Annotated in this window: 49 protein-coding genes, 1 tRNA gene and 1 pseudogene (1 of these 51 only partly in view); 18 read left to right on the top strand and 33 right to left on the bottom strand. The window is 62.0% G+C overall.

Annotated features, from left to right (window positions below; all coding sequences use genetic code 11):
- The 3 genes from hutU to hutC form a co-directional block, all read right to left on the bottom strand.
- Positions 1-955, bottom strand: partial view of a urocanate hydratase gene (gene hutU / locus AC4BBN_RS02235; protein ID WP_490590318.1) — the 5' portion only. It extends 740 nt beyond the left edge of the window; the window shows 955 of its 1,695 coding nt (coding positions 1-955); its start codon is at positions 953-955; the stop codon falls past the left edge of the window.
- Positions 956-966: 11 nt separating this feature from the next.
- Positions 967-2,502 (bottom strand): histidine ammonia-lyase, encoded by a 1,536-nt coding sequence (gene hutH / locus AC4BBN_RS02230; RefSeq protein WP_490590317.1) that lies wholly within the window; start codon positions 2,500-2,502, stop codon positions 967-969.
- Between the two features lie 61 nt (positions 2,503-2,563).
- Positions 2,564-3,358, bottom strand: coding sequence for a histidine utilization transcriptional repressor HutC (hutC, locus tag AC4BBN_RS02225; protein WP_490590316.1), 795 nt, complete (start codon positions 3,356-3,358; stop codon positions 2,564-2,566).
- Between the two features lie 311 nt (positions 3,359-3,669).
- On the opposite strand from hutC, the gene alaC reads away from it, so the two are divergent.
- Together alaC and AC4BBN_RS02215 are read left to right on the top strand one after the other, a co-directional pair.
- Complete coding sequence (gene alaC / locus AC4BBN_RS02220; RefSeq protein WP_490590315.1) at positions 3,670-4,881, top strand: alanine transaminase; 1,212 nt, start codon at positions 3,670-3,672, stop codon at positions 4,879-4,881.
- Positions 4,882-4,983: 102 nt separating this feature from the next.
- A complete protein-coding gene (locus AC4BBN_RS02215; protein ID WP_490590314.1) occupies positions 4,984-6,066 on the top strand; it encodes an adenylate/guanylate cyclase domain-containing protein in 1,083 nt (360 codons plus the stop codon).
- A gap of 275 nt (positions 6,067-6,341) precedes the next feature.
- Here AC4BBN_RS02215 and AC4BBN_RS02210 read toward each other — a convergent pair whose 3' ends face one another.
- The 8 genes from AC4BBN_RS02210 to AC4BBN_RS02175 form a co-directional block, all read right to left on the bottom strand.
- On the bottom strand, positions 6,342-7,172 hold the full coding sequence (locus AC4BBN_RS02210; RefSeq protein WP_490590313.1) for an urease accessory protein UreD: 831 nt from the start codon (positions 7,170-7,172) through the stop codon (positions 6,342-6,344).
- A 6-nt stretch (positions 7,173-7,178) separates the two neighbouring features.
- Complete coding sequence (locus AC4BBN_RS02205) at positions 7,179-8,891, bottom strand: response regulator (RefSeq protein ID WP_490590312.1); 1,713 nt, start codon at positions 8,889-8,891, stop codon at positions 7,179-7,181.
- Positions 8,892-9,053: 162 nt separating this feature from the next.
- Positions 9,054-9,353, bottom strand: a complete 300-nt coding sequence (locus AC4BBN_RS02200; protein WP_490590311.1) for a flagellar basal body protein — start codon at positions 9,351-9,353, stop codon at positions 9,054-9,056.
- A gap of 103 nt (positions 9,354-9,456) precedes the next feature.
- Positions 9,457-11,097, bottom strand: coding sequence for an acyl-CoA dehydrogenase family protein (locus tag AC4BBN_RS02195; protein WP_490590310.1), 1,641 nt, complete (start codon positions 11,095-11,097; stop codon positions 9,457-9,459).
- Positions 11,098-11,169: 72 nt separating this feature from the next.
- Positions 11,170-12,405 carry a 3-(3-hydroxy-phenyl)propionate transporter MhpT gene (gene mhpT / locus AC4BBN_RS02190; protein ID WP_490590309.1) on the bottom strand — a complete coding sequence of 412 codons (1,236 nt, stop codon included), beginning with the start codon at positions 12,403-12,405 and terminating at the stop codon, positions 11,170-11,172.
- Positions 12,406-12,441: 36 nt separating this feature from the next.
- A complete protein-coding gene (locus AC4BBN_RS02185; protein WP_490590308.1) occupies positions 12,442-13,206 on the bottom strand; it encodes an SDR family NAD(P)-dependent oxidoreductase in 765 nt (254 codons plus the stop codon).
- Positions 13,203-15,089, bottom strand: a complete 1,887-nt coding sequence (locus AC4BBN_RS02180) for a feruloyl-CoA synthase (RefSeq protein ID WP_490590307.1) — start codon at positions 15,087-15,089, stop codon at positions 13,203-13,205. Before AC4BBN_RS02180 ends, AC4BBN_RS02185 begins: the two co-directional genes overlap by 4 nt.
- A 73-nt stretch (positions 15,090-15,162) precedes the next feature.
- Positions 15,163-15,951, bottom strand: a complete 789-nt coding sequence (locus tag AC4BBN_RS02175) for a crotonase/enoyl-CoA hydratase family protein (RefSeq protein WP_490590306.1) — start codon at positions 15,949-15,951, stop codon at positions 15,163-15,165.
- A 208-nt stretch (positions 15,952-16,159) separates the two neighbouring features.
- On the opposite strand from AC4BBN_RS02175, the gene AC4BBN_RS02170 reads away from it, so the two are divergent.
- Positions 16,160-17,401, top strand: coding sequence for a thiolase family protein (locus AC4BBN_RS02170; RefSeq protein ID WP_490591374.1), 1,242 nt, complete (start codon positions 16,160-16,162; stop codon positions 17,399-17,401).
- Positions 17,402-17,482: 81 nt separating this feature from the next.
- Here AC4BBN_RS02170 and AC4BBN_RS02165 read toward each other — a convergent pair whose 3' ends face one another.
- The 6 genes from AC4BBN_RS02165 to AC4BBN_RS02140 all read right to left on the bottom strand — a co-directional run bounded on the left by AC4BBN_RS02165 (position 17,483) and on the right by AC4BBN_RS02140 (position 26,247).
- Positions 17,483-20,920 (bottom strand): DEAD/DEAH box helicase family protein, encoded by a 3,438-nt coding sequence (locus AC4BBN_RS02165; RefSeq protein ID WP_490590305.1) that lies wholly within the window; start codon positions 20,918-20,920, stop codon positions 17,483-17,485.
- A gap of 8 nt (positions 20,921-20,928) precedes the next feature.
- Entirely contained in the window at positions 20,929-22,002 is a 1,074-nt protein-coding gene (locus AC4BBN_RS02160; protein ID WP_490590304.1) for a nucleotidyl transferase AbiEii/AbiGii toxin family protein, read from the bottom strand.
- Positions 22,002-22,670 (bottom strand): DUF6088 family protein, encoded by a 669-nt coding sequence (locus AC4BBN_RS02155; protein WP_490590303.1) that lies wholly within the window; start codon positions 22,668-22,670, stop codon positions 22,002-22,004. The genes AC4BBN_RS02160 and AC4BBN_RS02155 overlap by 1 nt, the downstream gene beginning before the upstream one ends.
- Before the next feature lie 147 nt (positions 22,671-22,817).
- A complete protein-coding gene (locus AC4BBN_RS02150; protein WP_490590302.1) occupies positions 22,818-23,525 on the bottom strand; it encodes a hypothetical protein in 708 nt (235 codons plus the stop codon).
- 5 nt (positions 23,526-23,530) lie between these two features.
- Positions 23,531-24,685, bottom strand: a complete 1,155-nt coding sequence (locus tag AC4BBN_RS02145; RefSeq protein ID WP_490590301.1) for a restriction endonuclease subunit S — start codon at positions 24,683-24,685, stop codon at positions 23,531-23,533.
- Positions 24,686-24,696: 11 nt separating this feature from the next.
- The gene (locus AC4BBN_RS02140) at positions 24,697-26,247 is read right to left on the bottom strand and encodes a class I SAM-dependent DNA methyltransferase (protein ID WP_490590300.1); all 1,551 of its coding nucleotides are present in this window, start codon (positions 26,245-26,247) and stop codon (positions 24,697-24,699) included.
- Positions 26,248-26,556: 309 nt separating this feature from the next.
- Between AC4BBN_RS02140 and AC4BBN_RS02135 the strand changes: the two are divergent.
- From AC4BBN_RS02135 to AC4BBN_RS02120, 4 genes and pseudogenes are all read left to right on the top strand, one after another.
- Positions 26,557-27,285 (top strand): annotated as a pseudogene (locus AC4BBN_RS02135) (thiolase family protein); the annotation flags it as partial.
- Positions 27,286-27,330: 45 nt separating this feature from the next.
- Positions 27,331-27,759, top strand: coding sequence for a hypothetical protein (locus AC4BBN_RS02130; RefSeq protein ID WP_490591373.1), 429 nt, complete (start codon positions 27,331-27,333; stop codon positions 27,757-27,759).
- Positions 27,760-27,775: 16 nt separating this feature from the next.
- A complete protein-coding gene (locus AC4BBN_RS02125) occupies positions 27,776-29,350 on the top strand; it encodes an acyl CoA:acetate/3-ketoacid CoA transferase (RefSeq protein WP_490590299.1) in 1,575 nt (524 codons plus the stop codon).
- A 269-nt stretch (positions 29,351-29,619) separates the two neighbouring features.
- Positions 29,620-29,958 carry a hypothetical protein gene (locus tag AC4BBN_RS02120; protein ID WP_490590298.1) on the top strand — a complete coding sequence of 113 codons (339 nt, stop codon included), beginning with the start codon at positions 29,620-29,622 and terminating at the stop codon, positions 29,956-29,958.
- 106 nt (positions 29,959-30,064) lie between these two features.
- Here AC4BBN_RS02120 and AC4BBN_RS02115 read toward each other — a convergent pair.
- Positions 30,065-30,140: transfer RNA gene (locus AC4BBN_RS02115), tRNA-Lys, on the bottom strand.
- 231 nt (positions 30,141-30,371) lie between these two features.
- On the opposite strand from AC4BBN_RS02115, the gene AC4BBN_RS02110 reads away from it, so the two are divergent.
- Positions 30,372-31,310: a PfkB family carbohydrate kinase gene (locus AC4BBN_RS02110; RefSeq protein WP_490590297.1), complete on the top strand. Its 939-nt coding sequence runs from the start codon at positions 30,372-30,374 to the stop codon at positions 31,308-31,310.
- Positions 31,311-31,313: 3 nt separating this feature from the next.
- Here AC4BBN_RS02110 and AC4BBN_RS02105 read toward each other — a convergent pair whose 3' ends face one another.
- The gene (locus AC4BBN_RS02105) at positions 31,314-32,282 is read right to left on the bottom strand and encodes a GMP reductase (RefSeq protein WP_490590296.1); all 969 of its coding nucleotides are present in this window, start codon (positions 32,280-32,282) and stop codon (positions 31,314-31,316) included.
- Positions 32,283-32,475: 193 nt separating this feature from the next.
- Here AC4BBN_RS02105 and nudB point away from each other — a divergent pair, with 193 nt between their 5' ends.
- From nudB to clsB, 3 genes are read left to right on the top strand one after another with little or no spacing between them, the layout of a single operon-like run.
- Complete coding sequence (gene nudB / locus AC4BBN_RS02100) at positions 32,476-32,940, top strand: dihydroneopterin triphosphate diphosphatase (protein WP_490590295.1); 465 nt, start codon at positions 32,476-32,478, stop codon at positions 32,938-32,940.
- Positions 32,937-33,665, top strand: coding sequence for an endonuclease/exonuclease/phosphatase family protein (locus AC4BBN_RS02095; protein ID WP_490590294.1), 729 nt, complete (start codon positions 32,937-32,939; stop codon positions 33,663-33,665). Before nudB ends, AC4BBN_RS02095 begins: the two co-directional genes overlap by 4 nt.
- 1 nt (position 33,666) lies before the next feature.
- Positions 33,667-34,884 carry a cardiolipin synthase ClsB gene (clsB, locus tag AC4BBN_RS02090; RefSeq protein ID WP_490590293.1) on the top strand — a complete coding sequence of 406 codons (1,218 nt, stop codon included), beginning with the start codon at positions 33,667-33,669 and terminating at the stop codon, positions 34,882-34,884.
- A gap of 20 nt (positions 34,885-34,904) precedes the next feature.
- Here the strand turns inward: clsB and AC4BBN_RS02085 are convergent, their stop codons facing one another.
- On the bottom strand, positions 34,905-36,872 hold the full coding sequence (locus AC4BBN_RS02085) for a methyl-accepting chemotaxis protein (protein WP_490590292.1): 1,968 nt from the start codon (positions 36,870-36,872) through the stop codon (positions 34,905-34,907).
- Between the two features lie 315 nt (positions 36,873-37,187).
- Here AC4BBN_RS02085 and AC4BBN_RS02080 point away from each other — a divergent pair, with 315 nt between their 5' ends.
- Positions 37,188-38,777, top strand: coding sequence for an alkaline phosphatase D family protein (locus AC4BBN_RS02080; protein ID WP_490590291.1), 1,590 nt, complete (start codon positions 37,188-37,190; stop codon positions 38,775-38,777).
- Between the two features lie 6 nt (positions 38,778-38,783).
- On the opposite strand, the gene AC4BBN_RS02075 is transcribed toward AC4BBN_RS02080, so the two are convergent.
- Entirely contained in the window at positions 38,784-39,683 is a 900-nt protein-coding gene (locus AC4BBN_RS02075; RefSeq protein ID WP_490590290.1) for a DMT family transporter, read from the bottom strand.
- Between the two features lie 50 nt (positions 39,684-39,733).
- Positions 39,734-40,396 (bottom strand): helix-turn-helix domain-containing protein, encoded by a 663-nt coding sequence (locus tag AC4BBN_RS02070; RefSeq protein WP_490590289.1) that lies wholly within the window; start codon positions 40,394-40,396, stop codon positions 39,734-39,736.
- Positions 40,397-40,559: 163 nt separating this feature from the next.
- Between AC4BBN_RS02070 and AC4BBN_RS02065 the strand changes: the two genes are divergently transcribed.
- Both AC4BBN_RS02065 and AC4BBN_RS02060 read left to right on the top strand, forming a co-directional pair.
- A complete protein-coding gene (locus AC4BBN_RS02065; protein ID WP_490590288.1) occupies positions 40,560-41,330 on the top strand; it encodes a 3-hydroxybutyrate dehydrogenase in 771 nt (256 codons plus the stop codon).
- A 13-nt stretch (positions 41,331-41,343) separates the two neighbouring features.
- Positions 41,344-42,087: an acetoacetate decarboxylase gene (locus AC4BBN_RS02060; RefSeq protein ID WP_490590287.1), complete on the top strand. Its 744-nt coding sequence runs from the start codon at positions 41,344-41,346 to the stop codon at positions 42,085-42,087.
- Positions 42,088-42,134: 47 nt separating this feature from the next.
- On the opposite strand, the gene AC4BBN_RS02055 is transcribed toward AC4BBN_RS02060, so the two are convergent.
- The 5 genes from AC4BBN_RS02055 to lptF are packed head-to-tail and all read right to left on the bottom strand — an operon-like array spanning position 42,135 to position 46,912.
- On the bottom strand, positions 42,135-43,301 hold the full coding sequence (locus AC4BBN_RS02055; RefSeq protein WP_490590286.1) for a pyridoxal phosphate-dependent aminotransferase: 1,167 nt from the start codon (positions 43,299-43,301) through the stop codon (positions 42,135-42,137).
- Between the two features lie 33 nt (positions 43,302-43,334).
- A complete protein-coding gene (locus AC4BBN_RS02050; RefSeq protein ID WP_490590285.1) occupies positions 43,335-44,276 on the bottom strand; it encodes a CysB family HTH-type transcriptional regulator in 942 nt (313 codons plus the stop codon).
- A 43-nt stretch (positions 44,277-44,319) separates the two neighbouring features.
- Positions 44,320-44,697, bottom strand: a complete 378-nt coding sequence (locus AC4BBN_RS02045) for a sirohydrochlorin chelatase (RefSeq protein WP_490590284.1) — start codon at positions 44,695-44,697, stop codon at positions 44,320-44,322.
- Positions 44,698-44,705: 8 nt separating this feature from the next.
- On the bottom strand, positions 44,706-45,812 hold the full coding sequence (lptG, locus tag AC4BBN_RS02040) for an LPS export ABC transporter permease LptG (protein ID WP_490590283.1): 1,107 nt from the start codon (positions 45,810-45,812) through the stop codon (positions 44,706-44,708).
- Complete coding sequence (gene lptF / locus AC4BBN_RS02035; protein WP_490590282.1) at positions 45,809-46,912, bottom strand: LPS export ABC transporter permease LptF; 1,104 nt, start codon at positions 46,910-46,912, stop codon at positions 45,809-45,811. Before lptF ends, lptG begins: the two co-directional genes overlap by 4 nt.
- 62 nt (positions 46,913-46,974) lie before the next feature.
- Between lptF and AC4BBN_RS02030 the strand changes: the two genes are divergently transcribed.
- The 4 genes from AC4BBN_RS02030 to AC4BBN_RS02015 all read left to right on the top strand — a co-directional run bounded on the left by AC4BBN_RS02030 (position 46,975) and on the right by AC4BBN_RS02015 (position 50,570).
- A complete protein-coding gene (locus AC4BBN_RS02030) occupies positions 46,975-48,513 on the top strand; it encodes a leucyl aminopeptidase (protein WP_490590281.1) in 1,539 nt (512 codons plus the stop codon).
- 12 nt (positions 48,514-48,525) lie between these two features.
- Positions 48,526-48,960 carry a DNA polymerase III subunit chi gene (locus AC4BBN_RS02025; protein WP_490590280.1) on the top strand — a complete coding sequence of 145 codons (435 nt, stop codon included), beginning with the start codon at positions 48,526-48,528 and terminating at the stop codon, positions 48,958-48,960.
- Positions 48,960-49,277, top strand: a complete 318-nt coding sequence (locus AC4BBN_RS02020; RefSeq protein ID WP_490590279.1) for a hypothetical protein — start codon at positions 48,960-48,962, stop codon at positions 49,275-49,277. Before AC4BBN_RS02025 ends, AC4BBN_RS02020 begins: the two co-directional genes overlap by 1 nt.
- A 159-nt stretch (positions 49,278-49,436) precedes the next feature.
- Positions 49,437-50,570 carry a branched-chain amino acid ABC transporter substrate-binding protein gene (locus tag AC4BBN_RS02015; protein ID WP_490590278.1) on the top strand — a complete coding sequence of 378 codons (1,134 nt, stop codon included), beginning with the start codon at positions 49,437-49,439 and terminating at the stop codon, positions 50,568-50,570.
- A 68-nt stretch (positions 50,571-50,638) separates the two neighbouring features.
- Here the strand turns inward: AC4BBN_RS02015 and AC4BBN_RS02010 are convergent, their stop codons facing one another.
- From AC4BBN_RS02010 to AC4BBN_RS01985, 6 genes are all read right to left on the bottom strand, one after another.
- Positions 50,639-51,730, bottom strand: a complete 1,092-nt coding sequence (locus AC4BBN_RS02010) for a nucleotidyltransferase family protein (RefSeq protein ID WP_490591372.1) — start codon at positions 51,728-51,730, stop codon at positions 50,639-50,641.
- A 73-nt stretch (positions 51,731-51,803) separates the two neighbouring features.
- On the bottom strand, positions 51,804-52,349 hold the full coding sequence (gene rfbC, locus AC4BBN_RS02005) for a dTDP-4-dehydrorhamnose 3,5-epimerase (RefSeq protein WP_490590277.1): 546 nt from the start codon (positions 52,347-52,349) through the stop codon (positions 51,804-51,806).
- Entirely contained in the window at positions 52,349-53,266 is a 918-nt protein-coding gene (gene rfbA, locus AC4BBN_RS02000; RefSeq protein WP_490590276.1) for a glucose-1-phosphate thymidylyltransferase RfbA, read from the bottom strand. Before rfbA ends, rfbC begins: the two co-directional genes overlap by 1 nt.
- A gap of 2 nt (positions 53,267-53,268) precedes the next feature.
- Positions 53,269-54,177: a dTDP-4-dehydrorhamnose reductase gene (rfbD, locus tag AC4BBN_RS01995; protein WP_490590275.1), complete on the bottom strand. Its 909-nt coding sequence runs from the start codon at positions 54,175-54,177 to the stop codon at positions 53,269-53,271.
- Complete coding sequence (rfbB, locus tag AC4BBN_RS01990) at positions 54,174-55,250, bottom strand: dTDP-glucose 4,6-dehydratase (RefSeq protein ID WP_490590274.1); 1,077 nt, start codon at positions 55,248-55,250, stop codon at positions 54,174-54,176. The genes rfbD and rfbB overlap by 4 nt, the downstream gene beginning before the upstream one ends.
- 141 nt (positions 55,251-55,391) lie before the next feature.
- On the bottom strand, positions 55,392-56,714 hold the full coding sequence (locus AC4BBN_RS01985; RefSeq protein WP_490590273.1) for a UDP-glucose dehydrogenase family protein: 1,323 nt from the start codon (positions 56,712-56,714) through the stop codon (positions 55,392-55,394).
- Positions 56,715-56,907 lie beyond the last annotated feature (193 nt).

Below are 56,907 nucleotides of genomic sequence, written 5' to 3'. Positions count from 1 at the left end.
GCATGGCTTGCACGTGGACGGCGCAGCTCTGGGCGGCTGCCGCTGTCAACGCTGCATGCTGGGCCGGGTCTTTCTGCGCCGCCTTCCAGTCGGCCACGCTCCAGCCGGTGGGCAGGTAGCCGTTGACCAGGTCGTGGGCCGAGGTCTGGTCGGTCACCAAATCGGGCTTGATGCTGCCGGCCTTGGCGCGTTTCACCAGCTCGGGCAGGATGTCGGCCGCATTGCCCAGCAAGGCGATGGACACGGCTTCCTTCGCGTCGCAGTGCTGCTGGATCAGTTCCAGAGCATGGTCGATGTCGCGCGCCTGCTTGTCCACATAGCGGGTGCGCAGGCGGAAGTCGATGCTGCTCTGCTGGCATTCGATGTTCAGCGATACGGCGCCGGCCAGCGTCGCGGCCAGTGGCTGGGCACCGCCCATGCCGCCGAGGCCGGCGGTGAGTATCCATTTGCCGGCGAGATCGTTGTTGTAGTGCTGGCGGCCGGCTTCTACGAAGGTCTCGAACGTGCCCTGGACGATGCCCTGGCTGCCGATGTAGATCCAGCTGCCGGCGGTCATCTGGCCGTACATGAACAGGCCCTTGCGGTCGAGTTCATGGAAGTGCTCCCAGTTGGCCCATTTCGGCACCAGGTTCGAGTTGGCGATCAGCACGCGGGGTGCGTTGGCGTGGGTTTTGAATACGCCCACCGGCTTGCCGGATTGCACCAGCAGGGTTTCGTCGTCGTTCAGCTCGCGCAGGCTGGCCAGGATCTGGTCAAAGCATTCCCAGTTGCGGGCGGCACGGCCGATGCCGCCGTAGACCACCAGGCTCTTCGGGTCTTCGGCCACCTCGGCGTCGAGGTTGTTTTGCAGCATGCGGTAGGCGGCTTCGGTCAGCCAGCTCTTGCAGCTGAGTTCGGTGCCACGCGGTGCGCGGATGACGCGGCTGGCGTCGAAGCGGGGGTCTTGTTGGGTCATTGAGGCTCTCCTTAGGCTGGGATGTGGCTGGGCAAGATGTTCAGTACGGCGGCTGGCCAGTCGCTGCGGTGTGCCCATAGGCGCATGGCTTCGATGTCGTTGGCCAGGAAGCGGTCCTGGTCCAGGAAGGCCACGCGCTGGCGAATGTCGCCAAAGGCGGCTTCCACCAGGGGCGAGCTTTTCAGGTTGCGTTTCAGCTCAATGCCCTGGGCGGCGCCCATGGCTTCTATGCCGATGACCACGGCGGTGTTGTTCACCATTTCGCCCAGGCGGCGCGCGGCAAAGGTGGCCATAGATACATGGTCTTCCTGGTTGGCCGAGGTGGGCAGGCTGTCCACGCTGGCGGGGTGGGCCAGGGATTTGTTTTCGGACGCGACGGCAGCCGCCGTGACCTGGGCCATCATGAAGCCCGAGTTCAGGCCGCCGTCGCGCACCAGGAAGGGCGGCAGGCCGGACAGGCCGGTGTCCAGCAGTAGTGCCAGGCGGCGCTCAGAAATAGCGCCGATTTCCGCGATCGCCAGGGCAATGATGTCGGCGGCAAAGGCCACAGGTTCGGCGTGGAAGTTGCCGCCGGAGATCACGTCGCCGTTGTCAAAGACGAGGGGGTTGTCGGACGCGGCATTGGCTTCGGTTTGCAGTACCTTGGCGGCATGGGTCAGGTTGTCCAGGCAGGCGCCCATGACCTGCGGAATGCAGCGCAGCGAATAGGGGTCTTGCACGCGGCCGCAGTTCGAGTGGGACGGCACGATTTCGCTGCCGTCCAGCAGGGCGCGTACCGCACCTGCCACCGCCATCTGGCCAGGCTGGCCGCGTGCGGCGTGAATACGTGCATCGAAGGGTTTGATCGAGCCTTGCACCGCTTCCAGCGACAGCGCGCCGGACAGCAGGGCGGCGCCAAATACGTTTTCGGCCCCAAACAGACCGTGCAGCGCCAGCGCGGTGGATGCCTGCGTGCCGTTCAGCAGCGCCAGGCCTTCCTTGGGGCCCAGTACAAAAGGCTTCAGGCCGATGCGGGCCATGGCTTCCACGCCAGTCAGTACTTCGCCGTTGGCGCTGGTGGCCTGGCCTTCACCTATCAATACGCAGGCCATATGCGCCAGCGGCGCCAGGTCGCCGGATGCGCCCACCGAGCCTTTGGCCGGGATGCAAGGCGTAATGCCGGCGTTGACCAGGGCCAGCAGGGCTTCGGCCAGGGCCGGGCGTATGCCCGAGTGGCCACGCGCCAGGCTGACCGCCTTGGTGGCCAGGATCAGGCGCACCACCGGGGCCGCGAGGTGTTCGCCCGTGCCCACGCTGTGCGATAGCACCAGGTTGCGCTGCAGGTCGGCCAGGTGGTCGGGTGCGATCTTGGTGCTGGCCAGTTTGCCAAAGCCGGTGTTGATGCCGTAGACCACCTGGTCCTGGTCCACGATGCGTTGCACGGTGGCCTGTGCGGCCAGCATGCCGGCACGGGCTTCTGGGGCCATGCTGAGCTGGATGTTGCCTGCGTGGATGCTGCGCAGCTGGGCCAAGGTGACGTGGCCGGGATGGAGTGTGAGTGTGGACATTTCTAATCCTGTATAGACAAGTTGGTGCGAGCGAAAGTGCGGTGGTGTGTAGGGGTAAAAGTTAGCTGGTCACGGCATTGCCATCGGTGCGTACCCGACTGCCCAGGCGGTAGCGCGCGCCGGGGTGCAGGCAGCGCACCAGGGTGATGGGGACTTCGCGCATCCAGGTGCGTCGGGTGAGCAGCAGGCAGGGTTGGCTGGGCTCCATCTGCAGCAGTTCGGCCTGTTCGCGGGTGGGCAGCACGGCGTCCACCACATGCTCCATCTGGTCGAACAACACGGTGCGCACCAGGAAGTCGGAGGGCTGCTCCATAGTGAAGTCCTGCTCCATGAACTCAGGCGCCATGCGCGGATTGACGAAGCGGTCTTCCAGCTGGATGGCCACGCCGTCTTCGAGGTGTACGCAGACCGCGTGGAACACCGATTCCCCCGTGTGCAGGCCCAGCGCAGCCGCTACTTCGAGCGGGGCAGCGATGCGCTCCACGTTGACGATCTGACAGCGGTAGTCGTGGCCCCGGCGGCGAATGTCGTCCGACAGGCGGGCGATCTGCAGCAGATTGCCCTGGGGCTTTTCATCCGCCACAAAGCTGCCTACGCCGGCGGTGCGGGTGATGCGGCCTTGCTCTACCAGCTCGCGCAAGGCGCGGTTGACGGTCATGCGGGCAATGCCGAACTGGGCGACCAATTCGCTTTCAGAGGGCAGGCGGTCGCCAGCGCGCCAGGTGCCGTCCTGGATCTTGCTGGCAATGAAGTCCTTGACCTGCTGGTAGCGGGCCACGGCGGGCTCCAGCGGGGATTGCGCCACATGGGCGCGGGGCCTGGATGTGCGGCGTACGGAAGGTGTGGATGTGCTCATAGTGGTGCGATAGTCGGCGTTATGAGCCAACTTGTACATACAGGTAAACCATTATTTTCACTTGAATGGTGCGCGAGGCTGGATTTGACGGTTTAATTAGGGTCATATCAGGCACAAATTTGGTGAAAATTCAGAAAGTAGGTCGATTTAATATGTATAGACAGGTTTGTATAAGCAGTTTGCGTGCCAAGTTCTGCGTGCGCTGGCTTGTCTGGGGCGGCCAGGCTTTCTGCTAGCATTCCAGCGGGTTTGCCCACATGGCAGACCACGTCGCTCGGACGGTTCCGGGCGCTTACGTGAGATTTATCAACATGGCTGCATCTTCTGCAGGCAAGCGCCGCTTTGCGCGCATTGACCGCCTGCCTCCCTACGTTTTCAACATCACGGCCGAACTGAAGCTGGCCGCACGCCGCCGTGGCGAGGACATCATTGACATGAGCATGGGTAACCCCGACGGGGCCACGCCTGCGCACATCGTCGCCAAGCTCACCGAGGTGGCCCAGCGGCCGGACACCCACGGCTACTCGGCCAGCAAGGGCATACCGCGCCTGCGTCGGGCTATTTCGCATTGGTACAAAACGCGCTACCAGGTGGACATTGACCCTGATAGCGAGGCCATCGTCACCATAGGCTCGAAAGAAGGCCTGGCGCATCTGATGCTGGCCACGCTGGACCGGGGCGACACCGTGCTGGTGCCCGACCCCAGCTACCCCATCCACATTTACGGCGCTGTGATAGCGGGCGCTGACATCCGCAGCGTGCCCTTGACCGAGGGCGTGGACTTTTTCGCCGAGCTGGAGAAGGCCATTCGCGGCAGCTACCCCAAGCCGAAGATGATGGTGCTGGGCTTCCCCAGCAACCCCACGGCGCAGTGCGTGGAGTTGCCGTTCTTCGAGAAGGTTATTGCGCTGGCCAAAAAGCACGACATCTTCGTGGTGCATGACCTGGCCTATGCCGACATTGTGTTCGACGGCTGGAAGGCGCCCAGCATCATGCAGGTGCCGGGTGCCAAGGATATCGCGGTGGAATTCTTTACCCTGTCCAAGAGCTACAACATGGCTGGCTGGCGTGTCGGCTTCATGGTTGGCAACCCGGACCTGGTGGCGGCCCTGGCGCGTATCAAGAGCTACCACGACTACGGCACCTTCACCCCGCTGCAGGTGGCGGCGATTGCCGCGCTGGAGGGCGACCAGAGCTGCGTGGGCGAGATCGCCGCCACCTACCAGAGCCGCCGTGACGTGCTCTACAAAGGCTTGATGGAAGCCGGCTGGCAGGTGGATTGCCCCAAGGCCAGCATGTACATCTGGGCGCGTATTCCTGAACCCTATCGCGCGCTGGGCTCGCTGGAGTTTGCCAAGCAGCTGTTGGCCAAGGCCAAGGTCTCGGTATCACCCGGCATAGGCTGTGGCGACCATGGCGACGAGCATGTGCGCTTTGCGTTGATCGAGAACGAGGCGCGTATCCGCCAGGCGGTGCGCGGCATCAAAGCCATGTTCAAGGCTGACGGGGTGCTGGGCCATTGACATGGCGCACAGGCTGCGGGTCTTGCAGCTTGACCGCCACCGGGTGCGGCACTATTCTGTTGGCAGCGCATACCGCGCAACCACTACAGAATGTCCAATCGCATGAAAACTGATACCCGGACGGAGACACAACGCCGCTTGCAAGCACTGGTGGCGCGCGAAACCGGCACAGCTGTGTCGCCCGCGCTGCAGGCCGAGTTGTCGGCCATCGTGGACGGTGCCTTGGGCGCCCCCGACTCAGGGCCCGAGCTGGCGGTGGTCAAGCGCGACGTGACCATACTGGTGGCGGATTTGCGCGGCTTCATCGCGCTGACCGCCACCCAGCCTGCGGGCACCATCGTGACCATGCTGAACCTGTGCCTGGAGCGCATGAGCGAGGTGATTTACCGCTACCAGGGCACCATCGACAAGTTCACCGGTGAGTCCATGACGGTGCTGTTTGGCGCGCCGGTGGAGCGCCCGGACGATGTGATGCGCGCCCTGTCTTGCGCGGTGGAAATGCAGATCGCCATGCGCCTGCTGAACGACCAGTACCAGCGCGGCCGCATGCCCGAGCTGTACATGGGCATAGGCCTGAACACCGGCTCGGTGATGGCCGGGCGCTTTGGCTCTGAGGTTTTTTCGCAGTACACGGTGATTGGCAACGAGGTCAGCCTGGCGTCGCGCATCGAATCCTTCAGCCTGCGCGGCCAGGTGCTGATCAGCGAGAACACCTACCAGCGTTGCGATGGCTCGGTAGTGGTGACCGACCCGGTGGAGGTGTTCGTGGCGGGCAAGCTGGTGCCGGTGAAGGTGCGCGAGTTGATCTCCATACCCGCGCTGCACCTCAAAGTGCCACGCCAGGAGTTCCGTCGCAGCCACCGCGCCGAGGTGCGCATTCCCTGCGACCTGCAGGTGCTGGAAGGCAGCACGGTGCTGCCGCACCCAATCCGCGCGCACATCCTTGACATCGGCTACCACGGCGTGCTATTGGAGCTGGACCTGCCGCTGGAAGTCGGCTTTGACGTGAAGCTGAACTTCGACATGACCCTGGTGGAATACCCGGTCACCGACATCTACGCCCGCGTGATGAAGACCAAGCACGAAGACGGCCTGCTGCTGGCCGGGCTGGAGTTCACGGCCCTGAGCGCCGAGACCAATACCAAGCTGCAGATGTTTGTGCAGATGCTAGTAGGGCAAGTTTAGGCACACCCCCAGGCTACACACTTCCCCGGCTTCGGCTTGCAAAGCCGAAGACGCATGTTTTCGCCAACCCCCCTCACATCGGTTTGAAAAACCGGTGTGACACGCAGGGGGCAACACCTGCGGCCTGGCATAGCCAGTTCCGCGGTGTTTCTGGGCCAGACAGTCTCGTCGTTGACGGGATGGCCAGTTTTCCCACTGAGATTGTCTGATACCTCTGTACTACATTTTTGATAGCTACCTGCGCAGGTTCTATATGCGCTAGCGGCCTATTTCTTCTACATCGCCCAGATGCGCGGCTTGGTGGCGGGTAGCTGCCAGAAGTGGGCGCGCCAGGCGGCCCAGACCTGTTTCATCAAATCCATGGCGGGTTCTACCAGCGGGGCCAGGCAGCGGACGATGACGACCTGGCCGTCGGGGCTGGTGGCGCCGGCCTTATCGCGCAGCGGGTGGTTGTCGATGACTTGGCGGGCCACGTCCAGCGCGGCGGCGCGGCGTGCATTGTCCAGCCGGCTGCCGGCCAGGAAGAACAGTGAGGCCATGCACTTGTTGCCGGCCAGGCCCAGCGGGCTGTCCAGCAGGCGGGTGTCGCTGGCGTCTATGGTGCCGCGCTCCAGCCATACGCCGGGCAGCTCCAGGTGCTGGCAAAAGCGGCCTTGCGCAAACGGCTGCTGCGCCTGCGGCAGGCCGAAGGCGGTAACGTCCCAGCCTATCAGCTCGGCGCCGGGCTCTAGCTGGAAGCGCAGGCGGTTTTCGGCCAGGCACTGGTTGTAGCAAATTGCCTCGCTGGGCAGCCATTCCATCCGGGCCCCGGGCGCCAGCGTGATCTGGGTGTTTTGCAGTGCCGCTTCGCCGGCGGATCGGTAAAACCGGGTTGCGCCGGGCGTGGTGATGAGGCCATGGGCGCCGCTGTCCACACGCACGGTGATGTCCAGCGTGTCACCGCCGACCAGGCCGCCGGGCGGGTGCACTAGTACGTTGTGGCAGATCGCATCACCCTCTGGGTACAGGCTTTGCAGAATGCGCAGCGGCCCTTTGTGCAGGTGGCGGGCTATGCTGCGTGCAGCTTCTTTTTGGTAATGCAGGTCGAGTTGGGCGTGCCAGGACATGGGAATTCAGTTGGGGCCAGAGGGCAAAAATGCGTGGCGCTGGGGCGCGGGTTCGGCCGGAGCCAAACCCGGTAATGTACGTGCTGCTGCGCCGCCGGTGCGCAGTATCAGTCCGCCGGCCTGGCGTTTGGGCTCGCCCAGTACAGAGCGCGCATTGGCCGGTGCGAAGCGCGTACGCAAGTCCTGCACGGCGGCCATCAGGCCGGCATGGCCCTCAATCTTGGCCTCATAGCGCTGCAGCACCAGGTAGGCGGTCTCTATCAGCTTGGCATTCTGGGTGTTGGTACCGTGCAGCACCAGGTTGTCCACCGCAGCGCGCGGGTCGCCACGCAGGCTCAGGGCCATGGCGCTTTCGGCGATCTTGGCGATCTGCGGCTGGCATTCGCGTATGCGTTCGGCATAGGGTTCATGGACGGCGCAAGAGCCGGCCAGCAGCTCTCTCAGCGGCCGGGTGGTGGAGAAGCGCATGCCCAGCGCGTCGATCACGGTGTGGATTTCGTCCAGCTGGATGCTGCGCTGCGCCAGCACGCTCAGCAGGGCCAGCAGATTGCATGCGGACTCGAAGTCAAACGCTTGTTGGTTGACACCACGGATGAGCTCGCGCACCGATTGCACTGCCTGGGCTACCTGCTGGTCGTGGATGGCTAGCAGGGTCTGCATGATGCCCATCAGGCGTTGGCTGCGTGCAGCGTCGCTGCTGCGTTCAACAACACGCTTGAAATCGTCGTAGCAGCGTTGCAGGCCTTTGCGGTCTTTGGCCTCCAGGCGCATGAACGCTAAAAGCACCAGGGTCTGGCAGTCCAGCATCTTGGAGTCCAGCCCCAGGCGCACCGTGCGGTCCAGCATTTTTTCGGCCTGCTTGCGGTCGCCGACGTAGTACATCATCAGGCCCAGGTTCTGCGCGCGGCTGATGGAGTCGGGCGCCATGTCCACCGCCATCTGGTAGGAGGCCATGGCTTGTTCGTACTTGCCTTGCTCGAACTGGGCCCGGCCGAGGATGTCGTAGGCGTCGGCGTATTGTGGATTTTCGCCGATCAGGCTTTCGATGGCGCTGGTGGCCTTGGCGGTCTGGCCGGAGTCCAGCAGCGAACGCGCCACGCCCAGCTTGGCCCACGGCAGAGTCTTGGCGGCGATCACGGCCTCGTAAAGGGTCTGTGCCTGGTCATACTGGTTGGTGCGCAGCAGCAGTTCGGCACCCACGCGGGCGGCGTACAGCCAGAATGGGCCTTTGGCGTTGAATCGTTTGACACAGAGCTCTGCGGCTTTGTCAAACTCCCCTTCGTCTATGGCTTCAAAAATAGCTTTCAACGCAATTTTGCGTACGCGCGCCTGGTGCAAGCGCTCGCCCAGGCTGTTGGCGCTGTGGGGTTTCAGCAGGTAGCCGTCGAGTGCAGACTCAGCGGCCTCGGCCACCTTGGTGTACGTGGCTTCACCCGTGACCATGATGAATACGGTCGAGAAGGGTAACCATTGGTTGCGGCGCAGGTCGTCTATCAAATCCTGGCCGGAGGACGAACTACCCGCGAACTGGTGCTCGCACAGCACCACGTCAAAGTGTTCGTGCTCCAGCAGACGGCGAGCGTGGGCGGTAGACATGCACTGCACCACCTTGCCCACGCCAAAGTCCCTGAGCTGGGCCACCAGGATAGAGCGAGACGTGGCATGGCTGTCGATGACCATGGCCTGGCAGCTGGATAGGTCGTCCGCACGTTGGTTCACAAGGCTCCTTGGCGTCTGCCTTGCAGGCGAACTGGGGGTAGGCTGCTGCTCGGCAGCAAATGTATCTAAATGTATAGCGTGCTTGCCCCGCAAGCCACCAGAAACTACCCGGACGTGGGTTTTTTTGTGCGTGCGGACAGCGTAAACACCTTGAACAGTTTCTCAGGCTCGGATATTCAGCAGCGATCCCAGCATGCTGTCGTTGGTTTTGAACACGTTCAGGTTGGCCAGGAAGCTGTTCTTGGCCTGCAGCTGGGCGACCACGTCGTCTTCCAGGCTGGGGCCGGCGCCGGTGCTGCGTTCCACCTGGCTGTTGACGCCGCCGTCTGCTTGGGTGCTTTGCTGCACTTCCTGGGGCTGGAAGCCCTCGGTCTGCTGGTTGGCGATGTTGTGGGCCGACGCATCCAGCCGGGTTTGTGCAGCCTGCATGCCGGACAGTGAAATGGACGAGATGGCATTCATGGGGCAGGGCTCCGGCGGGCAAAGTAGGCTTGATTTTAAAAGCCGGGCCACCCATGTACAAGCAGGGGCCTGCGCCAAATGCACCGCCGGTGTGCGGTATGCGTTAGCCCAGCCGCTGGCGGATGATGGCCAGGCGCATATCGAACTCGGGCAGCACCCAGGTCTGGAAAGCCTGGGCCGGTGCGCTCCAGCGCGGACCGCTAGCGGCTGGGGCTGTGCGGATGCGGCCCCAGGCCCAGTCCAGCAGTACCAGGGCCACAGCGCGCAGATAGTCGTCGGCCACCCAGTAGGGCAGCTCGGGCGCGGACTTGGCGGCGTGGACCAAATCGATGGTGGCTTGCAGCAAGGCGTCGCGTTGCGCTGTCGTCGGTAGCTCGGCCAGCAGGGCGCTGATGGTGGCTCCGCCATCGGCCAGCACCTTGCGCACCAGCAGGTCGATGGCCTGGATTTCATTGGTGCCTTCGTAGATCATGGCCACGCGCGAGTCGCGCACGATCTGCTCAATGCCCCATTCGCTGACATATCCATGGCCGCCAAATACCTGCAGGCAGGCGCTGGCGCCCTGGAAGGCCTGGTCGCTGAAGGCGGCTTTCAGCACCGGCGTGACCAGCGCACACCAGCGTTGGGCGCTGGCGCGTTGGGCCGCGTCCGGGCTGTGCTTGGCCACATCCAACTGCAAGGCCGTGTGGTAGGCCACGACCCGGCCGCCGTCTATCCAGGCGCGTTGGGTGTCCAGAATGCGGCGGATGGCGGGGTGCTCGGCGATGGTGCTGGGGCCTTGTGCGGCCAACGGGGCGCGCATCTGCCGGCGCTCTAGCGCATAGGCATGGGCCTTTTGCCAGGCGGCCTCCAACAGGCCCAGGCCTTGCAGACCTACGTGCAGGCGGGCGGCGTTCATCATCACGAACATCGCGTTCAGGCCCTTGTGGGGTTCGCCCACCAGCCAGCCGGTGGCGTCGTCAAAGCGCATCACGCAGGTGGGGCTGCCGTGCAGGCCCATTTTTTCCTCGATGCGCTCGCAGACCACGGCGTTGCGCTCGCCGCCGGGCAGTATTTTGGGCACCAGGAACAGCGACAGGCCTTTGGGCCCGGCGGGTGCCTCGGGTAGGCGGGCCAGCACCAGGTGGATGATGTTGTCGCTCAGGTCATGCTCGCCGCCGGAGATGAAGATCTTGCTGCCGTTCACGCGCACGCTGCCGTCCGGCTGGGGTACGCCCTTGCTGCGCACCAGGCCCAGGTCGCTGCCGGCATGGGCTTCCGTGAGGCACATGGTGGCCAGCCATTCGCCGCTGGCGATCTTTTCCAGGTACTGGGCTTTCAGTGTGTCGCTGCCGTGGTGCTTCAGGCACTCATAGGCGCCGTGCAGTAGGCCGGGCGCCATGGTCCAGCCGTGGTTGGCACCGGCCAGCATCTCATACAGCACGCATTCCAGCACCGCGGGCTGGCCCTGGCCACCGTCTTCCGGGGCGCAGGACAGTGCCGGCCAGCCGGCTTGCCAGAAGGCCTGGTAAGCCGCTTTGAAGCCGGGCGGCGTGCTGACCTGGCCGGCGTGGAAGCGGCAGCCTACTTCGTCGCCTACACGTTGCAGCGGTGCGACTTGCTGATCCACGAACTTGCCAGCTTCCTCCAGTACCTGCAGTGCCAGGTCCGCATCGGTATCGGCGAATGCTGGCAAGGCCTGCCATTGCTGCGGTGCCTGCAGCACCTCGGTTAACAGGAAAGCGATATCGTCCAATGCGGCCATGGTTTGCTCTTCTTTAGATAGCTACTAGCGCAGGTGTTACCTGCGCTAGGGGCATTTTTTATATATAAATGGCTAGTGGCTGCGCAGCGCCTGCTGGGCGCGCATCAGCGCCATGGCGGCCACGGCTGCGACCACGATGCCGGGCGATGAGGCGGCCATCACGCCGCCTACGCCCATGCCAGCCGCAAGGATTTGCCCCGCAATCATCGGGCCGCCAATCGCACCCAGCCGCCCTACGGTGATGGACGCGCCCACACCTGTACCGCGGATGGAGGTGGGGTACAGCGCCGGTGCCATCGCATACAGCACCAGCTGCCCGCCCAGGGCGCAGAAACCTGCGCCCAGCCCGGCCAGCAACATCATGCTGAAGCTGTCCGACAGGCCTAGCCCGGCCAGCGACAACAACATGCCCACGTAGATGCACACGGCAGTGAACATGCGGCCCTTGGAGTCCATCAGCCGGCCCACCATCAGCGAGCCTGCTGCACCGCCGAAGTTGAACAGCAGCTGCACCATGCCCGCATCCGCCCTGCTAAAGCCCTTGCCTTGCAGCAAGGATGGCAGCCAGTTCAGCAGCATGTAGAGCACGGTCAGCACGAAGAAGCTGGCCAGCCACAGCAGCAGGGTGGACTTCCACATGCTGCCTTTGAACAGTCCGGCCAGGCCTTCGCTGGAGACAGGGCGCGCCGTGGCGGCCGCAGCCTGTTGGCGGCTCAGGTAGGCGCGGGATTCGGGCAGCAGAACGATCAGCAGAAACGCAATCAGCAGCGGCACCACGCCACCCACGTAGAACAAGCCGCGCCAGCCGCCACCCACGTTCAGCATCCCCAGGACCGAGGCCAGTGCGCCGCCCAGCGGAATGCCGGCATAGGTCACGCTCACGGCCACGCTGCGGTTGCGCTCATCGGCGGCCTCAGAAGACAGGGCGATCAGGATAGGCAGCGCCGCACCCAGGCCCAGGCCGGTCATGAAGCGCGCGGCCAGCAGGCTCTGGTAGTCCCACACATGGGCCGTGGCCAGCGAGAACAGACCGAACAGCAGCACCGAGCCGACCAGCACCTTCTTGCGGCCAATGCGGTCGGCCAGCCAGCCGCCAAACAGCGCGCTGGGCAGCAGGCCGACCAGGCCGGCGCTGAACATACCGCCCATTTGCGGCGGCAGCAGTTTGAACTCGGCACCAATGCCGGAGGCGGCAATGCCGGCGGACTGCAGGTCCAGCCCTTCGAGCAAGGCCACGACGAAGCAGAGGAAGAGGGTGAGCACCTTGCTGCTGCTGGCAGCGCCGGTGCTGGGGTGGGGGCTGGGCATGTTGTGTCTCCTTGTTTTTATGGGGGCTGGCAGCGCTTAGCGCGGTGCCATGCGTAGCGCGCCGTCCAGGCGGATCACCTCGCCATTCAGGTGGCGGTTGGTCACGATGTGGGCGGCCAACTCGGCGAATTCGGATGGCTTGCCCAGGCGCGACGGGAAGGGGATGCTGGCGGCCAGCGATGCCTGCACGGCTTCGGGCAGCTCCTGCATCAGCGGCGTGGCAAACAGGCCGGGCGCCACGGTGCACACGCGGATGCCGTGCTGCGCCAGGTCGCGCGCCATGGGCAGCGTCATGCCAACCAAGCCGCCCTTGGAGGCGCTGTAGGCCTGCTGGCCGACTTGGCCGTCAAAGGCGGCGACCGAGGCGGTGAACATGATCACGCCGCGCGCGCCGTCTTCCAGCGGCTCCAGCTTGGCGCAGGCGGCGGCGAACAGGCGGGTCATGTTGTAGCTGCCGATCAGGTTCACGGTGATGACCTTGCTGAACGCGTCCAGCGGGGCGGCGCTGCCGTCTTTCTGCACCACGCGCTTGGCGCCACCGATGCCGGCCACGTTCATCAGGATGCGGGCCGGGCCGTGCGCGGCGGCGGCTTTGTCAATGGCGGCGGTGACGCTGTCGGGGCTGGTGATGTCGCACTGGCAGGCGATGCCGTTGATGTCGGCTGCTACTCTTTCTGCCTGCGCGATGTTCACGTCCAGTACTGCTACCTTGGCGCCCAGGCGGGCGAGTTCGCGGGCGGTGGCCTCGCCCAGGCCAGAGGCGGCGCCGGTTACAAGTGCGGATGTTCCTTGGATGTTCATGCTGTGTGTCCAGTGCGTTCAATAGGTTGGAGGATGTTGGATAAGCTGCCGCTGTGCATGGCTTCCACCAGGGCGGCGCGGTGCTTGAGCACGGCGCGCTGGTTGATGGAGCCTTTGTCGGTAATCTCGCCCTGGTCCAGCGAAGGCGGCTCGGCCAGCAGGTAGGCGCGGGCAATGCGGGTGGCGCTGCCGGTGGCTTCGGCTGCCAGCCTATCTATGACCTGCTGGAAGTGGGCCTGCACCGGCGCACTCTCCAGCACCGCTTGCATGCTGGCGCCGTCTGGCAGGCCGCTGAGGCTGCGGCAGGCGTTGGTGGGGATGATGAGCGCGCCCACTTCCTTCAGGTTGATACCGGTCAGCACCGCGTCCTGCACATAGGGCGCGCCTGCGGCGATGATCTTGGCGCGCATCGGACCCACGCTGACAAAGGTGCCTGTGCTGAGCTTGAAGTCTTCGGCAATGCGGCCGTCGAACTTCAGGCCTTTGTGCAGGTCGTTTTCGTCGATCCACTGCACCGCGTCGCCCGAGCAGAAGAAGCCCTCGGAATCAAAGCTCTCGCGGGTGGCCTCGGGGTTGCGCCAGTAGCCGGGGGTGATGTTGGGGCCTCGGTAGCGCACTTCTACCTTGCCGTCCACGGGTGCCAGCTTCAGCTCCAGGCCGGGGCCGGGCACGCCGATGTGGCCGGCTTGCACGTGGGGGCTGTTGACGCCCAGGGAGTAGGGCGTGCATTCGGTCATGCCCAGGCCGGTGCCCATCACGATGCGCTCGCCGATTTCACGCTCGGCACTTTCAAACAGCGAGTCCCACACCGGCTGCGACAGCGCTGCGGCGGCGAAGAAAAACATCTTCACCCGGCTCAGCAGGTTCTTGCGCAGCTGGTCGTCGGTCTTCATGAGGTTGGCGATCACCTCGAAGCCGGTGGGCACGTTGAAATACACGGTGGGCGCTATCTCGCGCAGATTGCGGATGGTCTCGCCCATGCCCTTGGGTGTGGGCTTGCCTTCGTCCAGGTACAGCGTGCCGCCGTTGTAGAGCACGATGCCAAAGTTGTGGTTGCCACCGAAGGTGTGGTTCCACGGCAGCCAATCGACCAGCACCAGCGGTGTCTCGGCCAGCACGGGCATGGCCTGGTTCATCTGCTGCAGATTGGCGCTCCACATGCGGTAGGTGATGATGACCGCCTTGGGCAGCTTGGTGGAGCCCGAGGTGAACATGAACTTGGCGATGCTGTCGCCGCTAATGGCGGCGTGCGCAGCATCCACTGCCGGGGTGGCGGGCGTGTGCAGCAACTGGCTGAACGGGATGGTGTCGCGGCCTTCAATGCTGCCGGCACCCAGCACCACCCGCACATCGCTGGGCACAGTAGTCTGGATGGCGCGGGCAAAGCGGCTGCCCACGCTGGCGAACACCAGGCCGGGGGTCAGGGTGCTCAGCACATGGCGCAGCTTGTCGAAGTCCTGGCTGATGGTGGAGTAGGCGGCGGACACAGTGCACTGCGGTATGCCTGCCACCAGGCAACCCAGCGACAGCAGGGCGTGGTCCAGATCGTTCTCGCTGAGTATGACCACCGGGCGCTCTGCCCCCAGATCCATGCCCAGCAGGGCCTGGGCGATGTTGCGCGCCGACTGCCATGCTTGCGCGTAGCTGATGTGCTGCCAGTCAGCCAGGCTGCCATCGGCGTTCTTGTGACGCTGGGCCATCCAGGTCTGGTCGGGCCGGGTCTGGGCCCAGTGGGCCAGGCGGTCGGTCAGCCGGGTCGGGTAGGGCTGCAGCTCCTGGGCGGCTTGCACATAGACGCAGCCCTGCTCGCCCTGGCGGGTGCGGACTTCGGTGACGCCAAACTGCAAAGGGCGGAAGCGGGGGGATGTGGTGGTGGCGGACATGTCTGGGTTCCGGTGCTCTGCGGGCAACTTGGTCGTGTGGCTGGCGCGTACGGTTAGGTGGGGGCGCGTGGGCTCAGTCTTTTTTCACCTTGGCGGCGCGGCCGTCCAGGAAGGCGCGCACGCGTTCTTTGGCCTCGGGCGCGCTCTGGGCAATCGCGGCCATCATGGATTCGGTCAGCAGGCCTTGGTCGCTGGGTTGCTCGGCGATGCGCGGCAGGGCGTGCATCAGGCCGTAGTTGGTCAGTGGGGCGTTTTGGGCAATACGGCCGGCCAGCTCCACCGCTTTGTCGAACGCGGTGCCGGTGGGTACCAGGTACTGGGCGAAGCCCGCGCGCTCGCCGTCTGCAGCGTTGTAAACGCGGCCGGTCATCATCATGTCCATCATGCGGGCGGTGCCGATCAGGCGGGGGATGCGCACCGCGCCGCCACCGCCCACGAAGATGCCGCGCGAGCCTTCGGGCAGGGCGTAAAAAGTGGATTCATCGGCCACGCGGATATGGCAAGCGCTGGCCAACTCCAGGCCGCCGCCGACCACCGCGCCGTGCAGTGCTGCGACCACCGGTACCGGGCCGAACTGCACGCGCTCCAGCGCGGCATGCCACATGCGGGAGTGGTGCAGGCCCTGGCCGGCGTCGCGTTCTTTGAGCTCGCTCAGGTCCAGGCCGGCGCAGAAGTGGTCGCCTTCGCCGCTGATCACGGCAGCGCGCACGCTGGCGGGCAGGTCGTCCATGATGTCGCGCAGCGCCAGGATCAGGCCGTCGTTCAGCGCGTTGCGCTTGGCGGGGCGGGTCAGGCGGATGACGGCGATTTCTTCGCTGTCGCCACGGATTTCCAGAGAGATGTCGGTGTGTGGTGTGCGCATAGGAATACAGGTTTAGTTTGTCGAACTATAGTTATTAAAAATAACTAAAACAAGATTGAAAGAGGCTTGAATCCTAGGTGCTTTCCCTAGCTTTGGTGGGTGCATATAAAGTTATATTTAATAATCAAAAAGCAGCGTTGCATCAGCTACGGTGGCGTGTGTTTTGCGGTGCGTAGCAGCTGCCGCAGCCGGTCCCAACTATCCACGGATTTCTATGAAACACTTTTCCTCTTCTTTCCACAATGCCTGGCTTGTTGACGGCGTGCGCACGCCGCTGGTGGACTACTGCGGCGCCTTTGGCGCGCTGTCGCCCACCGACATGGGCATCAAGGTGGCGCGTGCCGTGCTGGAGCGCAGCGGTCTGCCAGCGGCCGATGTGGAGTCGGTGGTGGTGGGCTCGATGGCGCAGGCCGACTTTGATGCCTATGTGCTGCCGCGCCATGTGGGCCTGTACGCCGGCGTGCCGCTGGCCGTGCCTTCCATCCTGGTGCAGCGCATCTGCGGCACCGGCTTTGAATTGTTCCGCCAGGCCGCCGACCAGATCGCCCTGGGCTATGCCGACCTGGCGCTGGTGGTGGGCACCGAGTCCATGACGCGCAACCCGATTGCCGCCTACACCCACCGCAGCGGCTTCAAGCTGGGTGCGCCGGTGGAGTTCAAGGACTTTCTGGTGGAGGCGCTGGTCGATACCGCCGGCCCCGTCAGCATGATCCAGACTGCCGAGAACCTGGCCGTGCAGTACGGCATCAGCCGCGCCGACGTGGATGCATTTGCGGCCCAGTCGTTTGACCGCGCTCTGCGCGCCAAAGACTTCCATGCCGGGGAAATCGCGCCCGTAACCAACGAGGTGTTTGCACTGGAAGGCTATGCCAACCGTGGCATCCAGCTGCCGCGCAAAGTGGTGCAGATGGCCCATGACACCCATCCCCGGCCATCGCCGGTGGATGCTTTGGCCGCCTTGCGCACGGTCTACCCCGGCGGCGTGCAGACGGCCGGTAACAGCTCGGCCCTGGTAGACGGCGCCGCCAGCGCCCTGGTGGCCAGCGACGCCTATGTGCGCAAGAGCGGCCTGAAACCCCTGGCCCGCCTGCGCGGCGCAGCGGCGGTGGGCGTGGCGCCCGAGTACATGGGCATAGGCCCGGCCCCCGCCATCCGCGCGCTGCTGGAGCGCTGCGGCCTCACCTTGGCCGACATCGACCTGTTTGAGATCAACGAGGCCCAGGGCGCACAAACCCTGGCTGTGGGCCGCGAGCTGGGCCTGGACCTGGACAAGCTGAATGTGCACGGCGGCGCCATTGCGCTAGGCCACCCGCTGGCCGCCACCGGCGTGCGCCTGACCGTGACTTTGGCCCGCGCCTTGCGCCAGCGCGGCAAACGTTTCGGCATCTCCAGCGCCTGCGTGGGCGGCGGCCAGGGCATGGCACTGCTGATCGAGAACCCCGAAGCTTGAATCTTGAATCTTGAATGCTATTTAATTTGTAGCTGCTTGCGCAGGTAATACCTGCGCTAGAGCCACTTTTTCATATGAAACTCAGGCTGCCAGCGCCGTAGCCTTGACGTGGTCCAGCACCCCAAACAGCTCGTCCACCTGGGCGGATGTGAACAGAGCGTCCGGCCCCTGGGGTGCGTAGCTGGTGAAGGGCGGCTCGTACAGCAAGCCGGGCTCCATCACCCCGCGCTCGGTCAGGTGGGTGACGACCAGGTTCACAAACTCCAGCTGGTTGGCGCTGAGTGTCTTGCCCGCTACAAAGCCGTTCAGCGCCTGCGTGGCGGCTTCGCGGTCTAGCCCCACCAGTGCGCGCACAAACAGTCCCAGCCCATGTGCTTCCTGCCCGGCGCGGGCCACGTCCTCAGCGGTGCCGGTGCCGCTGTCAACCAGCAAGCGCTCCAGCTCGGCCAGGTCGGTGGCGGTGAGCGGCTGGTTGCGGCGCAGCTTGTGCAGGGTGATGTGGTTCTCATGCGCACGCAAGAAGGCGCGCACCTTGAGGCGAAAGCGCTCAAAGTCACCCGCGCTGCCGCCCAACGGCAAAGCCACTTCGGTCGCCTCGCCCACGACGTCTTCAAAGTCGGTGTACACCACCTTGCGCTGCGTTTTTGCCAGCAGTTTGATGAGCCCGCGCAAATGCCTGCGCACCTGCTCCAGCATGGGCAAGGTCACGTCCTGCCACCACTCTTCGCCCGCCACGGCCTCAATCAGCACCATGTGCTTTTTCACGTCGGGGATGCTGCCCAGCTCGCTCAGGCTATCGGCCAGCGTACGCACCTGATCGCGCAAGCGCGCAAAGCCTATGTCGCCATGGGCGCTAGCCAACTGGGTGCGCAGCATCAGCAGGTCAAAGCGCTTGGCTTCTTCGTCGTCGTCGCGCACGCTGCTGGGCAGGCCAGACACATGCTGGGCCAAGTCTGTCAGCTGATCGCCCGTCACCGTGTGCCAGGCAGTGGCTTGGCTCCATTGCTCTACCCAGCGGCGCTGTGGGCGCACCACAAAGTTGTCGAGTCGCATACCCGCCACCACGGCGTGCAAATGGCTGGCGATGTCTGCGCGCAGGGTGACGGCAGTCAGGCCATAGCCCGGCACAGGTTCTGCCGCAATCCAACCGTCTGCCCCTTGCGCTAGCTGTGCATCCAGCACAGCCAGCAGCTCCAGCCGTGCCTTGAAAGTGCGCTGGCTCAGGGGTTCTGCCACAACGCCCTTGCTGCCTTCCAGGTTCTGGCTGAAGAACTCCAGGTTTTGGCAGAAGTCGAGGATCAAAAACTCTTTCTTGTCCTGCTCCGGCCCGAACAAGTCTTTGCACAAGCGGGTGCCGCGCCCCAGCATCTGCCAAAACTTGGCCTTGGAGCGCACGATCTTGAAGAACACCAGGTTCACCACCTCGGGCACGTCAATGCCGGTATCCAGCATGTCCACTGAAATGGCAATGTGTGGCGCTTTCTCTTTGACGCTGAAGTCGTCGATCAGGCTCTGCGCGTACTCGGTCTGGTAAGTGATGACACGGGCAAATTGCCCCGCGTAGTGCGGGTAGTTGGCGTTGAATCGCTCGGCAATGAAGTTGGCGTGCGCATTGTTTTTGGCAAAGACGATGGTCTTGCCCAGCTGGTCGCCGCCCGCTACATAGTGGCCTTTACGCATCAGCGTTTCCAGCACTTTGTCCACCGTGTCGGTGTTGAAAAGCCATTTGTTCACCGCCTCGGCGCCTACCTCATCTGGCGCTTGGCCGTCTTCATCCCAGTCCAGTTCGTCCCACTGCTCGCGCTCGGCATCGCTCAGTTCGGCGTATTTGATGCCCTCGCGCTGAAACTTCAGCGGCACCGACACCGCGCGTGGCGGCACCAGGTAGCCTTCGTCAATCGCGTCTTCCAGGCCGTAGGCATCGGTGGGTACGCCGTCTTCCAGGCCAAAAAGGCCATAGGTGTTGCGGTCTATCTCGTCCTTGGGCGTGGCCGTCAGGCCCACCAGTAGCGCGTCAAAGTAGGCAAATATGGCTTTGTACTTTTGGTAGATCGAGCGGTGCGCCTCGTCCACGATGATCAGGTCAAAGTGGCCCACGCCAAAGCGGCGTAAGCCTTCGTCAGTCTCGTTGATCAGCCCCATCATCGTAGGGTAGGTGCTCACATAAACGCGTGCCTCGGTGGCTTTGTCTTTCACCAGGTTCACCGCAGCCGCGTCGGGCAAATGCGCCTTGAAGGCATTGGCCGCCTGGTTCACCAGCGCCACGCGGTCGGCCAGAAACAAGATGCGCTTGGCCCAGTTGGCCCGCTGCAGCAGGTCTACCAGCGCAATCACGGTGCGGGTCTTGCCTGCACCTGTCGCCATCACCACCAGGGCCTTGCGCTGGCGGTCGCGCTCAAAGGTTTCGCCAATGCGGCGAATGGCGCGCAACTGGTAGTGCCGCTCCACGATAGCGGGGTTGATGGTGACGGCAGCCAGCGGCTTGCTGGAGGTGCGGCGCTGCACCAGCAGCTGTAGTTCGTCCTTTTTGTGGAAGCCCTGCACCGGGCGCGGCGGGTACGTGCTGTCGTCCCAGAACCAATGCTCGTAGCCATTGGTGGTGTAGATCAGCGGGCGCTGGCCGAACTGGGTGTGCAGGCAATCCGCATACAGCTTGGCCTGCTGCTGGCCCACGCGCGCATCGCGCCGGGTGCGCTTGGCTTCCACCACCGCCAACGGCTTGCCGTCGTCGCCCCACAGCACGTAGTCCACGTAGCCCACGCCCTGGTTGTTGGGCATGCCTTGCACTTCGTATTCACGGTCGCGGGCTTGGTCCAGCTTCCAGCCTGCTTCCTTGAGCAGCAGGTCGACATGGAGGTCGCGCGTCTCGGCTTCGTTGTAGTCGTGGGTGTCGGGCGTGGCTGTGTTGGCGGCTTTGGCGGCGGCTACGTCGGCACGTAGCTGGGCCAGCTCGGCGTCCAGTGCGGCCGTCTTTTGATTGGCAGCGGCCAGTGCAGCATCACGCGCCGCCAGCTCATTGGCCAGCTGCTTCAGGGCGGCCTGGGTGGCTTGAGCCGCCGTGGCATCTGCTGGGCGGGGCAGCTGGTCGGCACGGAACTGCAGCGCCGGGTCGGGCCGCACAGCCACGTTGCGCCCGTAGTTGCGCGCCAGCCAAAACGCCACCTGGAACAGCTCGCGCAGCACGGCGGTGGCGTCTTGCGCGGTGATAGGCCGCGCGCTGTGCACGGCGTTGTTGCCCTGTTTGCGCACCACGTCCATCTTGGCGTGCAGCGCGGGGCCTACCAGCAGCTTGAAACTGGGCTCGAACAGGTAGGCGGACAGGTCGGGCTTGTAGGGCATTTGCAGCCGGCCAGAGCGTCCCCCCTCGGCCTGGAACAGCCACACCACCGCCAGCTCCAGCGTGCGCCGGGCGTAGAAGCAGGCCGTGCGCGGGTCGCTCAAAGCGGCCTGCTCCGCCTTGGTGGCCTCGGCATACAGCGCGGGCCATTCGGCTTGCAGGAATGAAAAATTGGACGCCATCGAACTCCCTACTGTTTGTTGCCTTTTGCCTGCTCCGCGTCTGATTGCGCGTTCAAAGCAGCTTCTGCCTCTGCCAGACGCTGCATCAGTGTTGCAAACGGTGGCGGTTCGGTCAAAAACATGGGCAGCATCGTCGCATAGTCTTCGCTGATTGCATCCCAACGGTACGCGGGCGGCACCAGTTTGAGTGTGCCGGGCACGGCACTGTCGTAATTGGCCCACGAGGAAGCAAAGTAGCGGCTCTTGTGCAGCGCTACGTCAGCCAATAAATCCAATCGGGCCAGTCCAGCCGTGCGGGCATGGTCTTGCTGCCACAGCGCACAAAAGTCTGAGTAATGCCGCGCAAAGCGGTCACGTACCGGCAAATGTTCTGGCCGGTGGTATTGTGCATGCAAGATGGTCGCTTTCTCCCAAAACGTGCGGGCTACGTCCAAAACCACTACCGGAGCAACAAGGTCGGAAAAAGCTCCCGCCGGTAATACGCCAGAAAGCATGGTGCGCGCCACGGCCTGCACACTGGGCTGCTGATTAGTGAGCGAACCAAACTCCAGCTTTACCCGCTTGGCAATGTAAGCACTGGTTTGTGGGGTGACGCTGGGGTAAGTAAACCACAGGTTTGGCGTACCCGCATTGCTATCTATCTCATAGCCAAGCCAGCTTGCTCCACCTGGGCTGGCGCCCAATACGGATGCAATTTCTGCCTCCAGCACGGGCTGTAGGCGCTGCACATAAGCCTCGCTGGCTTGTGCCAGCGCTTCCATGCGCTTGCGGCGCTGGCTGGCAGATGGCGCGTCGTTGAAGTAGCCCTCTTCAAAGCCCAGCGCAGCGGGCAAGATAGCCAAGTCAATGTCTTCAGAAAAGCGCTGCACAGCGCCAAACACCATAGACAGCGACGTACCGCCTTTGAACTGCACCTGCCCTGTCAGTGCTGGCATAGCAAACAGGCGCCCCAGCAGCCAGCCCACCCAAAAGTCTTTCTCCACAATCAGCGGAGCCAAGCGCAGGCGCGCCGCAGCTTCGGTGAGGATCAAACGGCGCTCCTGCACGCTCTGCAGGGCAAAACTGGGGGTAGCTGTGGGCATCAGTTTTTCTCCGCAATGTGGCGCAGGAACGGGTGCATCCACACCGGTGCGAGTGGCAAATCTTTCAGCAACTGCGCGCGTTGCTTGGGCGGCAGCATCTGCTGCAGGTGCGCGACCCGCTCCAGCGTAACGTGGGCTTTGCCCAGACCGCGCAGCGCGGCAAACACCAAGTTGCTAGATTCGGCAGCGGCGGTTACGCGCCGGGGTGAGCGGTGCCTGAACTCAATCTCTTGCCCGCCCACGCGCAGCGTGCGGCTGGGGCCATTGGTCTCAAACACCGGCTTGGCTACCACCTGCTCGCTCAAGCCCAGTAGGTTGGTGGCCTCCACATCCAGCGGCTGCACCACTACGCCATCGCGCCGGGCTACCGCTTGCACCAGTGCGTCGGTTGAGGGGCTTAGCTCGCCCAGCAGCGGGTGACTGCGCGGCACGTCATATAGGCCACGCGCCACGCGACGCAATGTGTTGGCGCGCACCATGCGCGACAGCGCCATGCCTACCGCGTGAGGCGTGCCCAGGTCTAAAAAGTCTGCCGGGGTGAATACCCGCGCGGGCTCTTTTTTCGCCCAGCGTGCAACCCGCTGCGCCACCTGCCGCGCCAGGGTGGCTGCAGGCGCGGACGCACTTGCAGGCTTTTGGGTAGGTTTTGAGGCTGGCTGGGGGCTCATGGCCTTATTGTGGGTATTTTTTGTTAAAAGTACAAGTAGGTATTTTTAACAAAATTGCTTTCTATTTGTCTGAAAAATGAATCATTTCTCGGAAAAACACCAGCTCTATTGCCACGAAAAAATGCAGTTTTTGTGGCAAAACCAGAACTATCCCCCAGTACGCCCCATGTCCGGCCACCAGTAGTGCGTCCGCCCAAACGGATGCACTTCTGCAGCCCGCCCAGCCTCGTGCAAATCGAGCGTCCATTGGCCGTTGAGCCCGCGCAGTGCGGCTAGGCAACCCATCAGGGCGTCGAAGCCGTGGTCCGCGTCCTCGGCAAGTGCCTCGTCGGGCAGACCAAGCCCTAACTCCTGCAATAGCCAGCGCCAGCCCTCGGTGCGCTGGCCGGGCTTGGCGTGCTTGGCCCACGGGTGCAGTTCTTGGCGCAGGGCGTAGTAGCAAACCTTGGGGTGCGCCTCGGTGACCGTGCCGCCGTGGTCTTGCCGCTGACTGAGCCAATGCAACAGCAAGCTGCCGCCAATGCTCATGGAGCCAAATAGCGAGTTGGGGCTGGCCACACTGTTATTCACGGCGGGGTAGCGCTGGCGCAGCCACAGGTCAGCCTGCCGCCAACCCGAGGGCCCGCCACTCCACGCAGTGAGAGTGTCAATGCCCGTAGCCACTAGCGCACCCGAGCCTATGCGGGCCTCTGCGCATGCAATGACGGCCTGCACGTCGGGCAATGCCTTGAGCGCCACGATGTGCGACGCCACCCAAAGCCCCTGCTGTTGCTGAACCTGCAAAACTGCCAATCCGTGCCGGCCATTGCCGCCAGGGTCATAGCCCAGAACGAAGTGGCGGTCGGCAGGCGGCATAGGGACTACAACTCCCCCGCAAACGCCCGCTGCTGTAGCGAGGCGAACAGGGCGTCTAGCTGGGCCAGGGCGGTGCGGTGGGTTACTTTGAGGGCTTCGATGGATTGGATGCGGGTGGCGAAGGTTTGTTGGAGGGCTAGTGGGGGAACTGGAACCTGAACCGCTTTGATTTTCGACAGCGTCAAACGACGAATCGCCGCACCAGCCATTTCACCTATCAACTTCTCCTTCACCTCTTGACTGTTTAACCAGTGACAAAGGTAGTGCGAGGTCATGAAATTCTTCTTTGGCCTGAGCAATGCCAAACTGGACAGCATGCTGAATGGAAAGTCGTATTCATTTATTGCGGCAAGACCAGTTGTGGCGCCATCCTTGATGTAAAGGACATCTCCAACCTTTGGATCACATCTTGCGTAAATGGCTTGATGGTCTTCCTCCGCGACATACCAAGGATCTGCATAGAAATCTAAACCATGCACTTTTAGGTGCTTCGCGGTGATGTAAGGCACACCTTGAGGCTGAATCTTTGGCGAGTGGTGGGTCCCATCACTAATTTTTTCGCACACCTGCTCCATCAATACGAAAGGCTTACCGGCGTTCTCAATAAGTGGATGACCAAACAAATCGAGAAAGAGGGACTGGGTGAGGGTGTCGAGGTGGGCTAGGGCTTGGCGGCGTTGGGTTCGGAGGGTTTCGGCCTGATCCAGGATGGCGGCGATGCGGCGTTGCTCTTCCAGCGGTGGGAGCGGAATAGAAATTCCTGCAACAAATGCAGGGCGCGCACGCAGCAGTGAACCGCCAACACCGGAAACGGTTTGCATAAATTGCTGGTGGAACGGATTCCCAACAAGAACATGGCGCAAATACTCAGGCCACACGCGCTCGCTCCTAAACACAATCCATTCGCCAGATCCGATAAGCCGACGGCCCCTGTCTGATCCGACGACCCAAGCACGTCGAATGTGCGGAACGATCTTTGAAAGCAGCACGTCATTTGGTTGGACAACTTGCTTCGTTGACCCAATATCAGCGCCTATGGCGACTTCAGGCTTGCCAGCGTCAAATGCCGGAATGCTGTAGAGGTCGAACTCTTCGTCCGGAAAGCTCAATGGATTAACGCTGCCACCGCGCGAAACCATTAGTTCGCCAACGGAAACCATGGGAACGCCGCTCACTTCAACATCCCCTCCAACACCTTCATCCCCGCCGCAATCTCCTCCTCCAGCTTGGCCAGCTCCGCCAATATCTCGGATGGCGCGCGGTGCTGCACTTGCGCATGCACCACTTCCTTGTAGCGGTTGATGCTCAGGTCGTAGCCGTTCGCGGCGATCTCGTGTTGGGGGACAAAGAAGCTTTGGGCGGTGCGGGGGCGGTCGGCTTGGGGCGCGTTGCGGTTGTGCCAGCGTGTCAGCAGGTCGGGCAGGTTGTTTTTGGTGTGCTCCTCATTTGATAGCTGCTTGCGCAGGTGCTGATTGCGCTGCAGGCCTAATTTTTCTTCAGGCAGCAGGGGCTGGCGTTTGTCGTCCAGGCTGTAGCCGTCGGCCAGGCAGTCGTAGAACCACACCTTGTCGGTGCCGCCGCTGTTGGTTTTGGTGAAGAACAGTATGGCGGTGCTGACGCCCGCGTAGGGCTTGAACACGCCGCCGGGCAGGCTAACGATGCCGTCGAGCTTTTGCTCTTCCACCAGCATGCGGCGCAGCTCTTTGTGGGCTTTGCTGCTGCCGAAGAGCACGCCGTCAGGCACGATCACCGCCGCCCGGCCACCGGGCTTGAGCAGGCGCAGGAACAGGGCCAGGAAGAGCAGCTCGGTCTTTTTGGTCTTCACCGTCTGCAGCAGGTCTTTGGCCACGTTCTCGTAGTCCAGGCTGCCGGCGAAGGGTGGGTTGGCCAGCACCAGGCTGTAGCGGCCTTCCTCTGCGCCGTGCTCCTGACCCAGCGAGTCGCGGTAGGTGATGGCGGGGTTGTCCACGCCGTGCAGCATCATGTTCATGCTGCCGATGCGCAGCATGGTGTTGTCAAAGTCGTAGCCATGGAACATGCCATGGTTGAAGTGCTGGTTCAGCTTGGCGTCGTGGAACAGCGCGGGGTGCACCTCGCGCAGGTATTCGCCCGCTGCCACCAAAAAGCCGCAGGTGCCGCTGGCGGGGTCGCAAATGGTGTCGGTGGGCGTGGGCGCGGTCATTTCCACCATCAGCTGGATGATGTGGCGTGGGGTGCGGAACTGGCCGTTTTGCCCGGCGCTGGCGATCTTGCCCAGCATGTATTCGTACAGGTCGCCCTTGGTGTCGCGGTTGTCCATGGGCACGGCGTCCAGCAGGTCCACCACCTTGGCCAAGAGGGCGGGCGTGGGGATGGTGAAGCGCGCGTCCTTCATGTGGTGGGCATACGTCGAATCGTCGCTGCCCAGCGTGCGCAGGAAGGGGAAGACGTGTTCGCCCAGGATGGTGAACATCTCGCTGGGGGCCTCGTTCTTGAAGCGGCTCCAGCGCAGGGTGTCAAACGCGCGGCCGCGTGGGTCGCTGCCCTCGGGGAAGATGCGGCGCTCTATGGGTTTCTTGAGGCGGGTGGCCTTGTTTTCTTCCAGGGTGTGCAGGTCGTCGAGGCGGCGCAGGAAGAGCAGGTAGGTGATTTGCTCGATGACTTCGATGGGGTTGGCGATGCCGCCGGACCAGAAGGCGTTCCAGATCTGGTCGATTTTGCTTTTGAGGTCGCCGGTGAGCATGGGTCTATTCAGGGTAGGTAAATGGCCGGGTGAGCATAGCCCATATGCTTGCTATATTTTTGAGAGCTGCTTGCGCACGGTTTACCTGCGCCAGAGGCCTGTTTTCTATAAATTCGGATCTGCACCCACGCCACGACTGCCTCATACCAGCCCGTGCTTGCGCGCACGGTGGGCGAGCTTGGCGCGTATCTGCTGACCTGGGCCTGTGGATCAGCCCGGTTGAGCCAGTGTTTTCCCTAGGTGTTCTGGTGGTCAATTTGGTTATGATAAATAACTAAATCGACCTGTTCTCAAAACCAGAAAACCTCCATGCAAGCCTATATTCCCTACGGAATTTACTGGTCCTCCCCGTTTGCCAAATGGCAAGGTGCGCTGGCCAACCTGAATGCCTTGCCCCTAGCGGCCCACACCGGCAAGCAGGCGCTGGCCGCACGCGGCTACGACATGGCGCAGATCGACCTGGCCATTTTGGGCCTGACCAATCCGCAAAAAGGCAGTTTCTACGGCCTGCCCTGGGTCACGGGCCTGATGGGTATAGACCGCGTGGCCGGTCCCACCATCCAGCAAGCCTGCGCCACCAGCGTTCGGGCTCTGCAGATGGCCGCGCAAGAGGTGGTCTGCGGCACCGCGACCAGCGCGTTGCTGGTGATGGCCGACCGCCAGTCCAACGGCCCGGTGGTCTACTACCCCGACTCCAGCGGCACCGGTGGCTATGGCATCAGCGAACACTGGGTGCCCGACAACATGGGCCATGACCCCTACGCCAAGAACCCCATGCTGCAGACTGGTGAAAACGTGGCTGCACGCTACGGCATCAGCACCGCCGAGCAGCACGATCTGAAGCTGCACCGCTACACGCAGTACCAGCAGGCGCTGGTCGATGACCGTGCTTTTCAGAAGCGCTACATGGCGGATGTGCCGCTGAGCGACTCCAAATTCCGCAAGCAGACCGGCGTACTCAGCACTGACGAAGGCATCTTCCCCACCACCGCCGAAGGCCTGGCCAAACTCAAGCCGGTGAAAGAGGGCGGCACCGTGACCTACGGCGGCCAGACCCACCCGGCCGATGGCAATGCCGGCGCCATTGTTACCACCCGCGACCTGGCCCGTGCGGCATCTGTCAACCCGCATATCGAGATCGAAATCCTGGGCTTTGGCATGGCCCGTGTGGAGCCCGGCTATATGCCCATGGCGCCATCGCCTGCGGCATTCAACGCTTTGAAGCATGCGGGCCTGTCCATCAAGGACATTGACGCCATCAAGACCCACAACCCATTTGCAGTCAACGACATTGCCCTGGCGCGTGACACCGGTTTTGCCTGGGAAAAGATGAACAACTATGGCAGCTCGATCATCTGGGGCCACCCGCAAGCGCCTACGGGCCTGCGCGCCATCATCGAGTTGATCGAAGAGTTGGTGCTGCGTGGCGGCGGCACCGGCATGTTCACCGGCTGTGCCGCCGGCGACAGCGGCTACGCCACCATCCTGCGAGTCACCGACAGCAGCCAATAAAGTACAGAAATACACCATGCAAATCATTACTGCTGCGCAAGCCGGCGCCCTCATCCAAGACGACGCCACCATCTTTCTGGGCGGCCTGGCCGTCACCAGCCTTCCCGAAGAAGTGCTCAAGGGCGTGGAGCAGACTTTTCTGGACACCGGCCACCCGCGCAACGTCACCACCTGGGCCTGCGGCGCGATTGGCAACAGCAAGGACGCGGGCATGGTCCACTTTGCGCACCCCGGCATGATCAAGCGCACCGTGGCCGGCCACTTTGGGCAGACCGGGCCTCAGATGATGAAGATGGTGTTCGAAGGCCAGGTCGAGGCCTACAACTTTCCGCAGGGCAGCCTGTCGCACCTGACGCGCCACATCGCCAGCCGCAGCCCTGGCCTGCTGACCAAGGTCGGTCTGGGCACCTTTGTGGACCCGCGCATCGAAGGCGGCAAGCTCAACAGCAAGTCCACCGAAGACCTGGTCAAGCTGGTCGAATTCAACGGCGAAGAATGGCTGTTCTACCCCACGCCGAAGATCGACGTGGCCATCATCCGCGGCACCGTGGCCGATGAAAACGGCAACATCACGCTGGACAAGGAAGGCATGCTGCTGGAGCAGATCAACATCGCCCATGCGGCCAAGGCCTGCGGCGGCATCGTCATCGTGCAGGTCGAGCGCATCGTCAAGTCCGGCACGCTGCATCCCAAGGCTGTGAAGATCCCCGGCGTGTCGGTGGACTACGTGGTGCTCAGCAAGCCCGAGAATCACATGCAGACCATTGGCACGCAGTTCAACCCCGCATTCAGCGGCGATGTGCGGGTGCCCGTCAATTCGCTGGAACCGATGGCGCTGGACGAGCGCAAGGTCATCGCCCGCCGCACGGCGATGGAGCTGACCCCTGGCGCCATTACCAACCTCGGTATCGGCATCCCCGCCGGCGTGCCATCGGTGGCGGCGGAAGAGGGTGTGTCCGACCAATTAACCCTTAGCATCGAGAGTGGCATCACCGGCGGTATCCCGGCGCAGCTGGGCGACTTTGGCGTGGCCTATAACGCCGACGCCATCATCGAACAGTCGCTGCAGTTTGACTTCTATGACGGCGGCGGCCTGGATGCCAGCTTCCTGGGCCTGGCCCAGGCCGACAACTGGGGCAATGTGAACGTCAGCAAGTTCAACGGCCGTCCGGTCGGCTGCGGCGGCTTCGTCAACATCACCCGCTCGACCAAGAAGCTGGTGTTCTGCGGCACCTTCACCGCCGGTGGCCTGGAGGTCAAAGTGGCCGACGGCCAACTCACCATCGTCAAAGAAGGCAAGTCGCGCAAGTTCATCGAGAAGGTCGAACAGATCACCTTCAACGGCCACGATGCGGCGCTGCGAAAACAGGAAGTGTTGTTTGTTACCGAGCGTGCCGTGTTCGAGTTGACCACTGACGGCCTAGAGTTGACCGAAATTGCCCCCGGCATCGACCTGGAGCGCGACGTGCTGGCGCACATGGGCTTCAAGCCCATCATGAAGAAGGTCAAGACCATGGACCCGGGGCTGTTCAGCGCCGTGTGGGGCGGCTTGGCCCAAGCCATGGCGCAGAAGGCTGCGCACGCCGAATAGCTTGCGTGTAGCGGTCCAGAGACCTGCTTGTAGTGCTATAAAAATGAAAGCCTTCAGTGCATATTCCACCTGCGCTAGAGGCTTTTTTATTTTTTTTCAATACGACTTGGTTGGGTGGGCCTGTGTGCCGTTGCGGAAAGGCGGCCGGCTTGTTTCAGGGCTCAAAGGGTCCGTGTTGGCGGATGCTCAGGTTCTATGAATTTGCCAAATAGTTCGCACTGTTTTCCCAGCCCTCGGGCGCATGATGGACCTGTTCCATAGGAGCCATCATGAAATATGGAGAGCAAGCCGTTCGGGATGTCGAGGACTTTTGGTCACGCTTTCGCAGCCTGCCTGAGGTCAAAAGAACTGAAGAGATCGGGAAGCTGCAGGCGCTGCGAAACCGCTTGGCGAGTGCGAGTGCCGGCCCTGGTCAGCCAGTGTGCGACAACTATGTGGTGGAGAAGATCATTGACCTGATCGAAGTGTGTCGTCGGCTTGCGCGCTTGCGTCAGCAGCCCTGTTTCAGCCAATGCGAAGAGGTGGCAATCGGGATAGGGGATGTGCAGTTGATTCGCACTTCGATGGCGCAGCTGGGACTGGCGGATGAACAGCGTCAGGAGAAATAGGACGCGCTGCTTATAGGTTGCCTGCCAATTTCTCCGGGGATCGGAAAAAAGAAAAGCCTGCTATCGGTTAAATAGCAGGCTTTGCAGTGCCTATAAGGCTTAAAAGTGGTGGGTCCTGACAGATTCGAACTGTCGACCTACGGATTAAGAGTCCGCTGCTCTACCAACTGAGCTAAGAACCCACTTTAAAACCGGTGCCTAGAAGCAATTAATATTCGCTTGCGGCAAGCCCTCTATTATGCACAGTATTTCTGGCTTTTTAAAGCCCCTTGATATTTTTTTGACCTATTTGCACAGGCCCACGATGCAAGTACCAGCGAGTGCCGAGGTTTCCGCAGTCTCTTGCGACACAATGCCCGCAAAGTGCTTGGCCGCACGGCGTGCCAACAGCCGGTGAATCAACGAGGGATGTTATGGGTGAGTTGCAGAAAGGCGGCTCCGCTGCGGCGGGGCCATATATCAGTACCGTGGGGCATGCGGCCCTTGACCATTGTTTTGACATCGACCAGTTTCCTACGCAACCCACCAAGACGCCCGCACAGTCCTACCGCCTGGTGTCGGGTGGCATGGCTGCGAATGCCTCGATTGCCGCAGCGCGTCTGGGCGCTCGGGTACGCCTATTTGGCGCCGTGGGAGATGACGATGCGGGGCGTTTTTTGGCCCAACGTGTGCACAGCCTGGGGGTGGATTGCTCCGGCTTGCAACGGGTACCGAATGCCACCTCGTCCATCTCGGCGGTGGTGATTGACGCGCACGGCGAGCGGCAGATCTTCAATTGCCGTGGCGATGCCTTGCGCCTAGCCGCGCCTTTGGATGTGGCCCAGCTGCAGGGCTCCGATATGGTGGCGGTAGACCCCCGCTGGATGCCGGGTGCCCTGGTGGCGCTGCAGTGGGCCAAAGCACACGGGGTACTCAGCATGCTGGACGGCGACTTGTCGCCGCAGGAGGACTTGCGCGTCCTGAGCGCCTTGGCCGATTGGTCCGTGTTCTCCGAGTCGGGCCTGGTGGCGTTTGCGCCCGATATGCCGCTGGCTGCCGCCTTGCAGCAGGCGCTGGATGCGGGTACGCAGGTGGCGGTGGTGACCCTGGGGCCGCGCGGTGTGCGTTGGATGCGGGCGGGCGATGGCACGCTGCACAGCTTGGATGCGTTTGCCGTGAAGGCGGTGGACACCAACGGTGCCGGCGATGTATTCCATGCCGCCCTGGCCGTGGCTTTGGCGCAAGGGCAGGGCGACCGCCAGGCCCTGCGCTTCGCGGCGGCGGCAGCGGCATTGAAGGTACAGCGTACCGGCGGTGTGGCCAACGGGCCAGACCGCGCGGCGCTAGATGCCTTTTTGGCCGCGCAATCGTAGCATTTACATGATCAGGCCGTTATCTCCGCCCAGCACCACGTAGTTCACCTTGCGGATATCCATCAGCTTGTGGCCGCCGGAATAGCTGATGGAGCTTTGGATGTCCTGCTGCATCTCCACCAGCGTGTTGGCCAGCGGGCCCTTGATGGGTTCCAGGATGCGCTTGCCTTCCACGTGTTTGTACTCGCCCTTGTTGTGGTCGCTGGCCGAGCCGTAGTACTCTTTGAAAAGCTTGCCGTCCACCTCCACCGTCTGGCCGGGAGACTCTTCATGGCCGGCCAGCATCGAGCCCACCATGACCATGCTGGCGCCAAAGCGGATGGATTTGGCGATGTCGCCATGCTCACGTATGCCGCCGTCCGCAATGATGGGTTTGGTGGCCACGCGGGCACACCACTTCAGGGCCGACAGCTGCCAGCCACCGGTGCCAAAACCGGTCTTCAGCCGGGTGATGCAGACCTTACCCGGGCCTATGCCTACCTTGGTGGCGTCAGCGCCCCAGCTTTCCAGGTCGATCACGGCTTCGGGTGTGCCCACGTTGCCGGCGATGATGAAGGACGCGGGCAGCTTTTGCTTCAGGTAGGCAATCATCTTTTGCACCGTATCGGCATGGCCGTGGGCGATGTCGATGGTGATGTATTCGGGCACCAGGCCGGCTTCGGCCAGCTGGTCCACCGTCGCGTAGTCGGGGGCTTTAACGCCCAGCGAAATCGAGGCGAACGCGCCGCGCGCATGCATGTCCCGCACAAACTGCACGTTGTCCAGGTCGAAGCGGTGCATCACGTAGAAGTAGCCGTGCTGGGCCAGCCAGACACACAGTGGGGCGTTCACCACGGTTTTCATATTCGCCGGCACCACCGGGATGCGGAAGCTGCGCCCGCCCAGCGTGACGCTGGTGTCGCACTCGGCGCGGCTTTCCACCCGGCATTGGCGGGGCAGCAGAAGGATGTTGTCGTAGTCGAAGATTTCCATGGGGTTCCAGCTTTCTTGAGGTGAGAAGGTGGAGCGCTTGGACTGGAGCCGGCTGCAGGGGCTGCGTTGCACAGCCCACAAAAAACCGGGCGGCAATAGCTTGGGCCCGGTGCTTGATTCTAGGCTCCCGGTGGTTTGACACTATGTGTGTTGGCGCATGACCTTTATGGCAGTAGCTGATTAACATGCCACCATGGCTGTTGCTTTCAAAATCCCCGAATCCGTGCTGGTGGTGATCCATACGCCAGCCCTGGACGTGCTGTTGATACGCCGTGCGGATGCGGACGAACACTGGCAGTCTGTCACCGGCAGCAAAGATCACTGGGACGAGGACTTTGCCCTCACGGCCGCGCGGGAAGTAGCCGAGGAAACCGGCATACGCTGCGGCGCCGGGAGTCTGCTGGCGGCGGGTTTGCGCGACTGGCAGCTGGAAAACGTCTACCCCATCTACCCCCAATGGCGGCACCGTTATGCGCCCGGCGTGCTGCTGAACCGCGAGCGACTCTTCAGCCTGCAGGTGCCAGCGGGTACCGCAGTGCAGCTCCACGCGCGGGAGCACACGGCCTATCAATGGTTGCCGTACCATGCAGCAGCGCAAGCCTGTTATTCACCTTCTAACGCAGAGGCCATCCTGATGTTGCCCCGATTCATGCCATGACCGTCTTACGCGTTGCAACCTACAACATCCATAAGGGCGTGCAGGGGCTGGGGCCGGCACGTCGGCTGGAGATCCACAACCTGGGCCATGCGGTGGAGCAGCTGGACGCCGACATCGTCTGTTTGCAGGAGGTGCGCAAGCTCAACCGCAGCGAGCAGGACTACTTCACCCGCTGGCCCGACATGCCGCAGGCCGACTTTCTGGCCCCCGAGGGCTATGAGGCCGTCTACCAGACCAATGCCTTCACCCGCCACGGCGAGCACGGCAACGCGCTGCTGTCGCGCTGGCCCGTGGTCTGGCACAAGCATGAGGACATATCCGACCACCGCTTCGAGCAACGTGGCCTATTGCACGTGCATGTGGTGGTGGAAGACGTACCAGTGCATGTGATCGTGGTGCACCTGGGGCTGATTCCGGCCAGCCGGGCGCGCCAGGTGCAGCAGCTGGCGGCCTATATCGCCCGCGAGATTCCTCCGGATGTGCGGTTGGTGGTGGCCGGCGACTTCAACGACTGGGGTAACCAGATGCGCATGGCGCTGAACCGCATCCAGATGCACTGCTTCGACAAGTCGGGCGTGCGCACCTATCCCTCGCGCCTGCCCCTGGCGCAGCTGGACTATGTGTATGCGCGCGGCATGCAGCCGCTGGGCCTGGAAGTGCCGCGCGGGCGGATTTGGTGGCGCATGTCCGACCACTTGCCCCTGCTGGCCGAATTCAGGATGTGACATGCCACGCCAAGCAGCCCATTTGCGCGGCGGTCACCAGCTGGCATTGTTGGAGGGTAGTAGGGAATTCTTCCCCGCCTTGGTCAGCGCTATGGATGCTGCCCGCCACACAGTACAGCTAGAGACCTATATTTTCGACTTCACCGGTGCGGGTGCTCAGGTGGGGGAGGCCCTGGTGCGTGCAGCTCAGCGCGGCGTGCGCACCCAGGTGGTGGTGGACGGTCTGGGTACGGACGAGCCGTCTGCTGAATGGCGCATGCGGCTGGAGCTGGCCGGCGTGCGCTGGCGGGTGTTTTCTCCGGTCAAGCTCTGGGGCCTGCTGTTGCCCACGCGCTGGCGGCGCCTGCACCGCAAGCTGTGCGTGGTGGACGGCACGCTGGCTTTTTGCGGCGGCATCAACATCCTGGACGACTTCCACGACCCCAGCTACGGCGTGCTGGATGCGCCGCGTTTCGACTTTGCCGTGCAGGTAACGGGCCCGCTGGTGGCGCAGATTGCCGCCACCATGGACGTGCTGTGGCAGCGCCTGCAGGCCGTGCGCGATTTGCGCCAGCATGACTTGCACGACGCGGTCAACATCTTGCTGTCGCCCAAATCGTGGCCCGTTCCTGTTGCTACTGATTTCGTAGCTACTAGCGCAGGTAGTACCACCGCTGCACTCGTTTTGCGCGATAACCTGCGCAGCCGCATGCGCATCGAGGCTGCCTATCTGCGCGCCATCGCCGGTGCGCAGCACGAGATCATCATTGCCAACGCCTACTTTGTGCCCGGTTTCCGGTTGCGCAAGGCCCTGGTAGCGGCGGCCCAGCGCGGCGTGCGCGTGCGTCTGCTGCTGCAAGGGCGCTATGAATACTTTATGCAGTACTACGCAGCCCGGCCGGTGTACGGCGTGCTGCTGGGGGCGGGGGTCGAGATATTCGAGTACGCGCCCAGCTTTTTGCATGCCAAGGTGGCAGTCATCGACGGCCACTGGGCCACCGTGGGTTCGTCCAACCTGGACCCGCTGAGTTTGCTGTTGGCCCGCGAGGCCAATGTGGTGGTCTCAGACAGCAGCTTCGCGGCTACCCTGCACGGGCGGCTGCACCGCGCGATGGAGGAAGAGGGCCGGCCCATGGATCCAGCCCAGTACGCCAGCCGGCCTTTACGCCAGCGCGCCATGGAATATGTGGCCATGCTGGTGATGCGCTTGATGCTGCGCGTCAGCGGCAAGCGCTACTAACGCTACCGATCCGGTTCGGATCAGCCGTGCGTCAGCCGTGGCAGGCTGGCGCCCGCGCCGGCTAGCTTGAACACTGCCACGGCCTGGGCCAGGCGCTCGGCCTGGTCGCGCAGGCTTTCGGCTGCGGCGGCGGATTGTTCGACCAATGCGGCGTTTTGCTGCGTCATCTGGTCCAGCTGGCTGACGGCGGTATTCACCTCGGCAATGCCGCCCGACTGCTCCGAGGACGCAGAGGTGATTTCGCCAATGATGTCGCTGACACGTTGCACCGAGCGCACGATTTCGTCCATGGTGCTGCCCGCGTCCTGCACCAGCTGAGCGCCGGATTCGATCTTCGTGACGGACGCGCCTATCAGTTGCTTGATCTCCTTGGCCGCGTCGGCGCTGCGCCCAGCCAGGTTGCGCACCTCGCTGGCCACCACGGCAAAGCCACGGCCTTGCTCCCCGGCGCGGGCGGCTTCCACGGCGGCGTTCAGCGCCAGGATGTTGGTCTGGAAGGCAATGCCGTCGATCACTCCGATGATGTCGGCAATTTTCTTGGAGCCTTGGTTGATGTCGTGCATGGTGGCCACCACCTCGCCCACCACCGAGCCACCGCGTGCGGCCACGGCGGCAGCGGACGCGGCCAGTTTATTGGCCTGCTGCGCGGCATCGGCTGACTGCCGAACGGTGGAGGTCAACTCTTCCATGCTGGAGGCGGTGGTCTGCAGGCTGCTGGCAGCCTGTTCGGTGCGGCTGCTCAGGTCCTGGTTGCCGGTGGCAATCTCGCTGCTGGCGTTGTTGATGCTGTCCACCGAAGAGCGCACCTGCGACAAGGCCTGCAGATAGCGTTGGCGCATGCCCTCGACTTCATTGACCAGGGCGCCGATTTCGTCCTTGCGCTTTGTCACGAAGGTTTGCGTCAGGTCGCCATGGGCTACGGTTGTGACGGCACGGGTAAGCTCCTCCAGCGGCTGGCTGACGTTGCGGCGCACCAGCAGATACAGGCCCGCGCCTAGCAGCAGCGTGGTGGCGGCCAGCAGGCCCCAGATCACGCCCATATTGCGCCAGTATTCGGCCATGGATTCCTTTTCGGACACCTCGGCCACCAGCCAGCCCTTGCCGGACTGCGTCTTGCGCATCAAGGCCCAGCGGTTGTCCTTCTGCTCACCCAACAGCGGGGAGGCATTGCGCACATAGCCGTCGGGCGCGGTAGACAGCTCTTGCAGGAACTTCTCGGCCTGCGGATAGGCCTCCAGCACCTTCTTGCCTTTGGCGGTGGGGTGGGCGATGAACACCGCGTCTGCCAGGGCGTTCTTGGCATCTATGTAGTAAATGCCTCCGGTGGCGAAGAAGTGGGAAGCAGCCACCTGCTTTTCCAACGCGGTCTGCTGCAGCGAAATGTCGCTGCCGACAAACAGAATGCCCGTGATGGCGCCGGCCGCATTTTTGACAGGCTCGTAGTGCGTCATATAGGGCTTGCCGAACAGCACGGCCGGGCCGGTGTAGCCCTGGCCGGCCGTGACCAGCTTGTAGGCCGGGTGGTTGCGGTCTAGCAGGGTGCCCATGGCGCGTGTGCCGTCCTGCTTCTTCAGCGAGGTGGTAACGCGCAGGAAGTCTTCGCCCTTCTTGGCAAACACCGTGGCGACGCCCCCGTGGTCCTTGCTGAACTGGTCCACCAGCGTAAAGTCGTTGTTCAGCACGGTGCCTGCATTGCTCAGATCGCCCGTGGTTTCATCCAGCACAAGTGCCGGGTCGAACTTCTGGCGGAAGCTGTCGAAGTCGCTCTGCACCGTGCTGCGGTTGATCTGGTCATAGGCATCGGCCACAGCGGCTACGCTTTGCACCTTCTCCTCCACCGACTTGACCATCAGCGCCTGGGTGCTGTTGTGCTCGAGCCAACCAATGGTGATGCTGACGGCCAGCAGCACGATGGCAAGCCCGGCCAGGGACACAAGCGCCAGCTTGCGCGCGACCGATTGATGGGGGGAGGCTGCTGCAAAGGTCATAGACGCGCTTTCAAATATGGGGTTACACCCTGGGTCTCAGGTTTCTATCGGCTACTTGGCGACAAATAGCTGCCACATTCTGTCGCACGCTCACCTGTTTGTGTGAAGTTTTGTGTCTGTCATCCTCTACTTTGATACTCTTTTTGCTATGCATTCAGTAGCTGCTAACGCTTGTCGAATATAGGCAGTGGCGAGAATGGGCCTGAAACGTTGGCGCGGCGGCTTGGTTATGCCGGGGTCATACGCTTGACATTTGGGTTTTCAAGAATGTGGGCTTGTACTGCTTGTATCGATTACCCACGATTGGAGAGTTGCATGGATCGCCGCCTGTTTTTGAACGCCACCACCGCAGTCGCCGGTGCCACTGCCTTGCCGCTGCGTAGCTGGGCCCAGTCCGCCCCCGCCGTCATCACCCGCGATGCCATGCGCCCGCAGATGGCCCAGGGCATCCAAAGCGGCGACCCCAAGGCCGACGGCGCCATCGTCTGGACCCGCAGCGACCGCCCGGCCCGCCTGTGGGTGGACTGGTCCACCACCGCCAGCTTTGCCAACAGCACCCGCGTGCGCGGCCCGTATCTGATGGAAGACAGCGACTTCACCGGCCGCCTGGACTTGGCGGGCCTGCCTGCCGGCCAGGAAATTTTCTACCGCGTGATCCTGCAAGACCTGCACAACGAACGCGTGATGTCCGAGCCCATGGCCGGCCACCTGCGCCTGCCGGCAGCGGCCGGTAGCCGCGCTGTGCGCGACGTGCGCTTCACCTGGAGCGGCGACACCGCCGGCCAGGGCTGGGGCATCAACGAGGCCTGGGGCGGTATGTCCATCTACGACCAGATGCGCAAGGTGAACCCCGACTTCTTCTTGCACAGCGGCGACACCATTTACGCCGACGGCCCCATCAGCGCCCAGGTCAAGCTGCCCGACGGCAGCATCTGGAACAACATCGTGACCGAAGAGGTCAGCAAAGTGGCCGAGACCTTGAACGAATACCGTGGCCGCCACCGCTACAACCTGATGGATGCCAACATCCGCCGCATGGCTGCGGACGTGCCGCAGATCTGGCAGTGGGACGACCACGAGGTCACCAACAACTGGTCGGACTCCAAAGACGTCAGCGCCGACCCGCGCTATTCTGAGAAGAACGTGCCCCTGCTGATGGCGCGCGGTGCCAAGGCCTTCCTGGAATACGCGCCGCTGCGCCGCACCGCCGATGTGGAAAGCCAGCGCGTCTACCGCCACCTGCCCCAGGGCCCGCTGCTGGACATGTTTGTGGTGGACATGCGCAGCTACCGTGGCCCCAACAGTGCCAATCTGCAAACCAGTGAAACCCCGGAAAGCGCCTTCATGGGCCGACCCCAGGTGGACTGGCTGTTGGACGGCCTGAAGCGCAGCAAGGCCACCTGGAAGGTGATCGCCGCCGACATGCCCATCGGCCTGCAGGTGCCAGACGGCAAGGACGCCGAAGGCCGCGACAAATGGGAAGCCATTGCCAACGGCGACAACGGTATGCCGCGTGGCCGGGAGATCGAGATCGCCCGCCTGCTGCGCGAGATCAAGCGCGCCGGCATCCACAACGTGGTGTGGCTGACCGCCGATGTGCACTACACCGCCGCGCATTACTTCGACCCGGCCAAGGCCCAGTTCAACGACTTTGCGCCGTTCTGGGAATTCGTCTCCGGCCCGCTGAACTCGGGCAGTTTTGGTCCGAACAAGGTGGATGACACCTTCGGCATGCAAGTGGTCTACCAAAAGGCCCCGCCCGAGCAGAACACCGCGCCCTCGGCTGGTTACCAGTTCTTCGGCCAGGTGGACATCGATGCCAAGACCAAGGCCATGACGGTGACGCTGAAGGACCTGACTGGCGCCTCGCTGTACGCCAAGACGCTGGCACCGCAGCGCGCCTGAGCATGATCAGGCCTTGCGCCGCACCTCGGCCAGCACCACCACGGCCAGCCCTGCCAGCACCAGGCCCAGGCCGATGAATGCGCCGGTGCTGGCCGCCTCGTGCAGCACCAGCAGGGCCAGGTAGAACGCCACCAGCGGCTCGGCCAGCGCCAGGGTGACGGCGGTGGCGCTGCTGATCCAGCGCAGCGCGTGGCTGAACAGCAGGTAGGCCATGCCAGTGGCTACCACCCCCAGATAGCCCACCACGGCCCAGTCGCGCGGGCCGAGTGTCACACTGCCCGAGATGGCCCAGGCCACGGGCACTGCTAGCGCAGCGGCTGTGCCGAACGCAGCCAGCGTCGCCATGGTGGGTGAGGTCGCGTGCACCAGGCGCTGGTTCAGCAAGGCGTAGGCGGCGTAGCTCAGGCCTGCCAACAGGCACAGGGCGATGCCGTGCAGGCTGGCCGCCGTGCCACCGGTGGACGCGCCAGACAGCACCATCAGGCTGCCGCCGCCCACCGCCAGCAGCGTGCCCATCCACCAGCTCCAGGCCGGCAACTGGCGTGTCAGCAGCCATTGCAGCAGGCCAGCCCACAGCGGGCCGCTGCCCAGGGCGATGGCCGTGCCTATGGCCACGCCCGTGGCCTTGACGCCAGCAAAGAAGGCCAGGTTGTAGCCGGCGACGCTGGCACCGGCCAGCAGCACGCTCCAGCCGGGCAGGGCGCGCAAGCCCTGGCGCAACTGCGCGCGGGACAGCGTAGCCAGGGTGACTGCGCTGAAAAATGCCGCTGCCACCACCAGCCGCAAAGCGCCTATCCAGTAGGCCGAGAGATGCGTGGGGACCAGGCTTTGGGTGGTGCCGGTGGTACCCCACAAGACGGCGGCGCCCAGGACCATCAGCGTGCCGGAGAGAGATTTGTTTTGCATACCCCCATGCTGGGGCAGTGCCGATGCGTGACTGTCGAGAAACTCTTGTTCTATCGCTGGCGCAGCTGTTTGGCGCCCACCCGGTAGTCTCTCCGCAGCGCGTAGGCCAGGGCGCTGGCCGTGCGGTAGCCTAGCTGCAGCGCCGCCGTTTCCAGCGGCATGCCGGCCTGTATCCACTGCATGGCCTGGCGCAGGCGGCGTGCGCGTAAATAGGTCTGGGGTGTGGTGCCGGTCAGCTCCAGCAGGCGGGCGTGGAAGCGCTGCGGGCTCAGAAAGAACAGGGCCGCCATGCGCGCCGTGGTCCAGTCCGCGTGCAGGGCCGCGTCCAGCGCCTGGTCCAGCTCCTGCAGGCGCAGACTGCGGCGCTGCAGCACCTTGGGGGCTTGCAGAATGGCGCTGAGTTGGTCGGCCACTGCGTCCAGACCGCCATGGCAGCGGGCAGGCACGGCAAAGCGCCGCATGCGCTCCAGGCCGGTGTGGGCCGGTACGTCGGCCACCCACATGCGGGCGTTGGCGCTGGCCAGAAAACCGTGCGCCACCCCGGCCGGAATCACCACGCCGCAAGCCGTGTCGGCAAAGCTGGCTTGGCCGCCAATCTCCAGTTCCATGCGGCCTTGCACGGCAAACATGACCTGGGCGTAGTCGTGCGCGTGCGCCATGTGTTCACCGCTGTAACTGCGGATGTCGCAACGGGCGTAGGCGGGGGCTGGCATGGGGCGCAAGTCTACAGTTCTTGGTGAGCGCAGGAGTTCGCAAAACTTTGCAGATGCCATTGCCTGTTGACCTACATACGCGGGCAAGCTTAGTGGTATACCCTTGCGGTAACGCCGCTTAAGGCACCTGTTTTCTTTCACCTCACCTTGATTGGATCTACCTATGCTGAACGGAAAAACTGCTCTCGTCACCGGCTCTACCAGCGGTATTGGTTTGGGCATTGCCCTGGAGTTGGCCAAGCAAGGCGCCAACATCATCCTGAATGGTTTTGGCGACCATGCAGGCCCCAAGGCCGAGGTGGAGGCGCTGGGCGTCAAGGTAGGCTATAGCGGTGCCGATATGAGCAAGCCGGCCGAGATCGCCACCATGATCGACTACGCGAACGCCGAGTTCGGTGGCGTAGATATTCTGGTCAACAACGCCGGCATCCAGTACGTGGCGCCGATCGAAGAATTCCCCATTGAAAAGTGGGACTCCATCATCGCCATCAACCTCAGCGCTGCCTTCCACGCCACGCGCCTGGTGATACCCGGCATGCGTGCCAAGAACTGGGGCCGTGTGATTAGTGTTGCATCCGCCCACGGCTTGGTCGGCTCGGCCCAGAAAGTGGCCTATGTGGCGGCCAAGCACGGCATTGTGGGCATGACTAAGGTGGTGGCGCTGGAAACTGCGCAGACCGGCATCACGGTGAACGCCATCTGCCCCGGCTGGGTGCTCACCCCACTGGTGCAAAAGCAGATCGACGACCGCTCGGCCAAGGAAGGCATCACCGTGGCACAGGCCACCAAGGAACTGCTGGGCGAGAAGGAGCCTTCGCTGCAGTTCACCACCCCCGAGCAACTAGGCGGCCTGGCCGTGTTCTTCTGCTCCCCCGCAGCCGACAACGTGCGCGGCGTAGCCTGGGCCAACGACGGCGGCTGGACGGCGCAGTAAGCACGGGCCCGCCATGGACATCGCCCAAGTGCGGGCAACGGCATTCGCCATGCCGTTGACCAATCCTTCCTTTCCTCGGCCGCCCTACCGCTTCTACAACCGCGAATACATCGTCATCAGCTACCGCACCGACCCGGATGCCCTGCGCGCCGTGGTGCCGGAGCCTCTGCAGTTGGCCGACAACATCGTCAAGTACGAGTTCATCCGCATGCCGGATTCGACCGGCTTTGGCGACTACACCGAGTCGGGCCAGGTGATTCCGGTGACCTACGAGGGCAATCCCGGCGGCTACGTGCATTCCATGTACCTGGACGACGACGCGCCCATCGCCGGCGGCCGCGAGCTATGGGGTTTCCCTAAGAAGCTGGCCTGTCCCAAGATCAGCCACGAGGGCGAGGTGATCGTTGGCACGCTGGACTGCGGCAGCCTGCGCTGCGCGGTCGGCACCATGGGCTACAAGCACAAGGTGACCGACAGCGCGGCGGTGCACAAAGCCCTGGTCGAGCCCAGCTACTTGCTGAAGATCATCCCGCATGTGGACGGCACGCCGCGCATTCTGGAGCTGGTGCGCTACCGGCTGGAGGACGTGCAGGTCAAAGGCGCCTGGACCGGCCCGGCTGCGCTGGAGCTGTTCCAGCATGTGACGGTGGACGTGGCCCGGCTGCCGGTGCTGGAGGTGGTTTCGGCCTCGCACTTCATCGCCGACTTGACCCTGGGCATGGGTGAGGTTGTCTACGATTATCTAGAAGCGAAATAGGCCGCTGGCGCAGGTAATACCTGCGTCAGTAGCTATCATATTTGTAGTTAAAGCTTGGCCAGACGGGCCAGTGCCGCCTGCAGGGTTTCATCCTTCTTGGCGAAGCAGAAACGCACCACGCGCTGGTCAAACCCGTCGCCGTAAAAGGCCGACAGCGGAATCGCGGCTACGCCGATTTCCTTGGTGAGCCACTGGCAGAAGTCGGACTCGCTCAGGTCGCTCACTGCCGAAATATCGACGCACTGGAAGTAACTACCCTCGCTGGGCAGCAGCTTGAACCTGGTCTGCTTCAAGCCTTCGCGGAACAGATCGCGTTTGCGCTGGTAGAACGCTGGCAGCTCCAGGTAGGGAGCGGGGTCGGCCAGGTACTTCGCCAGGCCGTGCTGCACCGGGGTATTGACGGTGAACACATTGAACTGGTGCACCTTACGGAACTCGGCCATCAGCGGCGCGGGGGCGACCACGGTGCCGACCTTCCAGCCGGTCACGTGGAAGGTCTTGCCAAAGCTGCTGACGATGAAGGCGCGTGCGGCCAGGCCCGGGTAGCGGGCGGCGCTCTCGTGCTGGCGGCCGTCGAACACCATGTGCTCGTAGACCTCGTCGCTGATCAGCAGCACCTCGGTGGGCGCCAGCAGCTCTTGCAGCTGCAGCATGTCTTCGCGCGACCAGATGGTGGCGCTGGGGTTGTGCGGCGAATTGATCAGGATGGCGCGGGTTTGGGGCGTGATCGCGGCGGCGATCTTGTCAAAGTCGGGGCGGAAGGTGTGCGGCGTCAGCGGCACGCGCACCACGGTGCCGCCGGCCAGCTCGATGTTGGGCACATAGCTGTCGTAGCAGGGTTCCAATACGATGACTTCGTCACCCGGGCGCACCACGGCCAAGATGGCGGTGATGATGCCTTGCGTCGCGCCGGCCGTAATGGTTATTTCGGTGTTGGCGCTGTATTCACGAGCGTGGAGTGCTTTTATTTTTGTAGCAACCGCTTCGCGCAGTGCCGGAATGCCGGGCATGGGCGGGTACTGGTTCAGCCCCTGCTGCATGGCGTCGGTGACGGCCTGTACCAGCGCCGGGTCGCAGTTGAAGTCTGGAAAGCCCTGGCCCAAGTTGACCGCGTTGTGTTCGGTCGCCAGGGCCGACATCACGGTGAAGATGGTGGTGCCTACGGCGGGGAGCTTGGTTTGCAGGGTAGGGGTGCGGGGGGCTGCTTGCGTCATGGCGGGGTTCATGCAGAAAGTTGCGTGGCGGAATCAGAGTTCGTAATCATTCACGTGGCCGGTCATGGCTTGGGCGACCAGCTTGGGGCTGAGGCGGTCGCTCAGCAGTTCGGCAAATTTGTAGACGAAGCTGCGCAGGTAGGCGCTGCGTTTGAAGGCTACGCGGGTGACGTTCTGGCCAAACAATGCGCCGGCGGGGCGTACCACCAGGTCGCTGTTCAGGGCATCGCGTACCGCCATTTCGGCCACGATGCCAATACCCAGACCCAGGCGCACGTAGGTGTTGATCACGTCGGAGTCGATGGCTTCCAAGGCGATGCGTGGCACCAGCTTGCGCGCGGCGAATGCCTGGTCCACTTTGGTACGGCCTGTGAACGAGGGGTGGTAGGTGATGATGGGCTCTTGCGCAATGTCTTCCAGCGTCAGGCGCTCTTTTTTTGCTAGCGGATGGTTGGCGGGGAAGACGATGACGTGTTGCCATTCGTAGCAGGGCAGGGTGACCAGTTCGGCGTAGTTGGACAGCGACTCGGTGGCAATGCCGATCTCGGCTACCTCGTCGATCAGCATGCGGGCCACCTGGTCGGGCGAGCCCTGGTGCAGGCTGACATTCACCTTGGGGTAGGCCTCGCGCAGCTTGGCCACCGGCACCGGCAGCACGTAGCGCGCCTGGGTGTGGGTGGTGGCAATCGACAAGGTGCCGCTGTCTTGCGCGCTGAACTGCTCGCCAATGCGCTTGAGGTTGCCCACCTCGCGCATGATGAGTTCAATACTTTGCAGCACGTGTTGGCCGGGTTCGGTGATGCGTTTGAGCCGCTTGCCGTGGCGGGCGAAGATCTCTACGCCCAATTCTTCTTCCAGCTCGATGATGGCCTTGGACACGCCGGGCTGCGAGGTGTGCAGTGCCTTGGCGGCCTCTGTGAGGTTCAGGCCGCGCCGGGCAGCTTCTTGCACGAAGCGGAATTGGTGTAGGTTCATATCGAATTTCAGCGTATTGTGAAATTCATTATGCCGTAAGTGTCTATAGGGGGTGTTCGGTGCCCAGTGCAATCTTGGCCAGCAAGGAAACCAATTGTGGATTTTCTCCCACGGCGGCTTGCAGCCGTATGTCTACGTGAGGGTGCTCCAAGCGCATACCCTCTACCAGCAGCGGCAAGTCTTCGCGCGCGTGCCGGCCCACACCAAGGAACATGGGCACAACCGTCAATTGCTGCGCCCCCTGGGCAACCAGCTGGCGTGCCGTGCTGGGCAGATCGGGCTCGGTCAGTTCCAGGTAGGCGCACACCACATGGGCCTGCGGGTCCAGTGCCCGGACCTGGTCCGCCACCGCTTCCATCGGCTTGTGCCACAGGGGGTCACGGGATCCATGGGCAAACAAAATAACACCTCGTGTCAGCATGCGATTCCTTAACGGCGCAGCACCAGCCAGCCGAATGCGGCCAGCGAGAGCATGGAGTAAATAATGCCTGGCGAGGCGGCGGTCAGCCAGGGCTGCCAGTTCTGCAGATTGCCAATGTAGCCAAACACGTTGTTCAGCAAGAAGAAGCTGATGCCGGCCATGACGCCGCCGAATACATAGCTGGTGATGCCACCAGCGCGGAAGTGCAGATAGGCGAATGGAAGGGCCAGCACCACCATCACCAGGCAACTCAGAGGGTAGAAGACCTTGCGCCAGAACTCGATCTCATAGCGCTGGGCGGATTGGCCGTTGGCGTTCAGGTGGCGTATGTATTGGAACAGGTCCAGCGTGGCCATGCGGTCGGGTTTGAGCAGGGCGGTGGACACCATCTCGGCGGTGATTTCGGTGGGCCAGCGGTAGCTGGCAAGGTGGCTGCGCTCCACGCTGGCATTGTCGGACGCCTGGGTATGAAATTCGCTGCGTTCCACGTTGGACAGGGTCCAGCTGCCGTCGTCAGCGAACTCGGCCTTGGCGGCATGCGTGAGCGATACCAGCATGCCGTTGCTGCCAAATTCAAAGATACGTATGCCCTGCATCTGGCCGCTGGAAGTCAGCGCGCTGACATTGGCTGCGAACGAGTGCTCGTTTTGCTTTTCCTTCAGCCAGGCACCGGTTTGTCCGATGGTGATATCGCCCTGGAAGCGTGCCTTGACCAACTGGGCCGTGCGGTCGGTCAGCGGCGCCAGGTAATCGCCGATGCTAAAGGTGATCAGCACGAACAGCAGACCTAAAGTGAGCAAGGTATGCAGCGCCCGCCAGGGGCCCAGGCCGCTGGTGCGCAGGATGGTGTATTCCGAGCTTTGCGCCAGGCGCGCCATCACAAAGATGGTGCCAATCAGGACCGTGATGGGCAGTAGTTCGTACAGATGGCTGGGAACCATCAGGCCCACGACCAGCACAGCCTGGGCGAGTTGGTAGCTGTTTTCACCGGCCTTGCCCACCCAGCGGAGCTCGTCCACAAAGTCGAAAAAGAAGAACAGTGCCAGAAAACCCAGGGTGACAAAAGCCACCGAGGTGAGGATTTCCTTGTACAGCAGCTGGCGAATGGTTTTCATGCGGCGGCTCCAGTGCGTTTACGTGCTACCAATGAGCGCCAGGACCATTGGTAATGGCGCACCAGCAACCAGCCCATGGACAGGATGAAGACACCACCGTGCAGGCTCAGCATGAAGCTGCCGAAGGCCACTGCGCCGTTGGTGATCCAGTTTTGTCCCAGGTTCAGCAGGTTGTAGTAGATGATGAAAGCGAACAGCGCAAACACCATGCTGCCGCTGCGGCCCGAGCGCGGGTTGCCTCCGGCGACGGCCAGGCTGATGGTTACAAAATTCAGTGCGGCCAGGGCCAGGCTCAGGCGCCAGGCCAGTTCACCTAAATTCAGTGGCGTGGGCTCCAGTACCAGGTCGAGCGAGTTGCGCACGCGCGAGGGTGGCGCGTCGCTACTGCCCAGCGCGTTGTCGCCCACGCGGGTGCCGTATTCTTCGAATTCGCTGACCTTGAGGTCGGGTTCGCCGAGCGTGGATTCCAGGCGTTGGCCGTGGTGGAGCATCAAAAACTGTTTTTTGTCGATGTTGGTGATCTCGGCGCTGCGGGCCGAAGTGACGGTTTCCTTGCCGTGCTCCAGCGAGGAGATAAACACATTGTTCCCGCTGCGTTTATCCGGCGTGTCCTTGTCCACAAAGAACACCCGGCTGCCGTTGGCCGATTCCTGGAACTGGCCGGGGGCGATGCGCTCCAGGTCGCCGCGTTGTTCGTAGCGGTCCTTCATGTCCTGGATCTGCTGGTTGGACCAGGGCCAGACGATCAAGGCCATGGCAGCCACCACCAGCAGGATGGGCCAGGCAAAACGGAACAGGGGTTTGAGCAGACCGATCAGCCCGTGTCCGCTGGCAAACCAGATCACCATTTCGCTGTCGCGGTACATGCGCGACAAGGTGGCCACCGTGGACACGAACAGGCTCAGGGTCAATATGGTGGGTATATAGCCCAGCACGGTGTAGCCCAGTACCATCATCACTTCGGAGGGGTTGACCACGCCCTTGGATGCCTGGCCTAGCGTGCGGATCAGCATCATGGTCATCACGATGGTGATGAGCGCTACAAAGGTGGCACCAAAGCCGCGTGCCAGCTCTTTGCGAATAGAAGAATGGAATAACATCGTTGCTTTAGTTAGCACTGGCTATCAGGCCGCACTCGGGGCCCCAACCAAAAGACTGGATTATGAACTTTGAACTGAAATCCCTGGACCTGGCGGCTTGCGCCAAAGAAAAGTGCGACGCCCTGGTGGTGCTGGTGTCGGAGGCCTTCCAGCCCGGCAAAGATGCATTGTCTCAGCTTGTAGAGCAGGCTCGCAAAAGCGGGGATTTGGACAGCAAGCCGGGCAAGTTGCTGCAGATGTACCGGCCTGCGGCGGCTGTCGCCACGCGGGTGTTGCTGGTCGGTGCGGGTGACGGATCGGCCCGCCAGACGCGCCAGGCCGTGGCGGCGGCAGTAGCGGCTGTGAAAGGTCCGGCCCTGCGCAAGTTGCTGATCAGCTTTGCCGGGGCGCCGGCCCAAAAAGCTGTGCGTGCCGTTGTGCAGGCTGTGGCCGATGCCACCTATGTGTACACCACCACCAAGTCCAAGCCCGAAGGCCGCGTGTTGGCCCAGGTGTGGCTGTGCGCACCCGATGCGGCAGCGGCCCAGGCCGAGCTTGCGTTAGGAGCCGCCACGGTGGCAGGGGTTGAGATGGCCAAGGAGTGGGCGAATCGCCCAGCCAACCACGCCACGCCCACGCTGTTGGGCAACGCCGCCAAGACACTGGCCCGCTTCCCCAAGATTAGCTGCGAGGTGCTGGGCCCTAAAGAGGTCGCGCAACTGGGTATGGGCTCGTTCATGTCGGTGGCACAGGGTTCCAAAGAGCCACTGCGTTTCATCGTGCTGCACTACAACGGTGCAGCCAAAACCGTGGCCCCCACCGTTTTGGTGGGCAAGGGCATTACCTTTGATACCGGTGGTATCTCCATCAAGCCCTCGGCCGAGATGGACGAGATGAAGTTCGATATGTGCGGCGCGGCAAGCGTGCTGGGTGTATTCCGCGCCTTGGCGGAGCTCAAGCCGGCGACCAATGTGGTGGGTCTGATCCCCGCCTGCGAGAACATGCCCGATGGTGGTGCAGTGAAGCCCGGCGACGTGGTCACCAGCATGAGCGGCCAGACGATTGAAAACCTGAACACCGATGCCGAAGGCCGCCTGGTGCTGTGCGATGCGCTCACTTATGCAGAGCGCTTCAAGCCCCGCGCCATCATCGATATCGCTACGCTGACTGGTGCTTGCGTGGTCGCCCTGGGCGGCGTGCGCAGCGGCATGTTTGCCAGTGATGACAGCCTGGCTGCTGCCTTGCAGGCAGCGGGCGAGTCCGCGCTCGACCCCTGCTGGCGCCTGCCGCTGGACGACGAATATGGCGAAGGCCTGAAGTCTAATTTTGCCGACATGGCCAACGTGGCTGGCCGTGCGGGTGGCGCCATCACGGCGGCTAAGTTCTTGCAGAAGTTCACCGCCAAAATGCCTTGGGCCCATCTGGATATTGCCGGCACGGCCTGGAAGAGTGGCGCAGCCAAGGGCGCCACTGGGCGTCCCGTTGGGTTGCTGCTGGACTATGTGCTGAATCAGCCTTCTGCGCAGATAGCGCCTGCGCCAGCTGCTACAAAAAAGATAGTGTCGCGTAAAGCCGTGGCTGCCCCTGCCCCTGCAGCTCCGCGCAAACGGCTGGCGAAATAAATTGGCCGCTGCATGACCGAGGTCGAGTTCCATTTCAATGCGCCCGACAAGCAGGCGTACGCCTGCCGGCTGTTGCGCAAGGCAACGCGCAGTGGAGCGCGGGTCGTGGTGACCGGGCCTATCGACGTGCTGCGGCAGCTCGACCAGGCTTTGTGGACCTTCTCCAGCACAGACTTTGTGGCCCATGCGTTGGACGGTGCTGATGTGGCTTTGCTGGCGGCATCCCCGGTGCTGCTGCTGGAGTCGGTGCTGGAAGCCCCGCACCAGCAAGTCTTACTGCAACTGGGCGATGCCGTGCCACCCGGGTTCGAGTGTTTCGAGCGGCTGATCGAAGTCGTCTCGCTGGACGAGGATGACCGTGGCTTGGCCCGTCAGCGCTGGAAACACTATGCGTCGCGTGGCTATGCCATCCAACGCAAAGATCTTGAATTGAAAGAATCCGCCTGATGTCCTCCTCGCCGCCTCGCCAGCCACCGCGTTTCGTTCCCACGCTCACCGAAGTGGTGCAGCCGGTGGTGTCGCAGGCGTCTAGCGTGGTGACAGGTATGGCGAACCACGAGGCCCTGGAGGACCAGATCATCCACCGTGTCATGCAACGCATCGATTTGTCTTTGGAGCGCCGGCTGACCGAAGCGGTCGCGGCCATGGTGCTGCAACAAACCCAGGCGCTGGTGCCGCGTCTGCGCGAGGAAATCGAATTCGTCGTGCGCCAGTCCGTGTCAGATGCGGTGGCAGACGAGCTGGCAACACGCCATGGCTCTTAAATAGTCAAGGCCTGTATCAGTTGAATTAATGGGCTATTAGTGGTTAGTCCGAGGTTTTCACTATGCGCCAGGCCCGGAAATTGCGCTATTCTGCCGCTCGTGACGTTTTGTAACTCACAGAGTTATTTGTTTTCTAGCCAATCCAATATCGGAGTTTTTATGCAAATGAAGTTGAAATTGACTGTAGCTGCTGCCATCGCTGCTGTGGCAGGTCTTGCCTCTGCACAGGACGTGCAGGTCGTGAAGATTGGTCACGTTGCGCCTACATCGGGTGCGCAAGCCCATTACGGCAAAGACAACGAAAACGGCGCACGCATGGCCGTGGACGACCTGAACACGCAAAACGTCGTGATCGGTGGCAAGAAGATCAAATTTGAACTGGTCGCTGAAGACGACGCTGCAGATCCCAAGCAGGGCGCTGCTGTGGCACAAAAGCTGTGCGATGCCAAGGTCAACGGCGTGGTCGGCCACTTGAACTCCGGCACCACCATCCCCGCTTCCAAGGTCTACAACGACTGCGGCATCCCCCACATCACGGGCGCTGCAACCAACCCCAACCTGACCAAGCCTGGCTACAAGACCACCTACCGCATCATCGCCAACGACAACTCTTTGGGTGCTGGGCTGGCTTTCTACGCTGTGGATGCACTCAAGCTGAAGAAGGTTGCCATCGTTGACGACCGTACCGCATACGGCCAAGGCGTTGCCGAAGTTTTCAAGAAGACCGCGATTGCCAAGGGCATGACCGTGGTGGACGAACAGTTCACCACCGACAAAGCCACTGACTTCATGGCGATCCTGACCTCTATCAAGTCCAAGGCTCCTGACGCTATTTTCTACGGCGGTATGGACCCCCAGGCTGGCCCTATGCTGCGCCAGATGGAACAACTGGGCATGACCAACGTCAAGTACTTCGGTGGTGACGGCCTGTGCACCAACGAAGTGGCCAAGCTGGCTGCTGGCGCCAAGACGCTGGACAACGTGGTTTGCGCTGAAGGCGGCGCCTCTTTGGCCAAGATGCCTGGCGGCGAAGCCTGGAAGAAACGTTACGACGCCAAGTACCCAGGTCAGTTCCAGATCTACAGCCCCTACACCTATGACGCGACCATGGTGCTGGTAGACGCTATGAAGCGTGCCAACTCCACCGACCCCAAGGTCTACACCCCTGAGTTGATCAAGACCAACTACAAGGGCGTGACTACCACCATCGCCTTCGAACCCAATGGTGAGTTGAAGAACCCCGCTATTACTCTGTCCGTCTACAAAGACAGCAAGAAGACCGCTCTGAACTAATCCAGTTCACTAGCCAATGAAAAAGCCACCGCGAGGTGGCTTTTTTTATGCAGCGATCAAATCTAGCTTCAGGCTCGGGCGTCGCCCCAGCGCAGCTGGGCCAGCTCATCACCGCGATAAAGGGTTTCACCATTGCGATCGACGCAGTAGTTGGGCGACACGATCATTTCGTTGAAGTGCATATCGGCCGCAATGCGGGTGTATTCGAACAGAATGCTGCGCGTCACTTTGGCGCCTGAACGGATGTGGCTACCGTGCCCGATCCAGCAGGGTCCAATGATGGTGGCACCTGGCTCCACTTTCACGCTGGAGCCCAGGTACACAGGCCCCTGGATATTGCACTGATCCCAGGCAATAGAAGTATTGAGGCCCACCCAGATGCCAGGCTTGACCTCGCGCCCGGGAATGTTCATTTGCGCAACTTCACCACGCAGCACCCGTTGCAGCACGGACCAGTAGTCGCTGACCCGGCCAATGTCGATCCAGTTGAAAAAGCGCTTCTGTGCGTAAAAAGGAAGCTTCTTTTCAACCAGCTGCGGAAACAGCTCCGAACCAATGTCATACACCTTGTTGGGTGGAATCAGGTCAATGGCTTCAGGTTCAAAAATGTAAATACCCGTGCTGGCCAAGGTGGACTGCGCCTCTTCGGGCGATGGCTTCTCCTGGAAGGACTGGATTTGCCCTTCGTTGTTGGCCACCACAATGCCGTAGTTGGACACTTCGGTGCGCGGTACATCCAGCGTCACCACACTGGCAATGGCGCCCTTGGACTTGTGTTCGTGCAAGGCCGCACCAATGTCCAGGTCGATCAAGGCGTCGCCACACAGCACCAGCGTGGGCTCGTCAAAGAAACCACTGAAGTCCTGGATGCGCCGCATGCCACCTGCGGAGCCAAAAGGCTTGGGTATCACATCACCATGTTCGCGCACACCTTCATAGGCATAGCCGATCTGCACACCCCAGCGGTGGCCGTCACCAAAATACTGCTCAATTTTGTAGTGGTTGTATGCCACATTGACCATGATCTCCTTGATGCCGTAGTTGGCCAAGTGTTCGATCAGGTATTCCATCACCGGCTTGCCCAGAATGGGCACCATCGGCTTGGGCATATTCTTGGTCAAGGGGCGTACACGCGTACCCTGACCAGCTGCCAAAATCATTCCTTTTGCCATGTCTATCCCCTAGATTGATACGTATCGTTCAGATTCAATGTTGCTCATATCTCGGCGTTGCTTAGCCTAAGTCGGCTTGCAAGAATGCTGCGCCGGCAGCGTCCTTTGTCGATAAGGCTGGGCTGCCGGAAGTGATGGGCCAGTCAATGGCCAATGTAGGATCGTTCCAAGCAATGCAGCGCTCGTGCTCAGGAGCGTAGTAGTCGGTTGTTTTATATAAAAATTCCGCAGACTCCGACAGCACCAAAAAGCCATGTGCCAATCCAGGCGGCACCCACAGCTGGTGGCTGTTCTTGGCGGAGAGAAGTGCTCCCACCCACTTACCAAAAGTGGGTGAGTTGCGTCTGATATCCACTGCCACATCAAAGACTTCACCCGCTACAACACGCACCAATTTGCCCTGAGGCTGCTGCACCTGGTAGTGCAGACCGCGCAACACATTCCGTGCCGACTTGGAATGGTTGTCCTGCACGAACTGCAGGTTCAAGCCTGTGGCTTGGTCAAATGCGCGTTGGTTGAAGCTTTCATAGAAGAAGCCACGGTCATCACCGAATACGCGGGGCTCAATCAACAGCACATCAGGAATGGCACATGGTGTGACTTTCATCAAAACACCTTTTCCTTTAGCAGTCGCATCAGGTATTGGCCGTAGCCTGATTTGGCCAAAGGCTGCGCTAGTTTCTGCAACTGTTCGCTATCAATCCAGCCCTGCCGCCAAGCAATTTCCTCGGGGGCCGCCACTTTCAAGCCCTGGCGATTTTCAATCGTATAGATAAATTGACTTGCTTCCAGCATGGATTCGTGCGTACCGGTATCCAGCCAGGCGTAGCCACGGCCCATGGTTTGCACATCCAACGTACCTTGTTCTAGGTAGAGACGGTTCAAGTCGGTAATTTCAAGCTCGCCACGCGCCGAAGGCTTGACGCTCTTGGCCAATTCAACGACCTGGCTATCGTAGAAATACAGGCCGGTCACTGCATACCGTGACTTGGGGTTGGTAGGCTTTTCCTCCAGGCTGATGGCCCGGCCATTTGCGTCAAATTCCACCACGCCGTAGCGTTCAGGGTCCTGCACCGCATACGCGAATACTGTGGCGCCACGGGTTTGCTGGTTGGCGTTGTGCAGCAAGCCTGCGAAGTCATGGCCGTAGAAAATATTGTCACCCAGCACCAGTGCACTAGGGGCTCCGTCCAAGAACTTCTCGCCGATCAGAAAGGCTTGTGCCAAGCCGTCGGGCGAGGGCTGCACGGCGTAGGTCAGTTGTATGCCCCACTGGCTGCCGTCGCCCAACAGCTGGATGAAACGGGGTGTGTCTTGCGGTGTGGAAATAACCAGCACTTCACGAATGCCCGCTAGCAGCAGCGCGCTGAGCGGGTAATAAATCATGGGCTTGTCGTAGATAGGCAGCAATTGCTTGCTAACAGCCTGGGTTGCTGGGTACAGGCGTGTACCGGAGCCGCCGGCAAGAATGATGCCTTTGCGCCGCACGGCAGTGCCTACCGTGGGTAGATGTGTTTCCGTCATATTCAATTCCTCCCTGTAATTTCTTGCAGCATGCGTGCCACTTGTATTTCCCAGTGCGGCAGTGTCAGCCCGAAGGAGTGTTGTAGCTTGCTCGTGCTCAGACGCGAGTTCAGCGGGCGTTGCGCAGGGGTGGGGTAGTTGGCCGTGGAGGTGGACCCTACTTGTTCAGGCCCAGCTTTGAGCTTCCAGCCCAATGTCAGGGCTTGTGCTAAAACAAATCGGGCATACCCATTCCAGCTGGTTTCTCCGCCCGCAACGCAGTGGTACAAACCGGCCAGTTCCGGCTTGTGTATGGCTGCTATCAACGCATGGGCTGTGACATCCGCCAGCAGCTCCGCCGATGTGGGCGCACCTATTTGGTCGTCAATAACATTCAGAGCTTCGCGCTCCGTCGCCAGCCGAAGCATGGTCTTGGCAAAATTGCCACCCCGCGCCGCGTATACCCAGCTGGTCCTGAAGATCAAATGCCGGGGGCAAGTTGCTACTGCCTGCTCACCCTCTAGCTTTGTCTGGCCGTAGACGCTCAATGGTCCGGTAGGGTCTGCTTCACGCCAGGGCGAGCTCCCGCTGCCGTTAAAAACGTAATCGGTGGAGTAGTGGACCAGCCAGGCCCCCAGGACGTTGGCTTCGGCAGCCAGCACGCCCGGTGCTAACGCATTCACGGTACGGGCTGCGTCTGGTTCGGCTTCCGCTTTATCCACTGCGGTATAGGCGCCGGCATTGACGATCACCTGTGGTTGCACCTGGCGCACCGTCTGGGCCAAGCCAGTCAAGTCGGTGAAATCACCGCACAGGTTGCCAGGATTCAGCGATGCATCAGATCCCAAGGCAATTAGCTCACCCAATGGAGCCAGGCTGCGCTGTAGCTCCCAGCCCACCTGGCCATTACGCCCCAATAGCAAAATCTTCATGCTGCAGCTACCGAGCCACCGTACTGTTGGTTGACCCAGTCGCGGTAGCCACCGCTTTGCACATTGGCCACCCATTCCGGGTTGTCCAGATACCACTGCACCGTCTTGCGGATGCCGGTTTCAAAAGTCTCGGCAGGTTTCCAGCCCAGTTGCTGCTCAATCTTGCGTGCATCTATCGCATAGCGCCGGTCGTGGCCAGGGCGGTCCGTCACATAAGCAATCTGCTGCGTGTACGACTGACCATCTGCACGGGGTTTCAGTTCGTCCAGCAACGCGCACACTGTATGCACGATGTCGATATTGGGTTTCTCATTCCAGCCGCCGATGTTGTAGGTCTCTCCCAGCTGGCCTGCTTCCAGCACACGGCGGATCGCACTGCAGTGGTCGCGCACATACAGCCAGTCGCGGATTTGTTGGCCATCGCCGTACACCGGCAGCGGCTTGCCTGCCTGGGCGTTGACGATCATCAGCGGTATCAGCTTTTCCGGGAAATGCAGCGGCCCGTAGTTATTGGAGCAGTTGGTGGTCAACACCGGCAATCCATAGGTGTGGTGATACGCTCGCACCAAATGGTCGCTGGCAGCCTTGGAGGCAGAGTAGGGACTGTTCGGCTCGTAACGGTTCGTTTCGGTGAATGCGGCGTCCGTCTTGGCCAGAGACCCATAGACCTCGTCGGTCGACACATGCAACAAACGGAATGCTTCCTTGCTGGCTGCGTCCAGGTTGCCCCAGTAGGCGCGCACAGACTCCAGCAAGTGGAAGGTGCCCACAATGTTGGTCTGGATGAACTCGCCGGGTCCTGAGATGGAGCGGTCTACATGGCTTTCGGCCGCGAAGTTCAGCACGGCATGGGGTTGGTGCTGGGCCAGCAGTTTCCCAACCAACTCTGAGTCGCCAATGTCGCCATGAACGAAAACATGGCGCGGGTCATTAGCGATAGAAGCCAGGTTCTGCAGATTGCCCGCGTAGGTTAATCGGTCCAGATTGACCACAAGTTCGTCAGACTGGGAAAGCCAATCCAACACGAAGTTGCTGCCAATGAATCCAGCGCCACCAGTTACAAGAATTGCCATAAAGTTTTTTAAGTGAAATTGGGTCGAAATTCTTATCTAGAAATGAGGCATCCCTGTAAGCGAACGTACCGCGCAAAGGCCGAGCGTAGTTCTTTTGGGGGATGGCTGCCTCAGGTCATACTTGACTTGCTTGGGCTGCGGTTAACGCCCAATAGCCAAATATTCCAACCCCATGCCGCGCACCAGCTTGGGGTCGTACAGATTGCGGCCGTCGAAAATCAATGGATTTTTCAGCTTGGCCTTCAGCGTCGCAAAGTCAGGGCTGCGGAATTCTTTCCACTCTGTCACGATCACCAGGGCATCGGCTCCTTCCAGAGCTGCCGTCTGGTTATCTGCAAAGCTCAGGCGGGGCTCGTCGGGAAAGCAGTGCTTGGCTTCCGCAATGGCCACCGGGTCATATGCGGTCACGGTAGCACCCGCAGCCAGCAGGTCTTTGATCACTTCGCGGCTGGTCGCCTCGCGCATGTCGTCGGTGTTGGCTTTGAAGGCCAAACCCCACAGGGCAAAGTGCTTGCCTTTCAAGTCGCCTCCAAACCTCGTTTTGATCTTCGTGCCCAGTACGTGCTTTTGCGCATCATTGGCGGCCTCTACGGCATTCAGCACCTTCAGGTCAATGCCTGCATCGTCGGCAGCCGTCTTGATCAGTGCTTTCACGTCCTTCGGGAAACACGAGCCGCCATAGCCTGCGCCAGCGTACAAAAAGTCATAGCCAATGCGCGGGTCGCTACCTATGCCCTTGCGCACATGTTCAATATCGGCGCCCAGCTTCTCGGCCAGGTTCGCCAGCTCGTTCATGAAGCTGATGCGGGTTGCCAGCATCGCGTTGGCGGCGTATTTGGTCAGCTCTGCGCTGCGTACGTCCATCACGATCAGGCGGTCATGGTTGCGTTGGAAAGGTGCGTACAGGGCCCGCATGTTCAGCGCAGCCTGTTCGTCATCGCAGCCCACCACAATGCGGTCTGGCTTCATGAAGTCGTCAATCGCCGCGCCTTCTTTCAAGAATTCAGGGTTGGACACCACGCTGAATGGCGTGCTTACACCACGTTTCTTCAATTCATCGTCAATCGCCGCTTTGACTGCGTCGGCCGTGCCTACCGGCACAGTGCTTTTGTCCACGACCACCTTGTAGTCGGTCATGTACTTGCCGATGTTGCGGGCGGCAGCAGTCACGTATTTCATGTCGGCCGAGCCATCTTCGTCAGGCGGCGTGCCTACGGCAATGAACTGGATGGTGCCGAAGTGCGCGGCCTTCTCTACGTCTGTGGTGAAGTGCAAACGTCCGGCTGCAACGTTGCGGCGCACCATTTCTTGCAGGCCTGGTTCGAAGATGGGGATGCCGCCGTCTTCGAGGATCTTGATCTTTGCCGGGTCAACATCTAAGCAGAGCACGTCGTTGCCCACTTCGGCAAGGCAAGTGCCAGAAACCAGGCCAACGTAGCCAGTACCAATGACGGTAATTTTCATTATTTCAATCCCTGAAAACAGCAAATAAGTAGAGGTTGTAGGTAGCTAGCAAGTCTAGCGTACCGATGTGGCAGCGGATATATCGATGTACTGGAGGCATCTACTCATGAAGCATGATTCATTCCAGTTGAAGTCTTGATGCCGGGGCAGGTGACTTTTTTTACTATAGACTATCAATATTTGAATAATTTTA

The organism is Rhodoferax sp. SPJ21 (assembly GCF_058216335.1).
This window is presented reverse-complemented; position numbering and strand designations above follow the sequence as displayed.

Bases quoted from the DNA above. Each gene is read 5' to 3' on its own strand.
- AC4BBN_RS02160 (WP_490590304.1), bottom strand. From the start codon at position 22,002: ATGCCCACAGCTACCCCCAGTTTTGCCCTGCAGAGCGTGCAGGAGCGC.
- AC4BBN_RS02030 (WP_490590281.1), top strand. From the start codon at position 46,975: ATGAACTTTGAACTGAAATCCCTGGACCTGGCGGCTTGCGCCAAAGAA.
- lptG (WP_490590283.1), bottom strand. From the start codon at position 45,812: ATGAAAACCATTCGCCAGCTGCTGTACAAGGAAATCCTCACCTCGGTG.
- AC4BBN_RS02045 (WP_490590284.1), bottom strand. From the start codon at position 44,697: ATGCTGACACGAGGTGTTATTTTGTTTGCCCATGGATCCCGTGACCCC.
- AC4BBN_RS02110 (WP_490590297.1), top strand. From the start codon at position 30,372: ATGGGTGAGTTGCAGAAAGGCGGCTCCGCTGCGGCGGGGCCATATATC.
- AC4BBN_RS02125 (WP_490590299.1), top strand. From the start codon at position 27,776: ATGCAAATCATTACTGCTGCGCAAGCCGGCGCCCTCATCCAAGACGAC.
- hutC (WP_490590316.1), bottom strand. From the start codon at position 3,358: ATGAGCACATCCACACCTTCCGTACGCCGCACATCCAGGCCCCGCGCC.
- AC4BBN_RS02165 (WP_490590305.1), bottom strand. From the start codon at position 20,920: ATGGCGTCCAATTTTTCATTCCTGCAAGCCGAATGGCCCGCGCTGTAT.
- AC4BBN_RS02150 (WP_490590302.1), bottom strand. From the start codon at position 23,525: ATGCCGCCTGCCGACCGCCACTTCGTTCTGGGCTATGACCCTGGCGGC.
- AC4BBN_RS02215 (WP_490590314.1), top strand. From the start codon at position 4,984: ATGAAAACTGATACCCGGACGGAGACACAACGCCGCTTGCAAGCACTG.
- rfbB (WP_490590274.1), bottom strand. From the start codon at position 55,250: ATGGCAATTCTTGTAACTGGTGGCGCTGGATTCATTGGCAGCAACTTC.
- AC4BBN_RS02180 (WP_490590307.1), bottom strand. From the start codon at position 15,089: ATGTCCGCCACCACCACATCCCCCCGCTTCCGCCCTTTGCAGTTTGGC.
- AC4BBN_RS02175 (WP_490590306.1), bottom strand. From the start codon at position 15,951: ATGCGCACACCACACACCGACATCTCTCTGGAAATCCGTGGCGACAGC.
- AC4BBN_RS02085 (WP_490590292.1), bottom strand. From the start codon at position 36,872: ATGACCTTTGCAGCAGCCTCCCCCCATCAATCGGTCGCGCGCAAGCTG.
- AC4BBN_RS02025 (WP_490590280.1), top strand. From the start codon at position 48,526: ATGACCGAGGTCGAGTTCCATTTCAATGCGCCCGACAAGCAGGCGTAC.
- AC4BBN_RS02060 (WP_490590287.1), top strand. From the start codon at position 41,344: ATGGACATCGCCCAAGTGCGGGCAACGGCATTCGCCATGCCGTTGACC.
- AC4BBN_RS02155 (WP_490590303.1), bottom strand. From the start codon at position 22,670: ATGAGCCCCCAGCCAGCCTCAAAACCTACCCAAAAGCCTGCAAGTGCG.
- AC4BBN_RS02140 (WP_490590300.1), bottom strand. From the start codon at position 26,247: ATGCTCACCGGCGACCTCAAAAGCAAAATCGACCAGATCTGGAACGCC.
- AC4BBN_RS02200 (WP_490590311.1), bottom strand. From the start codon at position 9,353: ATGAATGCCATCTCGTCCATTTCACTGTCCGGCATGCAGGCTGCACAA.
- rfbC (WP_490590277.1), bottom strand. From the start codon at position 52,349: ATGAAAGTCACACCATGTGCCATTCCTGATGTGCTGTTGATTGAGCCC.
- alaC (WP_490590315.1), top strand. From the start codon at position 3,670: ATGGCTGCATCTTCTGCAGGCAAGCGCCGCTTTGCGCGCATTGACCGC.
- AC4BBN_RS02195 (WP_490590310.1), bottom strand. From the start codon at position 11,097: ATGGCCGCATTGGACGATATCGCTTTCCTGTTAACCGAGGTGCTGCAG.
- AC4BBN_RS02210 (WP_490590313.1), bottom strand. From the start codon at position 7,172: ATGTCCTGGCACGCCCAACTCGACCTGCATTACCAAAAAGAAGCTGCA.
- mhpT (WP_490590309.1), bottom strand. From the start codon at position 12,405: ATGCCCAGCCCCCACCCCAGCACCGGCGCTGCCAGCAGCAGCAAGGTG.
- AC4BBN_RS02070 (WP_490590289.1), bottom strand. From the start codon at position 40,396: ATGCCAGCCCCCGCCTACGCCCGTTGCGACATCCGCAGTTACAGCGGT.
- AC4BBN_RS01985 (WP_490590273.1), bottom strand. From the start codon at position 56,714: ATGAAAATTACCGTCATTGGTACTGGCTACGTTGGCCTGGTTTCTGGC.
- AC4BBN_RS02145 (WP_490590301.1), bottom strand. From the start codon at position 24,685: ATGGTTTCCGTTGGCGAACTAATGGTTTCGCGCGGTGGCAGCGTTAAT.
- AC4BBN_RS02095 (WP_490590294.1), top strand. From the start codon at position 32,937: ATGACCGTCTTACGCGTTGCAACCTACAACATCCATAAGGGCGTGCAG.
- AC4BBN_RS02050 (WP_490590285.1), bottom strand. From the start codon at position 44,276: ATGAACCTACACCAATTCCGCTTCGTGCAAGAAGCTGCCCGGCGCGGC.
- AC4BBN_RS02185 (WP_490590308.1), bottom strand. From the start codon at position 13,206: ATGAACATCCAAGGAACATCCGCACTTGTAACCGGCGCCGCCTCTGGC.
- AC4BBN_RS02120 (WP_490590298.1), top strand. From the start codon at position 29,620: ATGAAATATGGAGAGCAAGCCGTTCGGGATGTCGAGGACTTTTGGTCA.
- lptF (WP_490590282.1), bottom strand. From the start codon at position 46,912: ATGTTATTCCATTCTTCTATTCGCAAAGAGCTGGCACGCGGCTTTGGT.
- AC4BBN_RS02065 (WP_490590288.1), top strand. From the start codon at position 40,560: ATGCTGAACGGAAAAACTGCTCTCGTCACCGGCTCTACCAGCGGTATT.
- nudB (WP_490590295.1), top strand. From the start codon at position 32,476: ATGGCTGTTGCTTTCAAAATCCCCGAATCCGTGCTGGTGGTGATCCAT.
- rfbA (WP_490590276.1), bottom strand. From the start codon at position 53,266: ATGACGGAAACACATCTACCCACGGTAGGCACTGCCGTGCGGCGCAAA.
- AC4BBN_RS02105 (WP_490590296.1), bottom strand. From the start codon at position 32,282: ATGGAAATCTTCGACTACGACAACATCCTTCTGCTGCCCCGCCAATGC.
- AC4BBN_RS02015 (WP_490590278.1), top strand. From the start codon at position 49,437: ATGCAAATGAAGTTGAAATTGACTGTAGCTGCTGCCATCGCTGCTGTG.
- AC4BBN_RS02080 (WP_490590291.1), top strand. From the start codon at position 37,188: ATGGATCGCCGCCTGTTTTTGAACGCCACCACCGCAGTCGCCGGTGCC.
- clsB (WP_490590293.1), top strand. From the start codon at position 33,667: ATGCCACGCCAAGCAGCCCATTTGCGCGGCGGTCACCAGCTGGCATTG.
- AC4BBN_RS02020 (WP_490590279.1), top strand. From the start codon at position 48,960: ATGTCCTCCTCGCCGCCTCGCCAGCCACCGCGTTTCGTTCCCACGCTC.
- hutH (WP_490590317.1), bottom strand. From the start codon at position 2,502: ATGTCCACACTCACACTCCATCCCGGCCACGTCACCTTGGCCCAGCTG.
- AC4BBN_RS02010 (WP_490591372.1), bottom strand. From the start codon at position 51,730: ATGATTTTGGCAGCTGGTCAGGGTACGCGTGTACGCCCCTTGACCAAG.
- rfbD (WP_490590275.1), bottom strand. From the start codon at position 54,177: ATGAAGATTTTGCTATTGGGGCGTAATGGCCAGGTGGGCTGGGAGCTA.
- AC4BBN_RS02055 (WP_490590286.1), bottom strand. From the start codon at position 43,301: ATGACGCAAGCAGCCCCCCGCACCCCTACCCTGCAAACCAAGCTCCCC.
- AC4BBN_RS02075 (WP_490590290.1), bottom strand. From the start codon at position 39,683: ATGCAAAACAAATCTCTCTCCGGCACGCTGATGGTCCTGGGCGCCGCC.